At 40.4% G+C, this 56632-nt stretch carries 63 protein-coding genes and 2 riboswitches (1 of these 65 cut by a window edge); of the genes, 47 read left to right on the top strand and 16 right to left on the bottom strand.

Going from position 1 to position 56632, the window contains the following annotated elements; genetic code table 11:
- The 4 genes from J7E66_RS26230 to J7E66_RS26215 form a co-directional block, all read left to right on the top strand.
- On the top strand, positions 1–663 hold the 3' portion of the coding sequence (locus J7E66_RS26230; protein WP_215005505.1) for an AI-2E family transporter. The gene continues 339 nt to the left of window position 1, outside the view; only the last 663 of its 1002 coding nucleotides appear in the window; its start codon lies off the left edge, out of view; the stop codon is at positions 661–663.
- Positions 664–728: 65 nt separating this feature from the next.
- Positions 729–962 (top strand): group-specific protein, encoded by a 234-nt coding sequence (locus tag J7E66_RS26225; protein ID WP_215005502.1) that lies wholly within the window; start codon positions 729–731, stop codon positions 960–962.
- Between the two features lie 123 nt (positions 963–1085).
- The gene (locus J7E66_RS26220) at positions 1086–2060 is read left to right on the top strand and encodes a cation diffusion facilitator family transporter (protein ID WP_215005499.1); all 975 of its coding nucleotides are present in this window, start codon (positions 1086–1088) and stop codon (positions 2058–2060) included.
- Positions 2061–2172: 112 nt separating this feature from the next.
- A complete protein-coding gene (locus tag J7E66_RS26215) occupies positions 2173–3168 on the top strand; it encodes a DUF3231 family protein (RefSeq protein ID WP_215005496.1) in 996 nt (331 codons plus the stop codon).
- A gap of 42 nt (positions 3169–3210) precedes the next feature.
- Here the strand turns inward: J7E66_RS26215 and J7E66_RS26210 are convergent, their stop codons facing one another.
- Complete coding sequence (locus tag J7E66_RS26210; RefSeq protein ID WP_215005493.1) at positions 3211–3723, bottom strand: acyl-CoA thioesterase; 513 nt, start codon at positions 3721–3723, stop codon at positions 3211–3213.
- Between the two features lie 127 nt (positions 3724–3850).
- Here J7E66_RS26210 and nadE point away from each other — a divergent pair, with 127 nt between their 5' ends.
- The 6 genes from nadE to J7E66_RS26180 all read left to right on the top strand — a co-directional run bounded on the left by nadE (position 3851) and on the right by J7E66_RS26180 (position 9531).
- On the top strand, positions 3851–4672 hold the full coding sequence (gene nadE, locus J7E66_RS26205) for an ammonia-dependent NAD(+) synthetase (RefSeq protein WP_215005490.1): 822 nt from the start codon (positions 3851–3853) through the stop codon (positions 4670–4672).
- 160 nt (positions 4673–4832) lie between these two features.
- Positions 4833–5663, top strand: coding sequence for an amino acid ABC transporter substrate-binding protein (locus J7E66_RS26200; RefSeq protein ID WP_308162593.1), 831 nt, complete (start codon positions 4833–4835; stop codon positions 5661–5663).
- A complete protein-coding gene (locus J7E66_RS26195) occupies positions 5650–6348 on the top strand; it encodes an amino acid ABC transporter permease (protein ID WP_215005487.1) in 699 nt (232 codons plus the stop codon). The genes J7E66_RS26200 and J7E66_RS26195 overlap by 14 nt, the downstream gene beginning before the upstream one ends.
- Before the next feature lie 15 nt (positions 6349–6363).
- A complete protein-coding gene (locus tag J7E66_RS26190) occupies positions 6364–7098 on the top strand; it encodes an amino acid ABC transporter ATP-binding protein (RefSeq protein WP_215005484.1) in 735 nt (244 codons plus the stop codon).
- A gap of 358 nt (positions 7099–7456) precedes the next feature.
- Positions 7457–7999: an NfeD family protein gene (locus tag J7E66_RS26185; RefSeq protein ID WP_215005480.1), complete on the top strand. Its 543-nt coding sequence runs from the start codon at positions 7457–7459 to the stop codon at positions 7997–7999.
- Positions 8000–8013: 14 nt separating this feature from the next.
- Entirely contained in the window at positions 8014–9531 is a 1518-nt protein-coding gene (locus J7E66_RS26180; RefSeq protein ID WP_215005477.1) for a flotillin lipid rafts scaffold protein FloT, read from the top strand.
- Positions 9532–9566: 35 nt separating this feature from the next.
- On the opposite strand, the gene J7E66_RS26175 is transcribed toward J7E66_RS26180, so the two are convergent.
- Positions 9567–10931 (bottom strand): HAMP domain-containing sensor histidine kinase, encoded by a 1365-nt coding sequence (locus tag J7E66_RS26175; protein WP_215005474.1) that lies wholly within the window; start codon positions 10929–10931, stop codon positions 9567–9569.
- A 348-nt stretch (positions 10932–11279) separates the two neighbouring features.
- Between J7E66_RS26175 and J7E66_RS26170 the strand changes: the two genes are divergently transcribed.
- The gene (locus J7E66_RS26170; RefSeq protein ID WP_215005471.1) at positions 11280–11990 is read left to right on the top strand and encodes a response regulator transcription factor; all 711 of its coding nucleotides are present in this window, start codon (positions 11280–11282) and stop codon (positions 11988–11990) included.
- Complete coding sequence (locus J7E66_RS26165; protein WP_215005468.1) at positions 11968–13341, top strand: sensor histidine kinase; 1374 nt, start codon at positions 11968–11970, stop codon at positions 13339–13341. The genes J7E66_RS26170 and J7E66_RS26165 overlap by 23 nt, the downstream gene beginning before the upstream one ends.
- 96 nt (positions 13342–13437) lie before the next feature.
- Here J7E66_RS26165 and J7E66_RS26160 read toward each other — a convergent pair whose 3' ends face one another.
- The 4 genes from J7E66_RS26160 to J7E66_RS26145 form a co-directional block, all read right to left on the bottom strand.
- Entirely contained in the window at positions 13438–14181 is a 744-nt protein-coding gene (locus tag J7E66_RS26160; protein ID WP_215005465.1) for an ABC transporter ATP-binding protein, read from the bottom strand.
- Positions 14178–14876 carry an ABC transporter permease gene (locus J7E66_RS26155; protein WP_215005462.1) on the bottom strand — a complete coding sequence of 233 codons (699 nt, stop codon included), beginning with the start codon at positions 14874–14876 and terminating at the stop codon, positions 14178–14180. The genes J7E66_RS26160 and J7E66_RS26155 overlap by 4 nt, the downstream gene beginning before the upstream one ends.
- A 68-nt stretch (positions 14877–14944) precedes the next feature.
- Complete coding sequence (locus tag J7E66_RS26150) at positions 14945–15811, bottom strand: ABC transporter substrate-binding protein (RefSeq protein ID WP_215005459.1); 867 nt, start codon at positions 15809–15811, stop codon at positions 14945–14947.
- Entirely contained in the window at positions 15808–16752 is a 945-nt protein-coding gene (locus J7E66_RS26145; protein ID WP_215005456.1) for a substrate-binding domain-containing protein, read from the bottom strand. The genes J7E66_RS26150 and J7E66_RS26145 overlap by 4 nt, the downstream gene beginning before the upstream one ends.
- A 239-nt stretch (positions 16753–16991) precedes the next feature.
- On the opposite strand from J7E66_RS26145, the gene J7E66_RS26140 reads away from it, so the two are divergent.
- Complete coding sequence (locus tag J7E66_RS26140) at positions 16992–17654, top strand: FMN-dependent NADH-azoreductase (RefSeq protein ID WP_215005453.1); 663 nt, start codon at positions 16992–16994, stop codon at positions 17652–17654.
- Between the two features lie 149 nt (positions 17655–17803).
- On the opposite strand, the gene J7E66_RS26135 is transcribed toward J7E66_RS26140, so the two are convergent.
- Complete coding sequence (locus J7E66_RS26135; RefSeq protein WP_215005450.1) at positions 17804–18586, bottom strand: undecaprenyl-diphosphate phosphatase; 783 nt, start codon at positions 18584–18586, stop codon at positions 17804–17806.
- Between the two features lie 204 nt (positions 18587–18790).
- Between J7E66_RS26135 and J7E66_RS26130 the strand changes: the two genes are divergently transcribed.
- Complete coding sequence (locus tag J7E66_RS26130) at positions 18791–19555, top strand: DUF4931 domain-containing protein (protein ID WP_215005447.1); 765 nt, start codon at positions 18791–18793, stop codon at positions 19553–19555.
- A gap of 132 nt (positions 19556–19687) precedes the next feature.
- Complete coding sequence (locus J7E66_RS26125; protein ID WP_215005444.1) at positions 19688–20857, top strand: FtsW/RodA/SpoVE family cell cycle protein; 1170 nt, start codon at positions 19688–19690, stop codon at positions 20855–20857.
- Between the two features lie 462 nt (positions 20858–21319).
- Here J7E66_RS26125 and J7E66_RS26120 read toward each other — a convergent pair whose 3' ends face one another.
- Positions 21320–22306, bottom strand: a complete 987-nt coding sequence (locus J7E66_RS26120; protein WP_215005441.1) for an ABC transporter substrate-binding protein — start codon at positions 22304–22306, stop codon at positions 21320–21322.
- Between the two features lie 189 nt (positions 22307–22495).
- Between J7E66_RS26120 and J7E66_RS26115 the strand changes: the two genes are divergently transcribed.
- The 5 genes from J7E66_RS26115 to J7E66_RS26095 all read left to right on the top strand — a co-directional run bounded on the left by J7E66_RS26115 (position 22496) and on the right by J7E66_RS26095 (position 26449).
- Positions 22496–23500: a FecCD family ABC transporter permease gene (locus J7E66_RS26115; protein WP_215005438.1), complete on the top strand. Its 1005-nt coding sequence runs from the start codon at positions 22496–22498 to the stop codon at positions 23498–23500.
- Positions 23497–24552: a FecCD family ABC transporter permease gene (locus J7E66_RS26110; RefSeq protein WP_215005435.1), complete on the top strand. Its 1056-nt coding sequence runs from the start codon at positions 23497–23499 to the stop codon at positions 24550–24552. Before J7E66_RS26115 ends, J7E66_RS26110 begins: the two co-directional genes overlap by 4 nt.
- 95 nt (positions 24553–24647) lie before the next feature.
- Positions 24648–25466 (top strand): ABC transporter ATP-binding protein, encoded by an 819-nt coding sequence (locus J7E66_RS26105; protein ID WP_215005713.1) that lies wholly within the window; start codon positions 24648–24650, stop codon positions 25464–25466.
- Entirely contained in the window at positions 25459–26238 is a 780-nt protein-coding gene (locus J7E66_RS26100) for an IucA/IucC family C-terminal-domain containing protein (protein ID WP_215005432.1), read from the top strand. The genes J7E66_RS26105 and J7E66_RS26100 overlap by 8 nt, the downstream gene beginning before the upstream one ends.
- On the top strand, positions 26198–26449 hold the full coding sequence (locus J7E66_RS26095; protein ID WP_215005429.1) for a YusU family protein: 252 nt from the start codon (positions 26198–26200) through the stop codon (positions 26447–26449). Before J7E66_RS26100 ends, J7E66_RS26095 begins: the two co-directional genes overlap by 41 nt.
- A 45-nt stretch (positions 26450–26494) precedes the next feature.
- Here the strand turns inward: J7E66_RS26095 and J7E66_RS26090 are convergent, their stop codons facing one another.
- The 3 genes from J7E66_RS26090 to J7E66_RS26080 all read right to left on the bottom strand — a co-directional run bounded on the left by J7E66_RS26090 (position 26495) and on the right by J7E66_RS26080 (position 27404).
- The gene (locus J7E66_RS26090) at positions 26495–26842 is read right to left on the bottom strand and encodes a spore coat protein (protein ID WP_215005426.1); all 348 of its coding nucleotides are present in this window, start codon (positions 26840–26842) and stop codon (positions 26495–26497) included.
- A 30-nt stretch (positions 26843–26872) separates the two neighbouring features.
- The gene (locus J7E66_RS26085) at positions 26873–27166 is read right to left on the bottom strand and encodes a hypothetical protein (protein WP_088089513.1); all 294 of its coding nucleotides are present in this window, start codon (positions 27164–27166) and stop codon (positions 26873–26875) included.
- Positions 27167–27269: 103 nt separating this feature from the next.
- The gene (locus J7E66_RS26080) at positions 27270–27404 is read right to left on the bottom strand and encodes a YuzL family protein (RefSeq protein WP_215005423.1); all 135 of its coding nucleotides are present in this window, start codon (positions 27402–27404) and stop codon (positions 27270–27272) included.
- A 188-nt stretch (positions 27405–27592) separates the two neighbouring features.
- Between J7E66_RS26080 and J7E66_RS26075 the strand changes: the two genes are divergently transcribed.
- From J7E66_RS26075 to J7E66_RS26040, 8 genes are all read left to right on the top strand, one after another.
- Entirely contained in the window at positions 27593–29980 is a 2388-nt protein-coding gene (locus J7E66_RS26075; RefSeq protein ID WP_215005420.1) for a 3-hydroxyacyl-CoA dehydrogenase/enoyl-CoA hydratase family protein, read from the top strand.
- Between the two features lie 121 nt (positions 29981–30101).
- The gene (locus J7E66_RS26070) at positions 30102–31277 is read left to right on the top strand and encodes an acetyl-CoA C-acetyltransferase (protein WP_215005417.1); all 1176 of its coding nucleotides are present in this window, start codon (positions 30102–30104) and stop codon (positions 31275–31277) included.
- A 96-nt stretch (positions 31278–31373) separates the two neighbouring features.
- Entirely contained in the window at positions 31374–33158 is a 1785-nt protein-coding gene (locus tag J7E66_RS26065; RefSeq protein ID WP_215005414.1) for an acyl-CoA dehydrogenase family protein, read from the top strand.
- 193 nt (positions 33159–33351) lie between these two features.
- A complete protein-coding gene (locus J7E66_RS26060) occupies positions 33352–33708 on the top strand; it encodes an arsenate reductase family protein (RefSeq protein WP_215005411.1) in 357 nt (118 codons plus the stop codon).
- An 80-nt stretch (positions 33709–33788) separates the two neighbouring features.
- A complete protein-coding gene (gene gcvH / locus J7E66_RS26055; RefSeq protein ID WP_215005408.1) occupies positions 33789–34172 on the top strand; it encodes a glycine cleavage system protein GcvH in 384 nt (127 codons plus the stop codon).
- A gap of 108 nt (positions 34173–34280) precedes the next feature.
- Positions 34281–34520 carry a YusG family protein gene (locus tag J7E66_RS26050; protein ID WP_214715623.1) on the top strand — a complete coding sequence of 80 codons (240 nt, stop codon included), beginning with the start codon at positions 34281–34283 and terminating at the stop codon, positions 34518–34520.
- Positions 34521–34665: 145 nt separating this feature from the next.
- Positions 34666–35022, top strand: a complete 357-nt coding sequence (locus J7E66_RS26045; RefSeq protein ID WP_088089506.1) for a toprim domain-containing protein — start codon at positions 34666–34668, stop codon at positions 35020–35022.
- Between the two features lie 7 nt (positions 35023–35029).
- The gene (locus J7E66_RS26040) at positions 35030–35338 is read left to right on the top strand and encodes a thioredoxin family protein (protein ID WP_168245604.1); all 309 of its coding nucleotides are present in this window, start codon (positions 35030–35032) and stop codon (positions 35336–35338) included.
- Positions 35339–35541: 203 nt separating this feature from the next.
- Here the strand turns inward: J7E66_RS26040 and J7E66_RS26035 are convergent, their stop codons facing one another.
- Complete coding sequence (locus tag J7E66_RS26035) at positions 35542–35760, bottom strand: hypothetical protein (RefSeq protein ID WP_215005405.1); 219 nt, start codon at positions 35758–35760, stop codon at positions 35542–35544.
- Between the two features lie 238 nt (positions 35761–35998).
- Between J7E66_RS26035 and J7E66_RS26030 the strand changes: the two genes are divergently transcribed.
- The 15 genes from J7E66_RS26030 (at position 35999) to yunB (ending at position 51090) form a co-directional block, all read left to right on the top strand.
- Positions 35999–36358 (top strand): SCP2 sterol-binding domain-containing protein, encoded by a 360-nt coding sequence (locus J7E66_RS26030; RefSeq protein ID WP_215005402.1) that lies wholly within the window; start codon positions 35999–36001, stop codon positions 36356–36358.
- A gap of 79 nt (positions 36359–36437) precedes the next feature.
- Positions 36438–36548, top strand: a riboswitch (SAM riboswitch).
- 65 nt (positions 36549–36613) lie between these two features.
- Entirely contained in the window at positions 36614–37930 is a 1317-nt protein-coding gene (locus J7E66_RS26025; RefSeq protein WP_215005399.1) for an O-acetylhomoserine aminocarboxypropyltransferase/cysteine synthase family protein, read from the top strand.
- 133 nt (positions 37931–38063) lie between these two features.
- Positions 38064–38173, top strand: a riboswitch (SAM riboswitch).
- A gap of 166 nt (positions 38174–38339) precedes the next feature.
- The gene (locus J7E66_RS26020) at positions 38340–39365 is read left to right on the top strand and encodes a methionine ABC transporter ATP-binding protein (protein WP_215005396.1); all 1026 of its coding nucleotides are present in this window, start codon (positions 38340–38342) and stop codon (positions 39363–39365) included.
- Positions 39358–40023 (top strand): methionine ABC transporter permease, encoded by a 666-nt coding sequence (locus J7E66_RS26015; protein WP_215005393.1) that lies wholly within the window; start codon positions 39358–39360, stop codon positions 40021–40023. Before J7E66_RS26020 ends, J7E66_RS26015 begins: the two co-directional genes overlap by 8 nt.
- A gap of 16 nt (positions 40024–40039) precedes the next feature.
- Positions 40040–40879, top strand: a complete 840-nt coding sequence (locus J7E66_RS26010) for a MetQ/NlpA family ABC transporter substrate-binding protein (RefSeq protein ID WP_215005390.1) — start codon at positions 40040–40042, stop codon at positions 40877–40879.
- A gap of 395 nt (positions 40880–41274) precedes the next feature.
- Positions 41275–42060, top strand: a complete 786-nt coding sequence (gene sufC, locus J7E66_RS26005; protein ID WP_088089497.1) for a Fe-S cluster assembly ATPase SufC — start codon at positions 41275–41277, stop codon at positions 42058–42060.
- 21 nt (positions 42061–42081) lie between these two features.
- Entirely contained in the window at positions 42082–43392 is a 1311-nt protein-coding gene (sufD, locus tag J7E66_RS26000; RefSeq protein ID WP_168245597.1) for a Fe-S cluster assembly protein SufD, read from the top strand.
- Complete coding sequence (locus tag J7E66_RS25995) at positions 43392–44621, top strand: cysteine desulfurase (protein WP_215005387.1); 1230 nt, start codon at positions 43392–43394, stop codon at positions 44619–44621. Before sufD ends, J7E66_RS25995 begins: the two co-directional genes overlap by 1 nt.
- Complete coding sequence (sufU, locus tag J7E66_RS25990) at positions 44611–45054, top strand: Fe-S cluster assembly sulfur transfer protein SufU (protein ID WP_215005384.1); 444 nt, start codon at positions 44611–44613, stop codon at positions 45052–45054. The genes J7E66_RS25995 and sufU overlap by 11 nt, the downstream gene beginning before the upstream one ends.
- A 55-nt stretch (positions 45055–45109) precedes the next feature.
- A complete protein-coding gene (gene sufB / locus J7E66_RS25985) occupies positions 45110–46507 on the top strand; it encodes a Fe-S cluster assembly protein SufB (RefSeq protein WP_088089493.1) in 1398 nt (465 codons plus the stop codon).
- Positions 46508–46790: 283 nt separating this feature from the next.
- A complete protein-coding gene (locus tag J7E66_RS25980; protein WP_215005381.1) occupies positions 46791–47636 on the top strand; it encodes a DUF72 domain-containing protein in 846 nt (281 codons plus the stop codon).
- A gap of 40 nt (positions 47637–47676) precedes the next feature.
- Entirely contained in the window at positions 47677–48504 is an 828-nt protein-coding gene (locus J7E66_RS25975; protein WP_215005377.1) for a sulfite exporter TauE/SafE family protein, read from the top strand.
- 1 nt (position 48505) lies between these two features.
- Entirely contained in the window at positions 48506–49858 is a 1353-nt protein-coding gene (locus J7E66_RS25970; protein ID WP_215005374.1) for a bifunctional metallophosphatase/5'-nucleotidase, read from the top strand.
- Positions 49859–49920: 62 nt separating this feature from the next.
- Positions 49921–50223, top strand: coding sequence for a YunC family protein (locus J7E66_RS25965; RefSeq protein ID WP_214715652.1), 303 nt, complete (start codon positions 49921–49923; stop codon positions 50221–50223).
- Between the two features lie 81 nt (positions 50224–50304).
- A complete protein-coding gene (yunB, locus tag J7E66_RS25960; protein WP_215005371.1) occupies positions 50305–51090 on the top strand; it encodes a sporulation protein YunB in 786 nt (261 codons plus the stop codon).
- 27 nt (positions 51091–51117) lie between these two features.
- Here the strand turns inward: yunB and J7E66_RS25955 are convergent, their stop codons facing one another.
- Entirely contained in the window at positions 51118–52116 is a 999-nt protein-coding gene (locus J7E66_RS25955; protein ID WP_374103888.1) for a M23 family metallopeptidase, read from the bottom strand.
- A gap of 207 nt (positions 52117–52323) precedes the next feature.
- Here J7E66_RS25955 and lipA point away from each other — a divergent pair, with 207 nt between their 5' ends.
- Positions 52324–53241: a lipoyl synthase gene (lipA, locus tag J7E66_RS25950; RefSeq protein ID WP_215005368.1), complete on the top strand. Its 918-nt coding sequence runs from the start codon at positions 52324–52326 to the stop codon at positions 53239–53241.
- A 100-nt stretch (positions 53242–53341) separates the two neighbouring features.
- Here lipA and J7E66_RS25945 read toward each other — a convergent pair whose 3' ends face one another.
- Positions 53342–53962 carry a YhcN/YlaJ family sporulation lipoprotein gene (locus J7E66_RS25945; protein ID WP_215005365.1) on the bottom strand — a complete coding sequence of 207 codons (621 nt, stop codon included), beginning with the start codon at positions 53960–53962 and terminating at the stop codon, positions 53342–53344.
- 115 nt (positions 53963–54077) lie between these two features.
- Between J7E66_RS25945 and J7E66_RS25940 the strand changes: the two genes are divergently transcribed.
- Positions 54078–54353, top strand: a complete 276-nt coding sequence (locus J7E66_RS25940) for a YutD family protein (RefSeq protein WP_066258581.1) — start codon at positions 54078–54080, stop codon at positions 54351–54353.
- A 29-nt stretch (positions 54354–54382) separates the two neighbouring features.
- On the opposite strand, the gene J7E66_RS25935 is transcribed toward J7E66_RS25940, so the two are convergent.
- Positions 54383–54673, bottom strand: coding sequence for a cytosolic protein (locus tag J7E66_RS25935; protein ID WP_215005362.1), 291 nt, complete (start codon positions 54671–54673; stop codon positions 54383–54385).
- Between the two features lie 58 nt (positions 54674–54731).
- On the bottom strand, positions 54732–54998 hold the full coding sequence (locus J7E66_RS25930; RefSeq protein WP_088089483.1) for a DUF3055 domain-containing protein: 267 nt from the start codon (positions 54996–54998) through the stop codon (positions 54732–54734).
- Between the two features lie 214 nt (positions 54999–55212).
- Between J7E66_RS25930 and J7E66_RS25925 the strand changes: the two genes are divergently transcribed.
- Entirely contained in the window at positions 55213–55650 is a 438-nt protein-coding gene (locus J7E66_RS25925) for a DUF86 domain-containing protein (protein WP_215005359.1), read from the top strand.
- Positions 55651–55717: 67 nt separating this feature from the next.
- The gene (locus J7E66_RS25920) at positions 55718–56482 is read left to right on the top strand and encodes a TIGR01457 family HAD-type hydrolase (RefSeq protein WP_215005356.1); all 765 of its coding nucleotides are present in this window, start codon (positions 55718–55720) and stop codon (positions 56480–56482) included.
- The last annotated feature ends 150 nt before the right edge of the window (positions 56483–56632 follow it).

Here is a 56632-nt window from a genome sequence, read left to right as displayed (position 1 = left end):
AGTCGAATGGAAGAAATAAAAATCTCAAGCTATTTAGAGCAAGGCTTTACCTTTGTATTTAAATATTTTACTGATATTAGTAAAATTGGTTTGCAAATTTTATTGGCTCTGTTAATGAGTTTGTTCTTTCTGTTGGAAAAGCCGCGTTTGATTGCCTTTACAAAGAAATTTAGAACCAGTAAAGTTTCACCCATTTACAGTGAAATTGAATTTTTTGGACGAAAGTTTGTTGGAACGTTTGGTAAAGTGATTGAAGCACAACTAATCATTGCTGTTGTGAACTGTATTTTGACAACCATCTCCTTATGGATCCTGGATTTCCCACAGCTTGGCGGGTTATCTATCTTGATTTTTATTTTGGGTCTTATTCCTGTTGCAGGTGTGATTATTTCTTTAATTCCGCTTGCAATTATTGCTTATAGTATTGGCGGTTTGATCAAAGTCCTATATGTCGGCATTGCCATTATGATTATTCATGGTATTGAGGCGTATATTCTCAATCCAAATTTAATGAGTTCAAAAACAAACCTTCCTGTTTTCTATACATTCCTTGTCTTGATATTCTCCGAGCACTTTTTTGGTGTTTGGGGATTGATTGTCGGAATTCCTGTCTTTGTTTTCCTTTTGGATGTACTAGAGGTGACTGAGAATAAGAAGGCATAAAAAAGCCCATTTGTTGGGCTTTTTTGTTTATACTAAGGGTATAAACCATTAAGGAGGATGTAAGTTTGAGCGAATGCAAGCTAGACCATACCCATGAAGATGTAAAAAGTAAATACGTATCTATTGCTGCTTTTTTACCTGAAGATATGAAGCCATTATTTAATCAATTCTTTGAAAAAGAGCATACACAGGACCTTTTAAACGAGGTGTTCCATTTGCTGAAAAAATACGATTTAGCTCCAGAAGATGAACAAACTCACAGGAACAACCGCTTATATTTGGTGCTGAAGAACGTATAAGTAAGGAGGGCCCCTATGAAAAATTGGGGCCCGATTTATTTTACATAACCAAAATTTATAATGAAATCGCTTGTATTTGAAAATATTAAGAAAAGCAAAGTTTAACAAAGAAAAGAGGATATGATGGGCGAACTACTGCAATTATTAAAACGTGGCAATAAATCTGCCATGCTGGCGGCAATAATTAATACGATCATTTCGATTATAAAAGGTGTCGCTTTTATGTTTACAGGCAATGTGGCGATGTTCGCTGAAACGATGCACAGCCTGGGTGATGCTGCGAACCAGTTTTTTGTGTTTATCGGCTCCGCCTTAAGTAAGAAGGCACCGACTGAAAAATATCCAAATGGGTTCGGGCGCTTAGTGAATCTTGTTCTTTTGGGTGCTGTGTTAATTGTCGGAATTATGGCATTTGAAACCATAAAAGAAGGCTACCACCATGTTGTACATCCTACAGAGTCGGGCGGTTTTATCATTAATTTAGTAGTTTTAGCCGTTTCGACGCTTCTTGAAACGTTTGTTTTATTTAAAGCAATGAAAGAGATTTTGCATGAGATTGAGGTTGAGGCGAGCGGGCTTCGAATTTTTTCTGAAAGTTTTGCTAATTTAGGAAGAGCTAAACCTGCGACAAAGCTCGTTTTCATGGAAGACCTCGTTGCAACCTTGGGTGGTTCGTTGGCGATTATTGCTGTTGTCATTTCTCACTTCACTGCCTTCCATCAAATAGAGGGATTGGCCTCGATGCTTATTGGTGGGATGATGCTCTTTGTTGTTGGAAGAGTCTTTTTGGATAATGCGGCAGGAGTCCTTGGTCAAGCAGATGAAGAGATGGAGAATAAAATCGGAACTCTTGTTATGGAGGACCCTGATGTCAAAGATGTTCAAGGGATAACTGTTATTAAAGAGGGTGAGGACCTGCATGTGGAGTTAGAAATCGAGGTCGATCCAAAATTAACGGTGGCCGCGGCTGATAATATTAAAGACCGTTTACACGAAAAGATTATGGCAGAAAAAGGTGTCGTCGATGTCACCATTGAGATTGATGAAGAAGACGGAGTGATGAGTTGGAAGGCTCGCAGTGAATCAGCTACAGATTAGAGAATGCCCTTGTATATGAATCAACTTGGAAACCTTCAGTCTTTAAAGAACGAATAAAGCGCTTATTAAGTGGAATTCTATTCTTAAAGAGCTATTTAGGAGGTTAGATAAGGTGGAACACAATATACGGTTGACCAGTGCGGAAATCGGGGGATTATGGGCTACGTATATTCAGGAGAATATGTCTGTTTGTTTACTTACATATTTTCTTCATCACAATCAAGATGAAGAGATTAAAAAAATTCTACAACAAGCATATGAAATTTCTGAGGGACATGTTCAGAAAATCACGACCATTTTTAATAATGAAGGCATTCCAATCCCTGATGGATTTTCAGAAAAGGATATTAATTTATCTGCCCCGCCATTATTTTATGATATGTTTGGCCTCAGTTTCGTTTATTCGATGAGCCGGATAAGTATGATTAACATGGGCTTTATCACGGTAAATACGGCAAGAGAAGATGTGATGGATTTTTTTGTGACGATGGTTCAGCAAACTTCGGTGATATATCAGCAATCCACTAACCTTATGCTTTCAAAGGGAATCTATGACCGCCCGCCGATGATCCCTTATCCAAATAAAGTGGAATACATTGAAAAACTGTCTTATATAAGTGGATTCGGGAAAAAAAGGCCGTTAAACGTGGCTGAAATTACAGAAATCTTTTTTAATACGGAGCGGAATTATTTTTCAATTCTTCTATGTATGGGGTTACTTCAAGTGGTATCAGACAAGGAGATACATAATTTTATTGAGGAAGGTAAGAAAATATCTGAAAAGCAAATCACTACCTTCAATGATATCCTTATGAGAGAGGAACTACTTGGGAATGTGTCAACAAGTGTAGAAGTGACGGATTCAACTGTTTCTCCTTTTTCCGATAGGCTGGTGGTTACGCTTTTCCATTCATTGAACGCAATTGATATCACGCTTATTGGCCATGCGTTATCATTATCAATGAGATCAGACCTGTCTGCCTATTATCAAAAGTACATTTTAGATATTTTGGTGTATTCCGCTAAAGGGTTTGATCTAATGGTCGATCGGGGCTGGGCCCAGCTGCCTCCTCATGCACCTAGTCGAAGGGATCTACAGAAATTATAAGGTTCGCGAATTTCGCGAACCTTTTTTTGGCTTCTGCTTTTGTTATTCCCAAGGTTTATGTAGGGTCAGTACACTTGCCAGCTCTTTACTGCTTTTTCTGTGTTCTTTCCGCTTTTCAGCTCTTTCTTTTCCTGTTTCGAATAGTTTTTTCTCTTCTTCGGTTTCAGGGATGATTCCTGGAACCTTTGTCGGTTTCCCATTGTCATCCAATGCAACAAAGGTTAAAAAGGCAGTCACGGCAATTTTTCTATCCCCGGACATCAGGTTCTCCGCAATTACTTTGACGAAAATCTCCATGGAAGAAGACCCTGTTGACGAGACAAACGTTTCGATACAAACTGAATCCTTCGGTGTAATTGGACTAAGGAAGTCGACCGAATCAATTGAAGCAGTGACACATTCCGCTCTGGAATGCCTTACTGCCGAAATAGAAGCAATCATATCAATATCACTGATTAACTTTCCGCCGAACAAGGTATTATGGTTATTTACATCATTAGGAAAAATCCGACTCGTTCTCACGACTCGAGATTCATTACATGTTTTTGCTTCCATCCAATCCCTCCAAGAACTGTTTATTATAATTTACCCAAATCACTAACTTTCTTGTAGTTTTTAGTGAAATCGAGATATTTGTGGTACATTATTTAATATATCAATTGTGAGTATGGAGGAACAATAAATGAGTTTGCAAGCACAGATCATGAAGGAGTTAAACATTAGTCCGACCATTCAACCGCAAGGAGAAATTCGAAAACGGATTGATTTTTTGAAAAATTACATAATTAAAACAAAGGCTAAGGGCTATGTTTTAGGGATTAGCGGCGGTCAAGACTCTACTCTTGCAGGCCGCCTCGCTCAACTGGCAGTTGAGGAGCTGCGCAGCGAAGGACTAGATGCCTTGTTTATCGCTGTTCGTCTTCCTTACGGTGTCCAGCAAGATGAGGAAGATGCTAAGCGTTCATTAGCCTTTATCCGTGCAGATCGTGAGACAGTCTTTAATATCAAAACAGCGGTTGATGATGTACAAAATGAATATGATACAAGTTATCAAGGGGCACCTTTAAGTGATTATCAAAAAGGAAATGTAAAAGCCAGGATGAGAATGATTGCTCAATATGCAATCGGCGGCATGGAGGGACTGCTTGTGATTGGAACAGACCATGCAGCAGAAGCAGTCACGGGTTTCTATACGAAGTATGGCGACGGAGGGGCGGACATCCTTCCGCTCAGCGGCTTAAGCAAGCGGCAGGGGAGGGCCTTGTTAAAAGAGCTCGGTGCGGATGAACGGTTATATTTAAAAGTACCTACGGCAGACTTACTGGACCAAAAGCCTGGACAGGCCGACGAAACAGAGTTAGGGATTACATATGATGAACTCGATGATTATCTGGAAGGAAAACCAGTTTCAAAAGAGGTCGCTGAGAAAATTGAACAGCGTTATCTTATGACAGAACATAAACGCCAACTACCAACCACCATGTTTGACGAGTGGTGGAAATAAAAATAGCTGCCTATCATAAGAAACATTTCTGATAGGTTTTTATTTTAAAATAAAGGGTAAAATAATTTTAATTTCGTTCACATCTTATCCTTTGACAGAAGCAAATCTGTGTAATATGATTAAATCCGATAAAAACAATCAGAATTAGGGGGTTTCACCAGTGAAAAAACTTACTATTATTTTTGCACTCTTATTAAGCTTTATGTTTGTGCTTTCAGCGTGCGGCAAGGATAATGCTGATAAAGATAATAAAAAAACTGATAACAAAACTGCTGAAAAAGCAGATAATGATTTATTGAAAACGGTAAAAGACAAAGGAACACTTTTGATTGGAACAGAAGGTACATATCCTCCATTCACATTCCATGATACTAGTGGCAATCTAACTGGATTTGATGTGGATCTTGCGACTGAGGTGGCTAAACGTATCGGGGTTAAACCTGAATTTAAAGAAACACAGTGGGATGCAATGTTTGCAGGATTGGATGCGAAGCGTTTTGATATGATAGCTAACGAAGTTGGGATTCGTCCAGACCGTCAGGAAAAGTATGATTTCTCAGACCCATATATTACTTCTGCAGGTGTCCTGATTGCCCATAAAGATAATGATAAGGTTAAAGCATTTGAAGATATTAAAGGATTAAATGCAGCTCAATCGATGACAAGTAACTACGCAGATATGGCAAAGAAATATGGAGCTAAGATTGTTGGAGTGGATGGTTTCCAGCAAGCAGTTGAGCTCCTTGCTCAAAAACGTGTGGATGTGACCATTAACGATAAGCTTTCATTTTTAGACTATAAAAAGCAAAAGCCAGATGCGCCAATCAAGGTTGTTGCAACCGCAAATGATGCTTCTTCAAGCGGCTTTATGTTTAGAAAGAAAAGTGACACACTTGTTGACGAAGTGAATAAAGCGCTAAAAGATATCGTCGACGATGGCACTTACAAAAAAATCTCTGAGAAATGGTTTGGTGAAGATGTACTTAAATAGTATTTTTGCTGACCCAGAAAGAACGGCAAGGTTAATCGATATTGCAAAAACTTCCCTCCAGCCACTGCTGGAGGGTGCTATTATGAATACCATTCCATTAACAATCATTTCGTTTATCATTGGGATTATTCTGGCGGTGTTAACGGCTCTTGCCCGAATTTCTGAGGTTAAATTCTTTCAAGGGATTGCCAGATTTTATGTTTCGGCGATTCGCGGAACACCATTACTTGTTCAGTTATTCATTATTTTTTATGGACTACCTAATATCGGAGTTACCTTAGATCCATTTATATCCGCGGTGATTGGTTTTTCTCTAAGTGTTGGGGCCTATGCTTCAGAAATCATTCGAGCAGCGATTATCTCCATTCCTAAGGGCCAGTGGGAAGCCGGTTATTCGATTGGAATGACCTATACCCAGGCGTTAAAAAGAATCATTCTTCCGCAGGCAGCAAGAGTATCCATACCGCCATTATCGAATTCATTTATTAGTCTTGTAAAAGACACTTCTCTTGCGTCAGTTGTTCTTGTAACAGAGATGTTTCGCCGGGCCCAAGAAATTGCTTCAACCACCTATGAATTTTTATTGGTATACGTAGAGGCAGCGCTTCTTTATTGGGTCATTTGCTTTTTCCTTTCGTTCTTGCAAGGATACTTGGAAAAGAGAATGGACCGGTACACGTCTTAATGAGGGAGTTTTACAATGATTTCAATTAAAGGTTTATATAAGCAATTTGGTCAATTAGAGGTGTTGAAAGGGATTGACCTCGTCGTTGAAAAAGGAAAAGTGGTCGTTGTCATCGGTCCATCGGGATCCGGTAAGACAACGATGCTCCGCTGTTTGAATGTGTTGGAAACTCCGACAAAAGGTGCCATTTCCATCGAAGGTCAAAGTTTGGATTTTTCTAAAGCTGTTCCTAAAAAACAAATTGCCTCGTTTCGGCGCCTAACCGGAATGGTTTTTCAAAGTTATAATCTCTTTCCTCATAAAACAGCACTTCAGAATGTTATGGAAGGGCCAATCACTGTAAAAGGAGAGGGGAAAGAGGCTGCAAGGAAAAAAGCACAAGCATTACTTGAAAAAGTGGGCCTTGGTGATAAAATTGATTACTTTCCCGCCCAGCTCTCCGGTGGTCAGCAGCAGCGTGTCGGCATTGCCCGGGCACTAGCAATGGAACCAGAGGTAATGCTCTTTGATGAGCCGACGTCCGCACTTGATCCTGAACTGGTTGGTGAAGTATTGAAGGTCATGAAGGACCTGGCTAGGGAGGGAATGACAATGATCGTTGTTACCCATGAAATGCGCTTTGCCCGAGAAGCGGCCGATGAAGTCATTTTTATGGACCAAGGTGTGATTGTCGAGAGGAACAAGCCAGAAGAAATTTTCACCAATCCAAAAGAAGAACGAACGAGGAAGTTCTTGAATATGATTCAATAAGGTGTTGTAGCCATGTGCTATGGCACTTTTTTACTTTTGAAGGGTAAAAATTCATAATATCTCCTTAATCGCACGGCAGGGTTTCGACAAGCATTATCGAATTATTGAATAATCAGGTAAATTTTAAGAAAAAAAGTGAAACTTTTCCATAATTTAACCGTATTTAAGGTAGATACATAGAAAGGATGATGCTTATGGATGAGGAGTGGTGGATACGTACTTGATTGAGAAAGAAACTAAAGTTTTTTTAATGAATGGCTATGTTAAAGCTCATTGTTATTTTTATAGCCAAGTTGATTGGAGCGGAAATCAACAGCCATGTTAAAAAGAGACAAATGAATAAGAAGGATTGATGCGCATGGAACCATTTAGCATTCCTTTAGAAACGATTTATTTATATGGGTTAATCATTTCCGGGGTATTAACCTTAATTTATGTCTTGTTTGCCGATGTCTTTCATTTTCATGGGTTTGGTGACGGTCTCGATTTTCTTAACCCAGTCTTGATTTTCGCTTTCGTAACCCTCCTATCGGCAAGCGGTTATTTATTTGAGCGACTTTCTTCATTACATTATTTACTCATTTTAGGCATCTCGTCTGCTGCAGCCTTGATTGTGGTGACGTTATTAAATGTCTTTGTTCTTGTCCCGCTGTCTGGTGCGGAGGAGTCACTAGTCTATAAAGAATCAGATTTACGTGGCCGGATTGGTACGGTTATTACCACCATCCCTGTTGATGGGTATGGGGAAGTGATGATTGACAGTACAAGCGGCAGAATTGCCAAGCCAGCATCAAGCTTTGATGGGGACACGATCCCAAGCGGTACGAATGTCCTTGTGGTCCAAGTAGAAAATGGCGTCCTGCAAGTAACGGTTCATCATCAATTAGAGAGTTTTTTATAGGGAGGTTTTAGGATATGGAATTTAACATTATCTGGGTTATCATTGGGATTGTTGCACTTATTTTTCTTGCTTTAATAGGCGTTTTTATTACTAAATACAGAACTGCAGGGCCGGATGAGGCCTTAATTGTGACAGGAAGCTTCCTTGGCAACGGAAGTGTCCATGTGGACGAATCCGGAAACAAAATCAAAATTATCCGCGGCGGCGGTACGTTTATTTTACCAGTCTTCCAACAGGCAAAGCCATTAAGCTTGCTATCTAGTAAACTGGAAGTAACGACTCCAGAGGTCTATACTGAGCAAGGTGTTCCGGTCATGGCCGATGGGGTAGCGATTATTAAAATCGGCGGTTCGATTAGTGAAATTGCGACTGCTGCCGAGCAGTATCTTGGAAAGCCAAGGGAAGATCGCGAAAGTGAGGCCAGGGAAGTTCTTGAAGGCCATCTACGCTCGATCCTTGGCTCAATGACCGTAGAAGAAATCTATAAAAATCGCGATAAATTTTCACAAGAGGTTCAAAGAGTTGCCTCACAGGATCTGGCTAAAATGGGTTTAGTGATTGTCTCGTTTACGATTAAGGATGTTCGCGATAAAAATGGTTATCTTGAATCCCTTGGTAAACCGCGAATTGCTCAAGTAAAACGAGATGCCGATATTGCTACAGCTGAAGCGGATAAAGAAACCCGGATTAAAAAAGCAGAGGCCTCTAAGGAAGCAAAGCGGAATGAGTTAGAGCGGGCAACAGAAATTGCTGAGGCTGAGAAAATCAATCTTTTGAAAATTGCCGAATACCGCCGTGAACAAGATGTCGCCAAAGCACGTGCTGACCAAGCTTACGACCTTGAAAGTGCACGTTCGAAACAAGAAGTAATGGAACAAGAAATGCAAATCAAGATTATTGAAAGACAGAAACAAATTGAATTGGAAGAAAAAGAAATTCAACGCCGCGAACGTCAATACGATTCGGAAGTGAAGAAAAAAGCGGACGCCGACCGTTATTCTGTGGAACAATCGGCTGCAGCAAATAAGGCCAAGGAAATGGCAGAAGCAGAAGCAAATAAATATCGAATCGAAGCCATGGCTAAAGCGGAAGCAGAGCGGATTCGATTGGATGGTCTCGCCAAAGCGGAAGCGCAAAAGGCACAGGGTTCGACGGAAGCAGAAATTATTCGGTTAAAAGGTTTAGCAGAAGCCGAAGCGAAGGAGAAAATTGCCGAAGCATTCGAGCAATTCGGCCAAGCGGCAATCCTAGACATGATTATCAAAATGCTGCCGGAATATGCGAAACAAGTGGCTAGCCCTTTATCCAATATTGATAAAATTACGGTTGTCGACACGGGCGGCTCTGGATCGAATGGCGGTGCCAATAAAATCACCAGCTATGCCACCAATTTAATGGCTAGTCTTCAAGAATCATTAAAAGCATCAAGCGGCATTGATGTAAAAGAATTGATTGAAAACTACTCTGGCAAGTCGAATGTAAGAAAAAGCATTGAGGAATTGACAGATGAAGTAAAGAAAAAAGCAGAATAAGAAAAAAATCCTTATCGATGGCGATAAGGATTTTTTTATTCTAAGATGATTTCAAAGCTTGTTCCTAGATTGTGGCTGCTTGAAACTTTAATGGTTCCGCCGTGGGCTTCCACTAATTGTTTGACGATTGAAAGTCCGAGTCCGGTACCGCCGAGAGCACGCGTTCGCGATTTATCGACACGATAAAATCGCTCGAATATTCGCGGTAAATCTTCTTCGGGGATACCCTTCCCTTCATCTTGAAAAATCATGTGAATCGCTCCGTCGATTCTTTTAACGACGACGTCTATTTTTGTTTGCTGCTCCGAATATTTCCGTGCATTATCAAGCAGATTGAGGATCACTTGTTCAAAGCGCATCGGGTCAATTTTTGCATAAAGATGATCCGGGCATTCGAGAACGATTTCGATCTGGTACTCCAAGCAAGCCGGTGAAACTTTTTCAATGATTGTTTGAAAATAAGGTAATAGATGAACCTCTTCTTTTTCTATTGAAAAAGTATTTTCATCCATTTTTGCGAGATTAAATAATTCCTTCACTAGTTTCGATAGCTTGCCAGTCTCTTCAAAAATAATTACTAAATATTTATCTCTGTCCTCATTGTTCGTTCCTTGTCGGAGGGCAATGTCTGCATAGCCCTTAATATAAGTCAGTGGAGTACGGAGTTCGTGCGAGATGCTTGCAAGGAACTCATTCCGTTCATTTTTTAGAATTTCTAAATCACTTGCTAACACCTTAATGGATTCCCCGAGCTCTCCGATTTCGTCTTTACCAACGTTTGGCAGGGAGACGGAGAAATCACCCTTGCTGATCCGTTTTGTTGCTTCACACATTTGAATAAGCGGTTGAGTGACAAACCTGGTCAAAAAGATAATGATAATAATCATAAACAAGAGGGAAAGTAGGCCAGCAATCAGGAAATGCTGGTTAAGTCCGGAAATTAAATCTTTGATTTTTTTTGTATTTTGAAACATATAAACATAACCGTTGATTTTATTATCAACAATTACTGGGCTAATGGAAGCGATATAAGCTTCGTTTTTCCAGTCGTCTTCTAAAATTAAACCCTCGTGTGGCACACTTTTTGGCTTAATATTCATGATTTTTTTCATCTCATCTGCAACCTTATTGGACGACATATAAATCGTTCCATCTGGTTTTGTCAGAATCACCTGTGTATCGGTCTGTGCCTCCATTATGGCAATGTGCCGAATGGTTTCATCATGAAATGAAGCCTCGAGGATCTCACGGTGATTATTCCCACGTGTCTGGAGAGAAGTTAACTCTTCATGCACCCGGGAATGAATGATATTATTATGCAAAAAAAACATCGAAATGCCTTCTAGTATAAAGATTGCAATAAAAAATAGGACGCCTATTTTAACTGATATTTTATTCATATGTCCAAGCACCTCACTCCCTAAGCATACTATAGAGTTTGCTGTACGAGCGCCTTATTTTGTAGCAAATTTATTAAAAAAAATGGACGTCCCACCGATTGGGACGTCCGAACTATATAAAAAAGAGAGGTTAAATTGGGGATGAGTAAGATGGTTTTGAACCAACTACAGCATCAATGAGGTGATAACAAAAACTTGGGAGTCCTTTTAGTTATTTCCTCATTCCTAACTACACTTACATCTTACCGAGAAAGATTGAAGATGTTATGAAGAACTTGTGGTGAATTTGTGAAGTTACAAACATCACAGACTTGAAATGATATAGTTATTATGTGGGGAGTGGTAAAAATGAAGATATTATTAGTAGACGATGAACGTAGAATCATAGAAGTTCTTGAAGCATATTTAGTAAGAGAAGGCTATGAAATTCATAGTGCAGATAATGGAATTGATGCCTTGAAAAAAGTAAAAACACTAAACTCTGATTTAATCATATTAGACTTAATGCTGCCCGATATATCTGGTGAAGAAGTTTGCCGGCTGGTCCGAAAAGAATCGGACGTGCCAATCCTGATGCTGACCGCCAAATCGGCTGAAGATGACCGCATCAACGGAATCGTGATGGGGGCGGATGATTATTTAACCAAACCGTTTAGCCCGCGGGAAGTCGTTGTTCGCGTGCAAGCTATTTTAAGGCGTGTGAAAAAGTCGGAGAAAGTAGAACGACTTGAATTCAATGGGAAAAGACTTGTCATTGACTTAATAAAAAAGGAAGTAACCGTTAACGGAGACTATATTACCCTAACACCGATTGAATATAAGCTGTTAACCAATATGGCGGTGAATCCGGGCCGGGTTTACAGCCGGATGGATTTGCTTGAAAAGATTCAGGATGAAGGCATGTATTATGAAGGCTATGAACGTAGTGTGGATACCCATATCAAAAATCTTCGGAAAAAAATTGAGATGGATTCACGGCAGCCAGATTTTATCGTAACGGTATTCGGGATGGGCTACAAATTTGGAGGCATATTAGATGTTGCAAACGCTCCGGTCTAAAATTCTCTTTTATTTAATACTCATCTCAATGATCGCCATCATCATTGTGAGCTTTTTTATCCAGTATGGATTTGAAGAAAGCTTCAGCAGCTATTTAGATCACAATCGGGAGAAAAAGATTGATCGGATTATCACGGAAATTGAAAAGGATTATAAAAAAAATGGCCATTTTACCAGTGACCCAGTGTTTGGGCTCTTGCACGAACATGCGATGACCGAGCAGCTTTACTTCCAATTGTATGATCGGCTGGGACAATTGCAAATGGATTCCTCGAATATCCGTGGCATGTTGAATAGTTTCGGGTTAGCTGAACCTGCTCCAAATGGTGAAGAATGGCATTCCAAGACCTATACACTAAGGGTAGATGATAATATCATTGGGAAACTCGTTGCCATCTATCCGAAAGGTTTAATTGATGATGAGTATACATTTATCCAAACGATTCAATTGTACATTTATGCAGCCGTTTGTTTGACGATCGTGCTGGCGATTATCTTTAGTATGCTTTTTTCCAAAAAACTCACTTCAGGATTACAGAAGCTATCGTTTGCGGCAAATGAGCTGCAGAACCATAATCTTGACATTCGCATTCCATTATCGGGCTTGCCTGCCGAGGTAAAGGACATTGCAATTTCGTTTAATAATCTTGCAGTGTCGTTGGCAAAGGAAGAAAACTTAAGAAAGCACTTTACGGGAGATTTGGCTCATGAGCTTCGCACACCGCTGGCCACATTAAGAAGTCAAATTGAAGCGTTTCAGGATGGTATTTGGGAGCCGACTCCACAGCGTTTGCAGACAACCCACGAAGAGCTAATGCGCTTAGTAAGGCTAGTCAATGAACTAGAAAAGCTTCTTGCCGCTGAAAATCCGCAGATTCGACTTGAAAAAATGGAATTGGATGCAGGAAGTGTGCTGGCAGCGTTATTTGAGATGTTTCTGCCGTTGTTTACAGAGAAGGGTGTCCATCTCCATATTGAAGAACCTGTTCAGGACGAAATGTTTGAAGCGGACAGGGATCGCTTGATGCAAATCCTGTCAAACATCCTCAATAATGCCCTAAAGTATACGCCGGAAGGAAAAAATGTCACTATTTCTGTCCAAACGGATATTTCGGGCTATGTCGGCTTCAAGATTCAAGATGAGGGATCAGGGATGGCTGAGGAAGATATTCCCCATATATTCGAACGCTTCTATCGCGGGGACAAATCACGAGACCGCAAAACCGGAGGAGTTGGAATTGGCCTCTCGATTGCAAAAGCCTTAATGGATGCGCATAGGGGTGTCATAAAAGTAAAAAGCAAGTTAAATAAGGGAACAAGCGTTACTTTGTGGTTTCCGCAGGAAGACTAACCCTAAATAATTGCACAGAAGGCCTCTGCAATACGCAGCGGCCTTCTGTTTTTTAATCCAAGTGAAGAAAAAACAGCTCCAAACCGGAACTGTCAATTAACGTGCAACGGGGTAAAACTTTTTCCACTCATTTAGGAACGATGCAGTGGAGGTATTCGGATGTTCTAGGACGCGTGGGGTTAGTCCTACTTGTTTCACTTCACCATTTACAATGATTGCAAGCTGTTTCGTGAGATAATTGACCTCCATTAGATCATGGCTGACAAAGACAGCCGTTGTCTTGGCATCTTCAATAATTTGCTTGAAATCTTCCATTAACCTTATTTTTGTTGGAAAATCTAAAGCGGAAAAAGGTTCATCTAAAAACAGAATCTCTGGTTCAACAATCATCGCCCGCGCTAAGTTGACCCGTTGTGCCTCGCCGCCGGATAAATAAAGAGCATTTTTTTTCGCCAAATGACTGATCCCAAATAACTCCATCCAGTGCCCCACTTTTTCCTTGATAATCGATTTGGAGACTTTTCTTAAGATTAGTCCTATCGCAATGTTATGAAAAACAGTTCCATCTAACAGTAAGGACTGCTGGAGAGCAATGGAGAATTTCCTTCGCAGTTCAAGCGGTGCATTCCCCTTAGGAATGGCCTGTCCTCGATAAAAGATTTCACCACTATTTTGTTGATCAAGAAACGCCAGCACCTTTAGCAGCGTACTTTTCCCCGCACCATTTGGTCCCATAATGCCGAGAAATTCCCCAGTCTGAATCTGAAATTCAGGAATATCAAGAATGGTTCTATTATGGGCTTTATAGGTAATGTTCTTCAGCTCAATTAAGGGGTTCATGATATTCGCTTCCTTTGCTGTAAAAATGTTAACACTGCCGTAATCAACAGGGCAACCGATAATAATATGAACGATAGCGCTAAGGCAATATCAAAGTTCCCCTTTGAAACTTCCATCACAATTGTCGTCGTTAAAATGCGCGTGTCGCCTTGGATATTTCCGCCGACCATCATCGCAGCACCAACCTCAGCGATGACCCGGCCAAAGCCAGCCATTATTGCCGCCAATATGGCAATTTTTAATTGTTTAATGAGAATCCATAATGTCTGCAGTTTTGTTGCTCCAAGAGCTTTAATTTGCAAAAGCATTTTTTCACTAATTTGCTGAAATGCTGTGCAGGTTAGACTGGTAACAATCGGCAAACTCACTAATATTTGTGCCATCACAATCGCTGTTGGTGAATAAAGCAGGGTGAGATCTCCGAGCGGCCCCGAGCGCCATAAAAGCATCGTAATCCAAAGTCCGGCAACAACAGGAGGCAGCCCTAAACCAATATTGATGAATAATAATAGAAGTCTGCGGCCTTTGAATCTAGTTAATCCAAGAAAAATGCCAAGCGGCAATCCTATCAAGGTACTAATCAGAATGGAAACTATACAAACTTTAAGAGTGAGCCAGGTAATCGCAAATACTTCCTGATCACCAGAAAGGAGCATCTCTATCGCTTTTTTTAGTCCATCAATGAGTAGTTCCATTTAAAGTGCCTCCAGGATTTTCTATAGCTTTATAAACAGAAGGACCCTTAAAAAAGGGCCTTCATCTACTATTCTGTATACTTCATAAATAATGATTGACCGTATTCTTTCTTACCGAATTCTTCAATCACATCTTGTGTTTTCGCATCTACCATAAATTCTACAAATTTTTCTGCATCTTTGCTATTAATTTTGTCATGTTTTTCAGGATTTACTTGCATCACGTGGTAAATGTTCATTAAATCATTGCCGCCTTCAACGACGATTTGAAGGGTATCCAAATTTTTCTCTTGTGCCAGCCATGTAGCGCGGTCAGTTAAGACGTAGCCTTTTTTCTCTGCGGCCACTTGTAAGGTTTGCCCCATGCCTTGTCCAGTTGAAACGTACCATTCCCCAGCGGGTTTAATGCTTGCCGCCGCCCAGATACCAAGTTCTTTTTTATGTGTGCCAGAATCGTCACCTCGTGAAACGAAAGTAGCTTTCGAATCAGACAATTTTTTGAAAGCTGCGTTAATGTCATCACCGCTGACACCTGCTGGATTTTCCTTTGGTCCTACGAGGATAAAATCATTGTACATCACGCGTTTGTAGTTTATGGCATCACCGGCATCAACAACTGCTTTTTCAGCTGCTGGAGCATGAACAAGAAGGACATCTGCTTCCCCTTTTGTTCCCATTTCTAATGCCTGCCCTGTGCCAACTGCAATGGTTTTTACTTTTACATTGTTTTCTTTTTCAAACAATGGGATCAGGACATCTAGTAAGCCGCTGTCCTGTGTGCTTGTTGTTGTAGCAAGGATCATTTCAGTTGGTGCTGCTTTAGGTTCAGTCTTTTTTACTTTTTCTGCTGAATCATTTGTTTCAGAATTTCCGCACGCGGCTAAAATTAATAGCATCAGCGCCAATAAGAATCCAAGATAACGATTTTTTATCATGTTTTTGTTTCCTCCGTTTGACTAGTTTGATAGGTAATTTTTCCTAATTCTGATATATCATATCCTTCTAAATCCGTTAAACTGTCTTTGAAACTAGCAGATTGTAAATACTGAATTAGGTCTGTTAAACTTTGTTTATTTTCAGAGGTAAAGCGGAAAACAAGGTCAAAATGTTCTTTAGCTACAGGGATGAAGTCTAATCCTAAATGGCTTGCAGCCGACTGAATTCCGAAGGTGACATCAGCCATGCCCCTGCTAATGTACGAGGCAGCAGATAAATGGTTCCACTCCTCCTTGCTATACCCGCTAATTTTACTAGGATTGATTCCATAGCTGGAAAGCTTTGAGTCAAGTAAAAATCGTGTTCCTGCCCCTTTCTGGCGATTAACAAATTGAACATCGTTTCTCGTCAGGTCAGGAAAATCATGAATATTCTTCGGATTGCCTTTTGCGACAATAAAGCCTTGTTGTCTTGCCGCTAATCTAAGCACCAAAATTGATTCGTATACAAAAAGTTGATGAATGAATGGCAGATTATATTCTTGTGAGTTTGGATCCAATAGATGAATAGCAGCAATATCACATTGTCCCCGGTATAGCATCATTAACCCTTCAAGACTGCCTATGTACGAAGGCTGGATTTGTAAGTTTAATGCTGTAGCTGCTTGTTTTGCAAAATGTTCGACAAGAAAGTCGTGACTGCCGGATAATCGAATGGATTGGGCCGGATTACTCGGAGTCTCTGTTGGTTCAGATAGACTTTTTTTGGCGGGAGCCTTTGTGTTCTCTTTAAATCTCTCCAACTCAGCTTGTTCAATTCTAATTTTGTTTCCAATCTTAAATGCCTGCAGCTCACCTCTTTTAATTAACTCATAAACCGTATGTTTTGAGATTTGAAAGATTTGGGCAACTTCATCGGGTGTATAAGCCTTCTCATCCATAAGCTACCCTCTTTTTTCCAGTTTTTATTTTATAAAAAGAATAGCATAATAAAAGTGATTTTTGTTAAGTTTTGTTGAGTTTCGTTAAGTTTTGTTTGGAGGTGTCATGGATTGTTCAATTAACAATTCAGTTTTCACAAGATTTTCACGAACTTCACTTATTGTTCAATCGTGAGCATAGAGAAATATTGTATTATAAGGAGAGAATATTAAATTTGCGAAAAAGGGGACGGATCTAAATGTCTAAGCTTCTATATATAACAGCAAATCCAAAAAATGATAGTAAACTTTCAAAAGGAATGCAAATTGGGGAAGTGTTTCTAGAAGCGTTCAAAAAGGAACAGCCTGATGTGGAAATTGAGCATATGCACTTATATAGTATGGATATCCCTGAGATTGATATGGATTTACTTTATGCCCGTGCAAAACTATCATTTATGGGCTATACAAAAGATCAGCTTACCGAAGGAGAGCGGACGAAACTAGAAAAAATGCATGCGCTGGCAGACCGTTTTATTGATGCGGATTACTATGTGTTTGTTACACCGATATGGAACCTTGGGGCCCCCGCAATTTTAAAATCCTTCATGGATTGCTTATTTATTGCAGGGAAAACATTTACTTACTCTGAACACGGTGCAGAGGGACTTCTTACCGGAAGAAAGGCCATTCATATTCAAACACGCGGAGGCATTTATTCCATCGGCCGAATGGTTGATTTTGAAATGGGTGACCGTTATTTGAGTAAAGCCCTTGAATTCCTTGGCTTTGAATTAATGGAAACGGTATTTGCCGAGGGAATGGATCATAATCCAAAGATGATTCCTGAAATTATGGCAAAAGCGAAGGAACAAGCAGCAAAAGCAGCTAAAGAAATGGCAAAATTGCCTGTTTCATTATAAAAAAGAGCGACTCGAGTGCTGTCGAGTCGCTTTTTTGTTGCTTTTTTATAAATATCGCATGAGTTCTCATTTCTATTAGCGAAAAAACCCATTTTTGTTGCGCAACTAGGGCCATTGTTTGCGAAACTATTTTTCTGAACCTCAACTCGCTAAAATTTACCTGTAAATTGGAAAACTAACACAAGTACTCCTAATGCCCAAACATAAATTGCAAATGGTTTTAAGGAATGATTTTTCAAATAGCCAATCATCCACTTAACGGCAACATAACCGAAGACGGCAGAAGCGACAATACCAACGAGCAATGCCGACAAGGAGATTTCTTCACCTTGACCGCTGAGTAAATCCTTCGTTTGCAGGACAATCGCGCCAGCAATGGCTGGTGTGGACAATAAGAAGGAAAAATAAGCGGCTGTTTCACGATCTAATTTTCGCCAAAGCGCCGCAACGATCGTCATCCCTGAACGAGAAATCGCAGGCATAATCGCAACGGCCTGAAAGGTACCGATAATGAGGGCATCTTTATAGCTAATCTCATCCATTTTCTTGTAGCCATTTTTCGCTGAATCAGCGATCCACAGGAAGATCCCCGTAATTAAAAACTCCCAGCCAATCGTAACCCCAGTTTTCGAAATTTCATCGATATAATCTTTAAACGCAAGTCCAAAGATTACCGCTGGGATGGTTCCAACGATCAACAAAAAGGTTAACTTACTAAACGGGTTTTTGATAATTTTTATAAATTCTTCCTTATAAAAAACAAAAACAGCCAGCAATGTACCGACATGAAGCATCGTATCGAGCAAGAGTCCGGCTTCCTGTAAGCCGAATAAATTTCTTCCTAAATAAAGATGGCCAGTACTGCTGATCGGCAAGAATTCGGTTAAACCTTGAATAATCCCCAGAATTAGTGCTTCTAATTTTGTTAACATAGTTACCCTCACATTCTAAAGAAATGTTAAGCCTGTACATTTAAAAGATATGCTAGAATTACCTATTTAATGAAATCCTATTCTATTTTAGGATTCCTTTACCAATTGGGCAATGAAAATATCTAATGTCTAAACAAAATAAGTGCAATTGGAAGGCATTCTCCCATAAAATAGAAGTATACTCGTTCGAGAGGAGAAACGCATTTGGAAAATTCACATCTTCATTTTAATACGTCGATCGGTGTAATGAAGCCCGAAAATATTCGAAACAAAGACCAGGCCTGTCCATTTTGCGAAAGAGATCAACTAACGAACCTCATCGCTGTGGACGAACCGATTATTCTTTTAAAAAATAAATATCCTGTTCTAGAAAATACCTATCAAACGGTGTTAATTGAAACGGATGATTGTCAGGGTGAATTATCGACCTACCCAAAAGAGCATCTACATAAATTGATGAGATTTGGAATCATGCATTGGTTAGCTATGGAGGAATCTGGCGGCTATCAATCTGTGATCTTCTTCAAAAACCATGGACCTTTGTCAGGAGGTACGCTCTCCCATCCTCATATGCAAATCATTGGATTGGATGATATTGATTATAAAGAGAAGGTAACCCATGAAATGTTTGAAGGGATTGTAATTGATGAAACAGCGGAAGCCCGGTTTACGCTGTCGACAAAGCCCCGTGTTGGATTTTATGAATTCAATATTGAAATGGAGGATTCGTGTTATCAGGAAAAGTTTTCGGATTACCTGCAAACGGCTGTTCATTATATTTTGAACCATTTTCCATTCAAAGCAACGAGCTATAACTTGTTTTTCCATCATATTGAAAATAAAATCTATGCAAAGGTTGTTTCGCGCTTTGTAACCACCCCGCTTTTTATTGGATACGGCATTCCACAGGTTCCAAGTAATCTGGAATGGATGGCTATGGAATTACAGCGGATCTACTTTAATAAATAAGAAGAAAAAACTATGGGCGCTTCCGCTTTCTAATTTATGTAAATTAAACCATTCACAGTTTAGAAGTTGTGATTTGCTGATAATAAAAATATAATGAAGGAATGCGGCATTTCATAGTAAGGTGGAACTGATATGACTTCAAATAACGACAAAACTTCAAAACTTGATTACAATCTTGTTTTTATATTGATATTACTGTTTTTAGCGAGCTGTTTAGCAATTTATAGTGCGCAGGCGAGCGGACAATACAAGGAGAACTTTTTAATCAAGCAAATTGTTTGGTACACGGTTGGTGCAGGGATAATCACTGGGGTTATGACCCTCGATTCAGATCAACTCCGAAAGCTTACCTGGTATGCTTATGGGTTTGGAATACTGATGCTTGGATTTTTAATTGTTGCCCCGGAAAGTATCGCACCAGTTATCAATGGGGCGAAAAACTGGTTTAAGGTTCCTGGCATCGGTACAATCCAGCCATCTGAGTTTGTTAAAATCTTCATCATATTGGCGCTTGCACGAGTGATTGAAGATCATCACCTCAAGACCCAGATAAAAACGATACAAACGGATTTTTGGCTGTTACTTAAGCTTGGCATTGTAACCATGGTCCCGTTAGTACTGATCATCAAGCAGGATTTAGGGACATCGCTTGTATTCTTAGCGATTTTATTAGGAATGGTCTTTATTTCGGGGATTTCGTGGAAGCTGCTCACACCATTGTTTGCAGTAGGTATAGCGCTAATTGGGACGATTTTTTATTTTGTATTAATGCACCCAGAAGTCTTGGAAAAGTACCTTGGGGTGGGCCAGTATCAGCTTCGTCGGATTTACTCTTGGCTAGATCCTTATAGTTACCAAGGATCGGACGCCTACCAGTTGACAAAATCATTACTTGCGATCGGTTCAGGCCAAACGGGCGGTAAAGGACTGGGAAATCGAGAAGTTTATCTGCCGGAAAGCCAAACGGATTTTATTTTTAGTGTCGTTGGCGAAGAATATGGCTTTATTGGGGCAAGTGTGTTGATCAGTCTGTTTTTCTTATTGGTTTATCATATTACCAAGGTCGGAATGGAAACAAAGAATAATTTTTATACGTATATTTGCGTTGGGGTCATCAGCATGATCACCTTCCACGTCTTCCAAAATATTGGGATGACGATTGGCGTTCTACCGATTACAGGGATTCCACTACCGTTCATCAGTTATGGCGGCAGCGCCTTAATGGGGAACATGTTCGGGCTCGGCTTAATTTTTTCGATTCGCTACCATTATAAAAAGTACATGTTTTCGACAACAGCTTAATATAGAAAAAAGGAGCGACAAGGTTCGCTCTTTTTTTGTGCTTGAAATTGGTGTTTGGCGGAATAACCGGGGATTTGGCGGAATTGCGGTTTAGTTTGGCGGAATAAATTGAGAAGTTCGCGGAAATCCGGATAAGTTTGGCGGAATAACCAGAAAAGTTGGCGGAATCCCGCCAGGATAAGTGAGCTATACCACGTTTTAAGGGTGTCTATTCTGGCTTGGCGGAATAAATCAGGGAATCGGCGGAATCCCGGATAAGTTTGGCGGAATAACCAGAAAAGTTAGCGGAATCCCGTCAGGATAGGAGAGCTATACCACATAATTATGGGTATCTAGGCCAGGTCGGCAATTATTCCCGCTCAAATCAGCAGAAAAAATTTTCAAGGTAAACAAAAAGAGCGAGGCCATGGCAAGCCTTGCTCTTTTCTAATATATAATGGGAGGTTTTTTTTAAAAAATTGCTTATTTCTTTAGTAAGATTTTCTCAAGGTCATCGAGCATAATATTTGCTGACAGCACGCCGCCGGAAGTATTCCATGTTGCGTCACTTACTTCATACACATGGCCACTCTTAACCGCATTTAAGTTTTTCCAAAGTGGATCGTTTGTCCATTCTTTTGCAGTATCTATGGCTGCTTGATCACCTGGTGGCGCATAGGTAAAGTAGAAAAGCAGGTCTCCATCCATTTTAGGAATGACTTCTTTGCCTACCTCTACAGCGAGTAACCCAAGCTTGTTATCTGGAGTGAAAAGTGCTTCCTGCTGGGCAGCACGTTTAAAGCCTAATTGATTGAAAAGTACTCCAGAGAAAGAATCCGTGTAATAAATTCGAGATTTTCCTGCCATGAAACGCACAACAGAAACCTCTTGATTCACTTTATCGCCGAGCTTGGCTTTTAGATCTTCCACATGTGTATCGTATGCGTTTAACACTTCGTTTCCTTTTGCCTCAAGATTTAATGCTTTGGCATACAATTTGAAGTTATCTTTCCAGTCCCCTCTAAGCGTTTCTGAAAAAACAGTCGGGGCAATTGCACTAAGCTGGTCGTAAACCTTTTCTTGACGCAGCTTGTTACCGATAATTAAATCTGGTTTCAATGAGGCAATTTTCTCGACATTGACTTCACTTTCAACTCCAACAACCTCAACGCCGTCCATATCCTTTTTAATATGTTCATACCATGGATCTCCAAGCCAGGATTGAACTGCCCCAACTGGTTTTACACCCAGTGCAAGCAGTGCTTCTGTTCCTTCATTTGTAAGAATAACGACTTTTTTAGGGGTACCTTTAATGGTGGTAGATCCCATCGCATGCTTAACCGTATAAGATTTTTCTGCAGTAGTTTTCCTCTTATCACCAGTTTTTGCTTCATTACCGCCGCCGCAAGCAGCTAATAAGAAAATGGTCATAACTGAAAAAAGAGTAAGTATCGTCTTGATTGCCTTCATTGTTTATGTATCCTCCTTAGCTAATTGTTAATGATAATCATTTTCAATGACGACTTAATCATAAAATGAGTACTACCGTTATGTCAACAATTTAATTGAAAATGATTATCAAAGTCATTGACAACAATTATCAATTGGAGCTAGACTTAAATTAATAAACTATTAAGAAGTTAGAAAGGTTACCATGATATGCTTTTAAAAAGTACCCCATTAAAATGGATTGGTTTACTAATTGCCATCTTAGTGATGGTGTTATTCATGTGTGCCAGTGTCATTTATGGTTATACAGATACCAGTTGGCATACAGCATTTGATGCATTTACAAATAATAACGGATCCAATGAACATATCATTATTCAAACCGTCAGGCTGCCAAGAGCGTTAATCGCTTCAGCCGTCGGAGCTAGCCTGGCCATTGCCGGTGTCCTCATGCAAACCTTAACGAAGAATCCGCTCGCGTCACCTGGAATATTTGGGATCAATGCAGGTGGAGGGTTTGCAGTTGTCGTAGCTATGACTGTGTTTTCTGTAAATAGTTTACAAGCGTTTAGCATTCTTGCTTTTCTAGGAGCTGCCGTTGCAGCGATAAGTGTTTACACCATTGGATCATTTGGACGTGAAGGTTTAACTCCAATGAAGCTCACATTAGCGGGGGCAGCGATGTCAGCCATGTTTTCCTCCTTTACCCAAGGATTGCTAGTGTTGGATGAGGTCATGCTTGATCAGGTTTTGTTTTGGCTGGCAGGCTCTGTCCAGGGTCGAAAATTAGAGACGCTTGTCTCAGTTTTACCTTATATTGGGATCGGCTGGATTGGTGCTGTGTTAATTGCTGGTAAAATGAATATCCTGTCCATGGGGGAAGATGTTGCCAAGGGGCTTGGTTTAAACACAGGACTTATCAAAATCGCCATAGGCATAATTGTTATTTTACTAGCGGGCGGTTCTGTAGCTGTCGCAGGTCCAATTGGTTTTGTGGGAATTGTGGTCCCACACATTACAAGATCGATTGTTGGAATTGATCATCGTTGGGTCATACCATTTTCTGCTGTTTTAGGTGCGATCCTATTAATCGCGGCAGATATCGCCGCAAGATACATTTTCATGCCGTCTGAGGTGCCTGATGGTGTCATGACAGCCATCATTGGAACTCCATTCTTTATTTACATCGCAAGAAGGGGGTTCAATGGACGATGAGAAAATATAAAAATTTCCGCCTTTTTAATGGCAGATTGTCCTTTTTAGTTGATCGAAAAGCATCATTAACTTTTACCATCCTTCTCGTCGTTGCCTGCTTTGTTTTTGTGATTAGCACTGGAAGCGGTGAAATGAAGATTAACCCGCTTACAGTGATAAAAGTATTATTCGGCAGCGGACCTGAGATGGAAACGCTTATTATTACATCTTTTCGCCTCCCAAGAATTATTGTCGCCTTAATGGTTGGCATTTCACTAGCGATGGCAGGCGGTATTTTACAAGGAATGATCCGAAATCCGCTAGCTTCCCCAGATGTTTTAGGGATTACAGGTGGCGCAGCGGCTGCCGTTGTAAGTTTTTTAGCGATTTTTAGTGATAAAAATCATTCATTAACGGTAAGTATCGCATGGCTGCCATTAGCTGCTTTTATAGGTGCAACAGTGATAGGATTTTTAGTGTATTTCCTTGCCTGGAAAAATGGTGTTTCACCGATCAGGCTTGTGTTGATTGGAATTGGGATCTCAACGCTAATGCAAGCGATCACCACTTTAACCATGGTCATGGGTCCGATTTATCAGGCGAGCCAAGCCAATATATGGATTACCGGAACCGTGTATGGTTCCAATTGGAGTAATGTTGCGATTCTTGTACCATGGACGGTTGTCTTCGTGATTATTGCTTTGGCAGTGGCACGGACGATTAATCTCCAAGAACTCGGTGATGAGGTTGCAACTGGATTAGGCGGCAAGGTGCAAAAACAACGTTTTCTCTTATTAATGATCAGCACCGCCTTGATAGGAGGTTCCGTTGCTTTTGCCGGGGGCATCGGTTTTGTCGGCTTAATGGCACCGCATATGGCGAGAAGGTTAGTGGGTTCATCGTTTGGAGCATTGCTTCCAGCGAGCGCCTTGATTGGCGGGATTCTTGTCATGATCGCTGATTTAATTGGCAGAACGATGTTTTCACCGTTAGAGGTCCCAGCCGGAGTGTTTACCGCTGGCATCGGGGCACCATATTTTATTTACTTACTTTTTAAAACACGAAATGCCTAGAAAAGCGGAAGCGCCCGTTTAGCGAAGAACACTTGTCGCTGGGTGCTGGAGCTAGACAATAAGCAAACCAAAAAGCGAAAAGGAGCTGTCAGATGATGAATGCGATTGAAACGAAGAATTTATCACTATCCTATGGGGAGACTCTCATTATTAATGAATTAGATTTGAAGATTCCAAAGGGTGAAATTACCGTGTTTATTGGCGGAAATGGCTGCGGAAAATCAACCCTGCTTCGTTCAATCGCTCGTCTCTTGAAGCCAAAGTCTGGGGCTGTTTTGCTTGAAGGGAAAGCGATTGCCAAGCTGTCCACGAAGGACATTGCGAAAAAGATGGCAATTTTACCACAATCGCCTGCAGCACCTGAAGGATTAACCGTCCTTCAGCTCGTCAAACAAGGCCGCTATCCACACCAAACATGGTTAAAACAATGGTCAGAGGAAGATGAGAAAAAGGTCAATGACGCCCTCAAGGCAACTCGATTAATGGACCTAAAAGAAAGAACGGTTGATTCGCTCTCTGGAGGTCAGAGACAGCGTGCCTGGATCGCGATGACACTGGCTCAGGATACGGATATCATCCTCCTAGATGAACCGACTACCTACCTGGATATGACCCACCAAATCGAAATCCTCGATTTGTTGTTTGAACTAAATGAAAAGAAAAAGCGGACCGTTGTCATGGTGCTTCACGATCTCAATCTGGCCTGCCGTTACGCCCATAATGTCGTGGCTATCAAGGATCAGAAGGTATATGACCAAGGAAAACCGGAACATGTCATTAATTGCAGCCTCGTCAAAAATGTTTTTGGCATGGATTGTGAGGTAACAAAAGACCCACTATTTGGGACACCGCTCTGCATTCCTTATGGAAAGGGAAGATGTATCCTCGAAAAGGCGGTAGCGATGAATGGTTAAATTATTCGTGGAAAATCAATTGGAAAAATACAGATTCAAGGCCAACTTAGATCATTCATTCAATGTTGCTGATCTTTTAGATGAATCGAACCTTAAAGCCTTTTTGAAAAATTTAACCGATGCCCTTGAGGCGCCGTCTGAAAAAGTAGCTGCTTCCATTTTCATCAAACGCTATGCTTTTTTAGCCGTGATGTCTCTTTATGCGATGACTGCTTTGAATAAAAAGCTAAATGTATCGTTGGATAATATAAAAATGGAGTCGGCTGTTCGAGGGAGAGATTGGCTTCCGGAGATTTCATTTAACGATGTTACAGTTCAGGACTGGGATGGCAACGACCGTTTTGAATGGCGAGCCAGCGTTTTGAAAGATCTGTTTGCAATGAACATTTTTCCACTGATCTCACAACTGGAAAAAACAATCGGTATTTCGAAGTTAATCCTGTGGGAAAATATCGCTGTCTACTTATTTTGGCTCTATGAAAGCGAACTAAAAGATTATGAGCAAGTTGCAGAGGATTTTCGCTACTTAATATTAGAAGCCGAAGGAAAGTTATTTGGCCGATACAACCTAAATCCACTGCAAATATACTTTACTGAAAAGACGTATTTGGAAGAATGGGATGCAGAGGTAAGAGTAAGAAAGACCTGTTGTTTTACATACCAACTGCCGGCAGGCAAGCGCTGCAAAACTTGCCCATGTACCCAAATTACAAAGGACAGAAGGTGTCATGATGGAGAAAGCATTTGTGAAGCAGTTCGAAGCTTTGCTTGAAAAATATAGTGAACTTTTAGTTGGGGAATCCACTGATGAAACGAAGGAAAAGGTGAAGGTATGGGCTTTGTATTCGCATATCGCCAAGTCAATGCCTGCTCTGGCTAAGCACTGGAATGGGCTCTACCCGGATGCGAAAGAAGAAATGATGCAGATTATAAATGAAATAAAAGTCATGAATGAACAACATCGCTCATCTTCTCAAAAATAAAATTCATACAAAAACCGGAGGCAGTGATGCTTCCGGTTTTTGCTATTATTGAAGGGTACTGCCAGATGGCAATTGGTTCGTATACCCTTGAAATTGCTGGTAGGACTGTTGCAGCTTTTGCTGATCAGCGGCTTCAACTGAATACCAGCCCTTTTTAAACATGAGGTCATAAAGGTTGCGCTGGCATTGTTGAGTTTCTGTAAAAACCTGCATAATGTCCTGATACAATCCTTCGTGGCTTGCTTCATGCAGGGCCATACTGTAAGCACTTGTCATATACTTTTCCGTTGTTAGTAAATCATTGATGAAATCGCGTTCGTTCATTTGCGGCGTTTTTGGTACCTGGGTCTCAGGGTTTTTTATCTTTTGTTGTTGGTTTTGATTTTGATTCATTTCAACTTTCCTCCCTTTTGCGTCTTTTCTTTATTGCATATTATTGAGTGGCTGCTGTTGGTTGGCGTGCTGTCCTAGGTGACCTAGCAGTTGTTGGTAATGACGCTGGTGCATTTGTCCCACTTTTTCTGCTTCCGCTTTTAATTCAGGGTCCTGACACTGACCGGCAAAAAAGTGTGCTTTTTTAGCAGAGAGCAAATTCCATGACATCATATCTGTTAAATAAAGGGCATCTTTTGTTGATACAACTCCGGGAGGTTCTGGCATCCTTGTTTGTTGATTTTGCATGTTCATGTTGGGCATATTCATATTTTGTTGCTGCATAATAACCCTCCTAATTCGTGTAATCTTTACGACTATATGGTCTCTCAAACAGGAATTTTTATGCAAAAAGAGAAACAGGCTGAAGTGCTCAGCCTGTTTTTCTTCATCCTCGTCTAAATTGATTGTTTTGGCTGTTTTTTTTGTCAACTTGAGCCTCTTCGCCGCCTGGCCCGCCATTGCCCTTCACACTTGCAGCACTAACGCCTGCTTTAGAAGGATCCTTTTTCATTTTCGCCATCGTTATCACCTCGGATATTAGGGTGCCCTTTTATATATTTTTTAAAAAAAATTATAAAATTCCACATTTATGGATTGCACAAATTTTCAAAATATTCTATAGTAAGTAATAATAAGACTCATTCACATGTGAATTTTTTTTGACAAAAAAATGAATGAGTATTCATTCAAAGTTTGAAGGGGGAGACAATGTTGAACCAATTGATTAAAAAAGCAGCTGTCCTAGGGTCCGGAGTCATGGGGGCAGGAATTGCTGCCCACCTAGCGAATATCGGTATTCCTACACTATTATTGGATATTGTGCCACGAGAAGTAACGAAAGAAGAAGAAGCAAAAGGACTGACTTTAGCGGATAAACAAGTACGTAACCGCATCAGTGCAACATCTATTCAAAAATTATTGAAGCAAAAACCTGCCCCACTCGCGGTGAAAAAGAATTTGGCCCTGATTGAAGCAGGTAACCTGGAGGATGATATAGTCAAATTGAAAGATGTGGACTGGGTCATTGAGGTGGTTGTTGAAAACCTCAATGTCAAGAAACAGGTATTTGAAAAGGTCGAGCAATACCGAAAACCAGGCAGCATTATCAGTTCCAATACATCTGGAATTTCTGTAGAAGCAATGATTGAAGGCCGTTCCGAAGAGTTCCAAAAGCATTTCCTTGGCACTCACTTCTTTAACCCGCCGCGCTATTTGAAATTACTTGAAGTGATTCCTACTCAATATACGGCTCCAGAAGTAATTTCATTCATGAAAACTTTCGGTGAGGATGTCTTAGGAAAAGGTGTGGTTGTCGCCAAGGATACACCAAACTTTATCGCTAACCGGATCGGGACTTACGGTCTGCTCGTAACTGTTCAGGAAATGCTGAAGGCGGGCTTAAGTGTCGGCGAAGTAGACTCCATCACTGGGCCACTCATTGGCCGTGCAAAGAGTGCAACCTTTCGAACCCTAGACGTGGTTGGATTGGACACATTCTATCATGTGGCTAATAACGTCTATGAAAAAGTAGAAGGCAAAGAAAAGGAAGTTTTCGAAATCCCTGCCTTTTTGAAAGCAATGGTTGAAAAAGGATGGCTTGGAAGCAAATCAGGTCAAGGCTTCTTTTTGAAAAAAGGGAAAGAAATTCTTGAATTGGATCCAAACACGTTAGAATATGGTCCACGTAAAAAGTTATCGACACCTGCGGTTGAACTTAGCAAGCAGGAAAAAGGGACAGCGAATAAATTGAAAGCGCTTGTATATGCCAATGATCGGGCCGGAAAATTCTTATGGAATACAATGGCACAGTCACTTGTATACTCTGCTCAGCTATTAGGCGAGATTGCTGATGATATCGTTTCCATCGACCGCGCAATGAAATGGGGCTTTGGCTGGGAAACAGGCCCATTCGAAACATGGGATGCGATTGGTGTGGAAAAATCCGTTCAAAAAATGAAGGAAGCCGGTCTTGAAGTTCCAGCCTGGGTAACGGAAATGTTAGAAAAAGGACATTCATCCTTCTATTTAGAAGAAAATGGCGAGTTGTTCTTCTATGATAACGGCCAATATCGATTGGTTGAACTTAATCCGAAGGCACTCGACCTGAAAAAGATTAAGAAACAAAAAGGTGTTATTAAAAAGAATAGCGGGGCAAGTCTGATTGATATCGGTGATGGCGTAGCTCTATTAGAGTTCCATTCACCTAACAATGCCATTGGTCTTGATATTGTTCAAATGATTAACTTTGCCGTGGAAGAAGTTGAGAAGAACTATAAGGGGCTAGTCATCGGGAACCAAGGAAAGAACTTCTGTGTCGGAGCAAACTTAGCGATGATGCTCATGGAAGTCCAGGATGACAATATTTATGAGTTGGATATGATTGTCCGTCACCTTCATAGTGCCTTGCTGAAAGTGAAATACAGCCCTAAGCCAGTCGTCGCTGCCCCGTTTGGAATGACACTTGGCGGCGGTGCTGAGGTGTGCCTGCCGGCTGCGCACATTCAAGCTTCAGCCGAAACGTATATGGGTCTTGTTGAAGTCGGTGTCGGCTTACTTCCAGGCGGCGGCGGAAACAAAGAGCTTTATATGAAGCACTTAGAAAACCTTCCAAACGGTGTACCATTTGACCTGCAAAATGTCGCAAATAAAGTGTTTGAAACGATTGCCACCGCAAAAGTTTCCACTTCCGCTGAAGAAGCACGTGAAAATAATTTCTTGGATTCTTCTGATGGAATCAGCTTTAATAATGATCATCTACTTTATGATGCGAAGCAAGCAGTGTTAGCCTTACACGAACAAGGCTATAAGCCGAAAGTACGCAGAAAGGTGCCGGTCGTTGGTGAAACTGGCTATGCGACCCTGCTACTTGGAGCCGAAGCGATGCGTTTATCTGGGTATATTTCAGAGCATGATCTGAAAATTGCCAAGAAAATTGCCTATGTGATTGCAGGCGGAAAAGTGCCATTCGGGACAGAAGTTGATGAGCAATATTTATTGGATCTTGAAAGAGAAGCTTTCTTAAGCCTTATTTCGGAGCCAAAATCCCAGCAGCGCATGCAGCATATGCTTGTGAAGGGTAAACCATTAAGAAACTAATTTAAAAAAAAGGGGGCTGACCCCTCTTATAAAAGGTTTCGGTTAGATCGTTAAGAACGAGGGGATAGACCCCAAAATAGATTCGTATTTTTCTAATTTAACAGAAAGTGAGGGAACTTACATGAGAGAAGCGGTAATCGTTGCCGGAGCAAGGACCCCGGTAGGTAAAGCGAAGAAAGGTACGCTCGCCCATGTTCGCCCTGATGATTTGGGAGCATTGGTGGTAAAGGAAACATTAAGGCGTGCTGGAAATTATGAAGGGAATATTGATGATTTAATCATTGGATGTGCAATGCCTGAAGCGGAACAAGGCAACAACATGGCTCGTAATATTGGAGCTTTAGCAGGACTTCCATACACTGTACCTGCCATCACAGTGAATCGTTTCTGTTCTTCAGGATTGCAAGCAATTGCTTATGCCGCACAGGGAATCATGCTTGGCCACACCGATACAGCTATCGCTGGCGGTGCTGAATCCATGAGTATGATCCCAATGATGGGGCATGTCGTCCGTCCAAATATCAAACTAGCAGAAACGGCTCCTCAATATTATATGGGAATGGGTCACACGGCCGAGCAAGTGGCGATGAAATATGGAATTTCCCGCGAGGATCAAGATGCTTTTGCTGTAAGAAGCCATCAGCGTGCCGCAAAAGCGATTACCGAAGGGAAATTCTTCGATGAAATTGTTCCAGTTGATGTGACGATTCGGACGGTCGGTAATGACAATAAGCTTGTTGAAAAAACAATTCAATTTTCACAGGATGAAGGCGTTCGCCCAGATACAAATTTGCAGACATTAGGTAAACTCCGCCCGGCTTTCTCCGTGACAGGTTCGGTAACGGCTGGTAATGCCTCACAGACAAGTGACGGGGCTGCCGTCTTGCTTGTCATGGACCGTGAAAAGGCAGAGGCACTTGGTCTTAAGCCATTGGCAAAATTCAGATCCTTTGCTGTTGGCGGTGTCCCGCCTGAAATTATGGGTGTTGGACCGGTTGTTGCGATTCCAAAAGCGGTTAAACTTGCAGGTCTAGAGTTATCGGATATTAACTTATTTGAATTGAATGAAGCCTTTGCTTCCCAATCCCTCCAAGTTATTCGTGAATTAGGTCTAAATGATGAAATTGTTAACGTAAATGGAGGCGCCATTGCCTTAGGACATCCGCTTGGATGTACAGGAGCAAAATTAACGCTCTCACTCATTCACGAATTAAAACGCAGGAAAGAACAATTTGGTGTAGTAACCATGTGTATTGGCGGCGGAATGGGTGCAGCGGGCGTATTTGAATTACTTTAATCCATTTTGGGCTGTCCCAAGCAAACTGCAACATATACCTTTTACAAGGGGGGCGGCTATCTGCCCCCACTAATCAAAGATTAGGAGGAATAAATAATGGCAAACCAAACAGAAAAAATCATTAAAGGCGGAAGCTTTTTAATTGAAGATATTTCTTATGAGCAACTATTTACACCGGAGGATTTTACCGAAGAGCATTTGATGATTGCGAAAACAGCAGAAGATTTTGTTGAAAAAGAAGTGGTTCCACAGCTTGAACATTTAGAAAACCATGAGTTTGACCGGACGGTGAAGCTCCTTAAAAAAGCCGGTGAACTTGGTCTGTTAGCAGTTGACGTACCGGAGGAATATGAAGGCTTAGCCCTAGATAAGATTACCTCATCGCTACTTACCGAAAAAATGGCTGGAGGCGGTGGTTTCTCTCTTTCTCACGGGGCACACGTGGGAATTGGTTCCCTGCCAATCGTGTTATTCGGGAACGAGGACCAAAAACGCAGATATTTACCTGCCCTTGCATCTGGTGAAAAGCTGGCCGCTTATGCCTTAACTGAACCGGGTTCTGGTTCTGATGCCCTTGGTGCCAGAGCAACGGCTAAATTAAATTCTGCAGGTACTCATTATATTCTAAACGGGGAAAAGCAATGGATTACCAATGCCGGTTTTGCTGATGTATTTGTAGTATATGCAAAAATTGATGGCGAGCAATTCACTGCATTCATTGTTGATCGAGATTTTGCTGGAGTTTCAACGGGTGCAGAGGAAAAGAAAATGGGAATTAAGAGTTCTTCCACTCGGACGCTTATTTTAGAAGATGTTCCCGTTCCTGTCGAAAATTTATTAGGTGAAATTGGTAAAGGTCATGTGATTGCCTTTAACATCTTAAATATCGGGCGTTACAAGCTTGCGGTTGGCAGTGTGGGTGGTTCCAAGAAGGCCTTTGAATTGACTGTTAAATATGCAAATGGGCGTCAACAATTTAAAACACCAATTTCACAATTCAATTTAACCAAAGAAAAATTCGGAACCCTGGCCTCTAAGATTTACGCGGCAGAAAGCTCTGTTTACCGTACCATAGGTCTGTACGAAGAAAACCAAGGCAAACTTTCAACTGAAGAAGAAAAGGATATTAAATTAGTGGCAAATTCAATTGCCGAATATGCGATTGAGTGTTCATTGAATAAATTCTTTGCAAGTGAAGTATTAGCCTATGTAACGGATGAAGGTGTACAAATTCATGGAGGATACGGATTTATGCAGGAGTATCCAATTGAAAGAGCATATCGTGATGCACGTATTCAGCGTATTTTTGAAGGAACAAATGAAATTAACCGCCTGCTAGTGCCAGGCACCTTATTGAAAAAAGCGTTCAAGGGTGAGCTCCCATTATTCCAAAAGGCAGTTGCCCTTCAAGAGGAATTAATGATGTTAACACCAGAAGAACCTGGTGATGAGCCACTTGCACAGGAAAAATATCTTGTAAGAAATGCAAAAAAGATTGCCCTTTTAGCAGCTGGTTTAGCCACGCAAAAATATGGCAAAGCACTTGAAAAAGAGCAGGAAGTTTTAGCAAATATCGCGGATCTTATTTCTAACGTGTATGCAATGGAATCCGTTGTGTTACGTACTGAAAAGGCGATTGCAAAAACTGGTTTAGATAAGAACAAGCAGAAACTTCTTTATACACAAATTTACTGCCAAGAAGCCTTCAATGAGCTTGAGGCGATTGCCAAAGAAACATTAGTTGCTGTTGAACAAGGCGATACCTTGCGCATGATGTTGTCCTCGCTTCGTAAATTTACACGTCATACTCCAATTAATGTCATTGCGAAAAAACGTGAAGCTGCTGATATCATAATTAAGGCGGAACGCTATCTTGTTTAATTAAATCAGGCTCCCTTTCTATTAGGAAGGGGGCTTAAATTTTTATATTAGAAAAGGAAGGAATTTTGAAAAATTAGTCGAATTTTTTTAAGTAGAACATATTTTTTGCATTAGGATTTTGAAAAACGGTATGATAATATTCAATTGACACTAATAAGTCATTGATATTTTATAGGAAAAGGCGGTGATATTGATGTCTCTGACGTTTTACTGGTATCCGAAATGCGGCACTTGTCGAAACGCGAAGAAATGGCTGGATGCCCATCAGCTTTCCTATGAAGAAGTACATATTGTTGAACATCCTCCAAGTCGTGAGGAATTGCAGGAATTTTATCAAAAAAGCGGACTGGAATTAAAGAAATTCTTTAACACAAGCGGTATGAAATATCGTGAATTAGGTATAAAGGATAAAATGAAGTCTGCAACTGATGAAGAACTGCTAGAATTACTGGCTTCCGATGGCATGTTAATCAAACGGCCGATTTTAACTGATGGTGAACGTGTCACCGTGGGCTTTAAAGAAGAAGAGTATGAAAAAATGTGGCTGTAAGCCTGCTCTTCCTTCATTACTAATGGGAATCGATTTATTTCGATGATAGATTTTAAAAAAATAAATGGAGGTTTTTTAAGATGAGTACACCAAAAGAATTACGGTATTCAGAAGAACATGAATGGGTAAAGGTTGAAGGGGAAAAAGTGCGTGTTGGGATTACTGATTTTGCACAGCATGAATTAGGAGATATCGTTTTCGTTGAACTTCCAGAAGTTGGCGATGAGATATCTGCTGACGAACCATTTGGAAGTGTTGAATCTGTAAAAACCGTTTCTGAGCTTTACGCTCCAGTTAGTGGTAAAGTCGTTGAAGTAAATGAAGATTTAAGTGATAGCCCGGAGTTTGTCAACGAATCTCCATATGAAAAAGCATGGATGATTGTCATTGAATTATCAGACAGCAGCGAACTAGACAAGCTCATGACGGCTGAACAATATGAAGAAATGATTAAAGAAGACTAATTAATCCCGAAAAAGCACCTTGTCAAGGTGCTTTTTCTCTTAATTTCCCACTTTTTCTTCTACTATTTTAGGGAACCTTATAATAAATATATTGAAGAGGGTGGGAGAATGACGTTAAAGCAGCAAAGAGTCGATGTTACTGATCGAGTGATTGGCAAAATGAAAAATGGGGAAATGGAACTGTTTCTTGATAATACACCGATTGGAAAAATGAAGCTTTCAGATCACATGCAAGTAGAATTAGAGCATCATTTTGAAGTGGATCAGCAAAAAATCTATCAACATGTCACGACAACAGAAAACCCTAATGCAAAATATACAGATTGTGATGATGGAGGATGGTGTTAACTAAGTAAATTTCAATGAATTCTGAGGCAAATCCCTATTTTTAAAATGACAATAATGATAAAGTTAACATAGGCAGAAGAATACACACGTAATCAATATTTTAGAATATGTTAACATAAACAACTTCTAATACAGGTGATGGATGATGAATGATTCGTATGTTGACAAAGTTCTTATTGTCGAAGGAAAATCAGATAAAAATAAGGTCAAAAGAATTGTTAAGGAACCAGTAGAAATTATTTGTACCAATGGTACAATCAGTATCACAAAATTAGATGAATTAATTGAATTTCTTGAGGATAAGGATGTCTATATTCTTGTGGATGCCGACTCCTCAGGTGAAAAGCTTCGCAAACAGTTAAAACGAGAATTTCCCCAAGCGGAACATTTGTATATTGACCGGATGTATCGTGAGGTGGCAACTGCGCCAGTGCACCATTTGGCAACCGTTCTAATAGGGGCGAATATCGATGTTCATACTGAATTTTTAGAAATGGGTTAAAAGATATATGAACGAATGGAATCGAACAGATTTATCTGCCTTTCTTGAAAAAAAGGCGACCGGGTTAGTCTATTTTTATACACCTATGTGCGGTACCTGTCAGGTAGCTTCAAAAATGCTGCAGGTCATTGAGCAACTAGTAGAGTTAGATATGGGAAAAATGAATTTAAATTTCTACCCAGACCTTGCTAGGGATTTAGCAATTGAAAGTGTCCCTTGCCTATTATTTGTTGAAGCCGGCAAGATAAAAGAAACCCTCTACGCTTTTCAATCAGTTCCATTTTTGCTTGAAAAAATAAAACAGCATTTATCCTAAGCAGATGCGCAAAGTGCATCTGCTTTTAATGTGCGCCCGGCATGGGTGTAGTCTCTAGGGTGAAAGTCCCGAGCCATGAAGGCAGTAGTAATGGCTAGCTTAACGCAAGGGTGTCCGTGGTGACGTGGAATCTGAAGGAAGCGGTGAATCCGCTGGGGACTCTAGGAGGGTGGAGCAAGAGCCGGCATAAACAGAACCTTCATTCACGTGGAAAGGAATAGCATCATGTTAATGGAACGAATCTTGTCACGGGAAAATCTCTTAACTGCCCTAAAACTCAATGAGTCAAACATAACTTCACCTTCAAATCCTTTCACAAGGTTATGAAAGCGAATTTTATCCTTTTCAGCTAATTTCATTCGCGAGTTTAGAAATCTTAAAATTTTAATTTCATCTGATTCATTACGGTCTTTAAAACTCATAATCCACATCCTTTCGATTTCGAATCTAACTTCATTTTACAAAATGCTGCCCTTTAATCAGCAGCAATGTTTGAATAATTTTTAACACTTTTCAAAAAATTCTCTCCATCCGACATATTTCTCAGGAAATCTCCGTAAATCCCCTCCAAAAGGTTGATAATTGTCGACCACTTTAAAGAGGATTTCATGCCCCGTTCCTGTATATTTAATATAAGAGAGCAGACCGGAGTGGTGGATTATGATAGAGATGCTGAAAAACTTTCAATTAGCAATCAAACAGCAAAGGCATGTTCTGCCGTTACTAGAACACATCGATTTGCGAGTGAATTTGGTTTGTGAACAAAAAGCCATTCAGATTATCATAAAGAATGGAGAAATATTCATACTTCATGATAGCGAAGTGACACGAACGATATCCGAAATCCGCGGTGACCTTAAGGCAATGAAACAACTACTTGAAGGGAAAGAACGGTTAAGGGCCCTTGAACATAACGGCCAATTACGTATTTCCGCTCCAATTCGCAGCACATTATTACTAGAATCTGTCTTCTATTTGACAAAGGCAAGGGAAAATTTACCAAAAATAACAAATTTCTAATCAGAGCTATTGACTCGGAATTAAACTTACTGTAAAGTTTTAGGTGAATAATCAAATAATAAAGACAATTCAATAAACATTCTTATCGAGAGTGGCGGAGGGACTGGCCCTTTGAAGCCCAGCAACCGGTTTATAACACAATCACACGGTGCTAAATCCAGCAGAGCGGAGATGCTCTGAGAGATGAGGAGAGAGTCCCCCTCTTCTATGAAGCGGGGGTTTTGTTTGTTGAATTGCAAAAAAGGAGGAAGTAGTATGGGTGAAAATCAAAAGAAGTATCGTTTTGAAACATTGAGTGTTCATGGTGGATTGTCTCCGGATCCGGTAACGGGGGCTCGAGCCGTTCCGATTTACCAAAACAACGCCTATCAATTTAAGAATACAGAGCATGCGGCAAACCTATTTAGCTTAGCGGAACCTGGGTACATATACACACGCATTCACAACCCTACTACTACCGTTTTTGAAGAAAGAGTAGCATTATTGGAAGGCGGCGTTGGTGCCCTAGCAGTTGCTAGCGGTATGGCAGCGATTACCCTCGCCATTTTAAATATTGCTGAAGCTGGCGATGAAATCGTATCGGCATCAAATCTCTATGGCGGAACATATAATCTTTTTGCAGTGACGCTTCCAAAATACGGGATTAAAGTGAAATTTGTTGACCCTGAAAATCCGGAAAACTTCCGTGCGGCTATTACCGACAAAACAAAGGCTGTTTTTGCTGAAACGATTGGTAATCCAAGCCTTCGTGTACTGGATATTGAAAAAGTCGCCGATATTGCTCATGCAGCAGGTGTTCCATTAATTATTGATAACACCTTTGCCACTCCATATCTGTGCCGGCCAATTGAATATGGTGCCGATATTGTGATTCATTCTGCCACCAAATGGCTCTTAGGAAATGGAACAACTACAGGTGGAGTTATTGTCGATGGTGGGAAGTTCGATTGGAATTCGCCGCGATTCCCTGGTTTTACAACGCCAGATGCCAGCTACCATGACCTGGTGTATGCCGAAGCCCTAGGTGAGATCGCCTATATTATCAAAGCCCGTGTCCAATTGCTGCGTGACTTAGGACCGGCGTTAAGTCCGCAAAATTCCTTCCAGTTTATCCTTGGACTTGAAACACTGCATGTTCGAATGAAGGAGCATGTGGCTAATACTAAAGAAATGGTGGAATATTTAACTAATCATCCTGCTGTGGAATGGGTATCTTATCCAGGACACCCATCCCACCCAGATTATGAATTAGCCAAAAAGTACTTGCCAAAAGGTGCAGGTTCCATGGTTGTCTTCGGGATTAAAGGTGGTAAAGAAGCAGGAGCCAAATTAATCGATTCGATTACTCTATGGGCGCATGTTGCAAACGTTGGCGATGCAAAAAGTTTAATTATTCACCCAGCAAGCACCACCCATCAGCAATTAGATGCTGATGGCCTGAAAGCTGCAGGTGTAACAGAGGATTTGATTCGCCTTTCAATCGGTATCGAGAATGTTGAGGATTTAATCGAAGATCTCGAATCAGCTATTTTGGCTGCTACTGGTGTAATCTCATTAAAGGTAAATGCATAAAAGTTACCAAAACTTATTTTTTCGAATATGAAGTTATTTTCATTGACACCCCTTTTTATCCATGATACGATAACTTTCGTAATATAATTACTTAAACAAATTAACGTTTTAATTGAATATAGGTTACTTGATGCTCTTATCAAGAGAGGTGGAGGGATGTGCCCGATGAAGCCCGGCAACCGTCAATATTTATTATTGAAATGGTGCCAATTCACACAAAGCGATTGCTTTGGGAGATGGGAGAAAGGATTATTTTTAATGATGCCTTTCTGCCTGCGCAGAAAGGCTTTTATTTTGTTAAAACAGAATCTTTTTGTTGAAAAAGTCAAACCCTATATTATATAAGCGGTATATTACAATACAAATCTTTCAGAATGTTAAGTAAATTGGATAAGAAGCAGGTGATTCAATGATTTCAATAAAAAATGTCCAGAAGATATTCCCTTCTAAACAAGGTCAGCTAAGAGCCGTCGATAATGTCAACCTGGAAATACAAGAGGGAGAAATATTCGGAGTGATTGGATACAGTGGTGCTGGTAAAAGTACCTTAATCCGAATGTTAAATGGATTAGAGCTGCCAACCGACGGAACTGTAACAGTAGCTGGCCGCGTTATTTCGAAGATTAAAGGCAGTGAGCTTCGAAAAGCACGTCAGGAAATCAGCATGATATTTCAGCATTTTAATTTACTGTGGTCGAGGACGGTTAGTGAAAATATCGCTTTTCCACTCGAAATTGCAGGTGTAAATGGTCCACAAAGAAAAAAAAGAGTGGAAGAGCTTATTAAACTAGTTGGCCTAGAGGGAAGAGAAAATGCTTATCCATCCCAGTTAAGCGGTGGACAAAAGCAACGGGTAGGGATTGCCAGGGCACTCGCTAACAATCCAAAAGTGCTGCTTTGTGATGAAGCAACCTCCGCACTTGACCCGCAAACAACAGATTCTATATTGGATTTGTTAGTGGATATTAATAAACGGCTTGGTTTAACGATTGTTTTGATTACCCATGAAATGCATGTCATCCGTAAAATATGCCACCAGGTGGCAGTAATGGAAAACGGAAGAGTCGTTGAGCTTGGTCCGGTGTTGAATGTGTTTAAAAACCCGCAGCAGCCGATTACAAAGCGATTTGTCCAGCAGGTAACGGAACCGGATGAAACGATAGAAACAATCAAACATCTACTCGAACTTTATCCGCATGGACAAGTGGTTCAGCTCTCATTCATCGGGGCAGCAGCAGAACAACCATTAATCACAAACGTCATCCGAGATTGCGATGTTGTCGTAAATATTCTTCAAGGGAAAATTTCGCACACGCAAAACGGATCATACGGAACATTATTTATTCACTTGGATGGACAGTCAAGCGAAATACAGAAAGCCATCGATTATATTCACTCACAGCAAGTCGGCGTGGAGGTGATCAGTAATGGCTGATTTTATGGAAATGGTAAAGTGGGAAAATTTAATAGAAGCAACACGTGAAACCATTTATATGACTTCCATTTCAGTATTTACGACTTTTATATTAGGATTATTCCTCGGTCTGTTATTATTTTTAACAGATAAAGGAAATATATGGGCTAATCGGACTGTTAATGTCGTTATTGCTGGCTTTGTTAATATTTTCAGATCGATCCCCTTTATTATCTTAATTGTTTTATTAATTCCTTTTACAAAATTATTGCTTGGGACCATGCTCGGTGCAAATGCAGCGATGCCGGCCCTAATTATTGGAGCAGCTCCTTTTTACGCACGAATGGTAGAAATTGCCCTTAGGGAGATTGATAAAGGTGTTATTGAGGCATCACAATCGATGGGGGCAACACAGGGTCATATCATTTTTAAAGTATTAATACCGGAATCCTTGCCGGCATTAATTTCAGGGATTACAGTTACAGCAATTTCGCTCGTCGGCTTTACAGCGATGGCCGGAGTCATTGGAGCTGGGGGACTTGGCCATTTTGCCTACCTTGAAGGTTTTCAGCGTAATCGACCGATTGTCACATTAGTTGCAACGATTGCGATTTTAATTTTAGTATTTATCATCCAATTTGCTGGAGATTATTTTACAAAGAAAACTGATAAACGATAACAGGAGGAGTTAAATTATGAAAAAAGTATTTAGTTTTATTGCCATTGCGCTATTAGCATTTGCCCTAACAGCGTGCGCTGGTGCTAAAAACGATGCGGGGGAAAAAGAAGGAAAAGATGGTAACAAGAAATTAGTCGTTGGTGCATCTGCTGTGCCGCATGCGGAAGTGCTAGAAGCGGCAAAACCCTTATTAAAGAAAAAAGGTATTGACCTAGAAGTGCAAGTTTTTCAAGATTATATCCTGCCAAACGTAGCGTTAAGGGATAAAGAACTTGACGCAAACTATTTTCAAACTCCAGGGTATTTAGATCTGCAAATGAAAGAAAATAAGGATTTTGATTTTGTAAGTGTTGGTGGAATTCATAAGGAACCAATCGGAATTTATTCTAAAAAATATAAAAGCTTAAAAGACCTTCCAAAAGGTGCAAAAATCATTATGAGTGATTCACTAAGTGACCATGGACGTATCTTACCTATATTTGAAAAAGAAGGTTTAATTAAGCTAAAAGAAGGCGTTGGCGCGAATGCAAGAGTAGAGGATATTGTCGAAAATCCTAAGAACCTTGATTTCTCAACTTTAATTGAAGCAAAATTATTAGCCTCTTCTTTCGATAGCGGTGAAGGTGATGCGGTCGTCATTAATACGAACTACGCTTTAGAAGGCGGTATTGACATCGGAAAGTATGGAATTGCATTTGAAGGCGATGACGTTGTTCCGGCAAACCTAATTGTCGTTCGTTCAGAGGACAAAGACCGAAAAGAAATCAAAACGCTTGTAGAAGTGCTTCACTCTAAAGAAATTCAAGATTTCATTCTTGATAAATACAAAGGTGCCGTTGTACCAGTTTCTAAATAAGATTATAAATAGGAAGAAAGTCAGTGTAGAAACACTGGCTTTTTCTCTGTAGTTGTGTCTAAAGATGGCATACATTTAAACAATGACGATGGGTAAAAATAGAGAGAACATTAGACCTGAATTCACTTGGAAATGCTAAAAAAATGAGGTATGATTTTAATCGAGTGTCATTTCTATTAATAATAATATACTGAATTATTATTCAAAACCACTCCAAATCCCCTTTTCATTCTCATTTGGTACAACCTTAATGAAAATAGATGGACTGTTTTTACTGTTTAAGAGTTGCTAATACATTTCATTTGTTATAAGATTGGAATGAGAATAAAATGAGAATAGAGTTATAGAATAACTCAATCTACAAGAAACAACACTTTCTTTTCGGAGGTATAGATATGGCTGGATCAACGTTAACGATCAAAGATTTACATGTAGCAATTGATGGGAAAGAAATTTTAAAAGGTGTGAACCTTGAAATAAAGGGTGGAGAAATCCACGCAATCATGGGTCCAAACGGTACGGGTAAATCCACTTTATCTTCTGCAATTATGGGTCATCCAAAATATGAAGTGACAAGCGGAACAATCACATTAGATGGACAAAATGTTCTGGATATGGAAGTAGATGAGCGTGCACGAGCAGGTCTATTCCTTGCAATGCAATACCCTAGTGAAATTAACGGCGTTACCAATGCGGATTTTTTACGCTCAGCACTTAATAGCCGTCTTGGTGAAGGAAATGAAATTTCATTAATGAAATTCATCCGCAAAATGGATAAGCAAATGGAATACCTTGAAATGGACCTTGATATGGCACAACGCTATTTAAACGAAGGCTTCTCCGGCGGTGAGAAAAAACGTAACGAAATCCTGCAATTAATGATGTTAGAACCGAAAATTGCAATTTTAGATGAAATTGACTCCGGACTAGATATCGATGCTTTGAAGGTAGTTTCAAAAGGGATCAATCAAATGCGCGGCGAAGATTTTGGCTGCTTAGTTATTACACATTATCAACGACTTTTAAACTATATCACTCCAGACCATGTGCATGTGATGATGCAAGGCCGTGTTGTAAAATCCGGTGGAGCAGAACTGGCACAACGCTTAGAAGCTGAAGGATATGACTGGATCAAACAAGAGCTAGGAATTGAAGATGAAACAGTTGGGCAAGAAGCGTAAGAGAGGGTTAGGAGGATTACAATGACAACTGAAACCAAATTACCATTTGACAAGGACAATGTTCGCTCCTTTTCAAAAGAAACGAGCGAGCCTGCTTGGTTTGAAGAACTACGTCTAAAAGCATTAGCTGAGTTCGATCAACTGCCAATGCCAAGACCAGACAAAACAAAGATTGATAAGTGGAACTTCACCCAATTCTCACAACATACTGTAAAAAGTGCTCCTTATACTTCACTTGCTGAATTGCCAGAAGAAGTAAAAGCACTGATTGATGTGGATGCTGAAAATAATAATTTATATATTCAACGAAATCAAACTCCGGCCTTTTTATCTTTATCGGAAGAGCTAAAGAGCCAAGGTGTTATTTTCACAGATATTTTTACAGCAGCTAAAGAACATGGTGACTTATTGAAAAAGTATTATATGACACAAGCCATCAATGCCGATGAGCATCGCTTAACCGCTCTAAATGCTGCACTAGTCAATGGCGGAGTTTTCTTATACATTCCAAAAAATGTAGAAGTCTCTGAACCAATACATGCCATTTATGTGCATGATAATGATCAGGCGAACTTGTTTAATCATGTCATAGTCGTCGCTGAGGACAATAGCAAAGTAACCTATGTTGAAAACTACATTTCAACGATGGAAGTATCAACTACTGTTGCAAATATCTTGACGGAAGTCATTGTAAATACAAACGCGAAAGTTCAATTTGGCGCAGTTGATACGCTTGCAAAAGGAATCACAACCTATGTAAATCGTCGTGGTGTTGTCGGAAGAGATGCACGAATTGAATGGGCATTAGGTTTAATGAATGAAGGAAATACAATTTCAGATAACACAACTAATTTGATCGGTGATGGCTCCTACGGTGATACGAAAACAGTCGTTGTTGGGCGTGGCGAGCAAACGCAAAACTTTACCACAAAGGTTGTACACTTTGGAAGAAATAGTGAAGGTTATATCTTAAAGCATGGTGTCATGAAGGACAGTGCTACCTCCATTTTTAACGGTATCGGAAAAATTGAACATGGAGCTTCTAAATCAAATGCGGAACAAGAATCACGCGTACTTATGCTAAGTGAAAAAGCACGCGGTGATGCTAACCCAATTCTTCTGATTGATGAAGATGATGTAACGGCAGGCCACGCTGCTTCTGTCGGACGTGTTGATCCTGTTCAGCTTTATTACTTGATGAGCCGCGGAATTCGTAAAGAAGAAGCAGAGCGCTTAGTTATTCATGGTTTCCTTGCACCGGTTGTGAATCAGCTCCCAATTGAAGGAGTAAAGAAACAGTTAACTGAGGTAATTGAAAGGAAAGTACGCTAATGAATATCCAGGATATTCGTTCACAATTTCCAATCTTAGATCAAGAGGTCAATGGGAAGCCATTGGTATACTTGGATAGTTCTGCAACATCTCAAAAGCCGCTCCAAGTAATCGAGGCAATTGAAAAATATTATCGTGAAATCAATTCCAATGTCCATCGTGGCGTGCATACACTAGGAACAAGAGCAACAGATGCTTACGAAGGTTCAAGGGAAAAGGTTCGTAAGTTCATCAATGCCAAGTCCATTCAAGAAGTAATTTTTACCCGTGGAACGACAACGTCTTTGAATACGGTGGCTGCAAGCTATGCGGCAGCGAATTTAAAAGCAGGCGATGAAATCGTTATAACCTATATGGAGCACCATAGTAATATCATTCCGTGGCAGCAAGTGGCCAGACGAACAGGCGCCCAGTTGAAATACATTCCACTTCAAGCAGATGGAACAATTTCACTCGATGATGCACGTGCGACGATTACAGCAAACACTAAGGTTGTATCTGTCATGCAAGTATCAAACGTACTTGGCGTCATTAATCCGGTCAAAGAAATTGCTCAAATTGCACACGAGAATGGGGCTATCATGGTTGTAGACGGAGCGCAAAGTGCTCCGCATATGAAAATTGATGTTCAAGATTTAGATTGTGATTTTCTAGCCTTTTCAGGACATAAAATGTGCGGTCCGACCGGTATTGGTGTTCTTTATGGAAAAAAACATCTACTTGAAAACATGGAGCCAATCGAATTTGGCGGCGAAATGATTGATTTCGTGCAATTGTACGAATCAACTTGGAAAGAGCTGCCTTGGAAATTTGAAGGCGGTACTCCAATCATTGCAGGCGCCATTGGTCTTGGGGCTGCTATCGACTTTTTAAATGAAGTGGGCTTAGACCAGATTACCGAACATGAACATAAACTTGCAGCATATGCTTTAGAAAAAATGTCTGCTGTAGAAGGAATGACTATTTACGGTCCACTTGATGCAGCGAACCGGGCAGGACTAATCACCTTTAATTTAAGTGATGTACATCCCCATGACGTAGCAACGGTACTTGATGCGGAAGGTATTGCTGTTCGTGCCGGACATCATTGTGCCCAGCCGCTAATGAGATGGCTTAAAGCCTCCGCGACTGCACGTGCAAGCTTCTACTTGTATAATACAGAAGATGATATAGATAAACTTGTTGAAGGACTTGTTAAAACAAAGGAGTATTTCAGCGATGTCTTCTAATAATTTAGATACACTTTACCGTCAGGTGATTATGGATCATTATAAAAATCCTCGTAATCTCGGTGTTTTAGAGGATGGCAGCCATACCATTAATATGAATAACCCTACCTGTGGTGACCGTATTCAATTAACCCTAAAAGTGGAGAATGGAATTGTGGTCGACGCAAAGCAAGAAGGGGAAGGCTGCTCGATTTCTATGTCATCTGCTTCGATGATGACGCAAGCAATTAAGGGGAAAAAAATCGAAGAAGCTTTAAAGTTAGCGAAGATCTTTTCTGATATGATGCAGGGAATTGAATACGACGATGACGATCTTGATTTAGGTGATATTGAAGCACTTCAGGGTGTTAGTAAGTTTCCAGCCCGCATCAAATGTGCCACACTAGCGTGGAAAGCGATGGAAAAAGGTTTGAAAGAAGAGGAACAAGAATAGGATGAAATAGGGCATTTTTAGGCCTTATTCCTTTAAGAAATGGAGGAACACGACGATGGCGAAAAAAATGCCGGAAATCGGTGATTATAAATATGGTTTTGCCGATAAAGACGTTTCCATATTCCGATCAAAACGAGGTTTAACATCTGATATTGTAAAAGAAATATCTAAATTGAAGAATGAGCCACAATGGATGTTAGACTTCCGTTTGAAGTCGCTTGAGCATTTTTACAAAATGCCTATGCCACAATGGGGCGGGGATATGGCTTCTTTAAATTTTGATGAAATTACTTATTATGTAAAACCATCCGAAAAATCAGAGAAGTCATGGGATGAAGTACCAGAAGAAATCAAGGCAACTTTTGATAAGCTAGGAATTCCAGAAGCTGAACAAAAGTACCTTGCTGGTGTATCCGCTCAGTACGAATCTGAAGTTGTTTACCACAACATGAAGGTAGAACTTGAAGACTTAGGAATTGTCTTTAAGGATACAGATTCTGCTTTAAGGGAAAATGAAGATATTTTCCGCGAACACTTTGGAAAAACAATTCCGCCAACCGATAACAAGTTTTCTGCGCTTAACTCTGCTGTATGGTCAGGCGGCTCGTTTATCTATGTGCCACCTGGTGTGAAAGTAGATACGCCATTACAGGCTTACTTCCGTATTAACTCTGAAAACATGGGTCAATTTGAACGGACATTAATCGTTGTTGATGAAGGCGCACACGTGCATTACGTTGAGGGTTGTACAGCACCAGTCTATACAACAAACTCCCTGCACAGTGCCGTTGTTGAGATTGTTATTAAAAAAGATGCTTACTGCCGTTATACAACGATCCAAAACTGGGCTAATAACGTCTTTAACCTTGTAACAAAGCGTGCGGTTTGTGATGCCAATGCGACAATGGAATGGATTGATGGTAACATCGGTTCAAAATTAACGATGAAGTATCCTGCCGTTATTTTAAAAGGCGAAGGCGCTCGTGGTATGACGCTTTCGATTGCAATTGCTGGTAAAGGTCAGCACCAGGATGCTGGGGCAAAAATGATTCATTTAGCTCCAAATACATCGTCCACAATCGTTTCTAAATCAATTTCTAAGCATGGCGGTAAAGTAACCTATCGTGGCCAAGTTCACTTCGGTCGTAAGGCAGATGGGGCACGTTCTAATATCGAATGTGATACATTAATTATGGATAACAAGTCGACATCAGATACAATCCCATACAATGAAATCTTAAACGATAACATCTCGCTCGAGCATGAAGCGAAGGTTTCTAAAGTTTCTGAAGAGCAGCTCTTCTACTTGATGAGCCGTGGTATTTCTCAACAGGAAGCAACAGAAATGATCGTTATGGGCTTTATTGAGCCATTTACGAAAGAATTACCAATGGAATACGCCGTTGAAATGAACCGTCTCATTAAATTTGAGATGGAAGGATCGATCGGTTAATATTTTTAATAAAATTTACCCGCTTTGCCGCAATGGCAGGCGGGTTTTTGCGTTGAAAATCAGTTTACTGTCGGATAGGTGTGGTTTACTGGCGGATAGCACCAGTTTAATGTCGGATAGCACCAGTATACTGGCGGATAAGGTGAGATACTGGCGGATAGCCTCACTTTACTGGCGACTGCCCCCATTGCCATGAAATTGTTGTTTGCACCTAAATATCTTCCACCCTTTTTCTCAAATCCAAAAATGGATATGCTATTATTAATAGTTGGAGGTGAGTTTTTTGATCTACATCGGTGTAACCGGCTGGGGCGACCATGATAGCTTATATCCAGGCCAAATTTCGTCAAGGGACAAGCTAAAAGCATATGCAGGCCACTTTCCAATCGTAGAGGTAGATTCAGCCTTTTATGCGATTCAGCCAAAAAGAAATGCTGAGAAGTGGGTCAATGAAACACCTGCCAGCTTTCAGTTTATTGTCAAATCCTACCAGGGGATGACCGGACATATGCGAGGGGAAATTCCGTTTGAAAATAAACAGGCGATGTTCAGAGCCTTCAAAGAGTCGCTCGAACCATACATAGAAGCGAATAAACTAGCGATGACCCTTTTTCAATTTCCACCATGGTTTACATGTACTCGCGAAAATGTCGAATACTTAAGATGGTGCAAGCATGAGATGGGTGACCTCCCTTGCGCGTTAGAATTTAGACATCAGTCATGGTTCACTCCCCAGTATCGTCAAAAAACACTTGATTTTATGACAAAAGAAAAATGGATTCATAGTATTTGTGATGAACCACAATCCGGAGAAGGTTCTATCCCAATGGTAGTACAGGCGACCACTCAAGAGAAGGTTGTTGTCCGTTTTCATGGCCGCAATGTCCATGGCTGGCAAAAACGAATCGGAGAGGATTGGCGTGAGGTCCGTTATCTTTACCGCTATAACCAAAAAGAGCTAGAAGAATGGGCAGTTTCCATTCAAAAATTAGCCCAGGAATCAAGAGATGTTTATCTCCTTTTTAACAACAACTCTGGCGGAGATGCGGCAGACAATGCCAAGGAAATGGTCAACCTTTTACAAATTGAATATCAGGGACTTGCTCCACGCCAGCTAGATTTATTATAAAAGGGATACAAAACAGCGAGAGGTTAGGAGAAAAGAAAACATGGAATGGATTATTCTAGTAGTGATTGGACTTATTGCGAGTTCGTTAGGCTCGCTGATAGGATTAGGCGGCGGAATTATTATTGTTCCCTCGTTGCTTTATTTATCAACCCTATCAGCCTTTGGACATATAACACCTCAGGTTGCGGTAGGAACATCACTGTTTACGATGATTTTTACAGGTCTATCATCCACATTAGCTTATATGAAACACAAAACAGTTGATTATAAAAGCGGCCTGATTTTTCTAATCGGAAGTGGTCCAGGGAGTATTCTGGGCGCATGGGTAACTGAAGGCTTACATATGAAGACGTTCAATATCTTTTTTGGTCTATTTATTATTTTTATTTCGATTATTTTATTACTGAAGGACAAATTAAAGCCCATTCCTTATCAGAAGGATCGGGGGATTATCCGCACTTTTACAGATAAAGCGAGTAAAACCTTTGAATATGGATATAACCCAATAGTGGGAGTCCTGATTGCTTTTATAGTGGGCTTTTTATCGGGAGTCTTTGGTGTGGGCGGCGGGTCCTTAATGGTTCCGACCATGATTTTGGTGTTTTTCTTTCCACCACATGTGGCAACCGCCACGTCTATGTTTATGATTTTACCAACATCCTTGCTGAGCTCGATTACACATATTACTTTAGGAAATGTGGACTGGCTTTATGCTTTAGCATTGGTACCTGGGGCTTGGATAGGAGCTAAGGTGGGTGTCTTTTTAAACACAAAGCTTAAGAGTAAAACAATTGTGTTAATTTTACGAACCATTCTTGTCATTGTTGGAATCAGGTTAATTTATCAAGGAATTTTTGGGCAGGTCTAGGATGGAAACCATACATATTTATCATACAAACGATGTCCACAGTCACTTTGAAAATTGGCCCCGAATTAAGCAGTTCCTAGCAAAAGAACATGAGAGGCATCATCAAAACGAAGAGGATGTCTTTCTATTTGATATAGGAGACTTTATTGATCGCTGGCATCCTTTCACAGAAGCTACTAGAGGAAAAGGGAATATTGAACTCTTAAATGAGAGCCAGTATACAGCGGTTACGATTGGAAACAATGAAGGGGTTAACCTTCCCTATGAAGACTTAAATGAACTATATGAAAAGGCTCAGTTTGACGTTCTGTTAGCTAATCTTTATCAGCAAGATGGCTGCTATCCTAGCTGGGTAAAGGCATATAAGATTTATCATTCGAAAAAGGGCACAAGGGTGGGTGTCATCGGTTTAACGGCACCGTTTGCCCATCTTTATGGTTTACTGGGCTGGAAGGTGACAGAGCCGATTGAAGAGCTGAAAAAATGGATTGAAAAAGTAAAAGCAGAATCTGACATCATCATTTTACTCTCCCATCTGGGTCTTCAGGAAGACGAAAGAATTGCTGTAGATTTTCCTGAAATTGATGTCATATTAGAATCACATACCCATCACTTCCTTGAAAAAGGAAAGCTAGTGGGGGAAACGCTCCTTGGGGCTGCAGGGAAGTATGGATATTTTGTTGGCCACGTTACCCTTAAAGTAGATGAACAAAAAGAGATTACCGCTAAGAAGGCCATTTTATATGACAGTAAAGATCTGCCGAAAGCTAAAAATGAGCAGGAGCAAATCGATGCTTATTTTACAAAAGGAAAAGCCGATTTAAATCAAAAAGTAACCACCTTAGCTAAGCCTGTAATTAATGATCTTTTTCATGAAACGGAGTTTTCATTTATGCTTTGCAGGGCTTTAAGAGAATGGTGTAACACTGATTGTGCCATGATTAACGCAGGGCTATTGTTAGGGCCTTTATCGGGTGATGTTACGGTTTACGATTTGCTGAAGATTTGCCCACATCCAATAAATCCGTGTGTGGTTGAACTAACTGGAAAAGAATTAGAAGAGGTTTATTGGCAGACAAAGGATGAGGGCTTAATCCATAAGCATATCAAAGGACTTGGATTCAGAGGAACTCTGTTAGGGATATTTGTCTTTGACCGAATTAGTTTTCATGGAGACGTCATGTTTATTCATGGGACGGAAGTCGATTATGAAAGAAATTATACGTTAGCCCTGCCTGATATGTTTACGTTTGGCCACTTTTTCAAAGACATTCTTCCGCAAAAAGAAAAGAAGTATTTCTTGCCAGAATTCCTAAGGGATTTATTAAAATGGAAGTTACAAATACAGTCATAGAATGGGTACACGCTTTTCATAACCTGTCATAAAGTGATAGAGAGGAAAGGAGTGTGGACCATTTGATTGAGCTTTCACCAATTGAAATAAACGGCCATACCTTTTTGGCAGTTACCGTTTTACTTCCAAAAACGACCTTGCTTGCCGTATCGAACGATAAGGGATATATCATGTGCGGTGCCTTGGATGTGGGTTTATTAAATGATAAATTAAAGGACCGTAAGATTATTGCCGGACGTGCTGTTGGAGTAAGAACCATTGAACAGCTCCTAAATGCGCCGTTAGAGTCGGTAACATGGGAGGCAGAGGCGTTAGGGATTCACCAAGGAATGATTGGTAAAGACGCCTTGTTAAAAATGATTTAAAAAGCTTGCTCCATGCGGGCTTTTTTTTATGGATTAGTTCCCCATTATAAAGCATACATATAGCTTGAAGGGGTGATTTTTTTGGCGAAGTTTCGCAGGCGGCTTCCGAGGAAGGGACCGTTGCCTTTCCGTTATGTCATGCTATTGACGTTTGTCTTTTTTCTATTTTCAACTGCCACCGGCTTATGGCTCGTGAATAAGGGGATTGAGCCGACATTAATGAGAATTGCTACTTCCGAAACCCGTAATATTGCTTCCCTTGTGATTAATAAGGCGATTACAAAACGGACAACAGACACAGGTGAAGACAATGACGTCATTGTGATCTTACCAAGTGAAAATGGCAAGGCCTCCAACGTTAAACTCAATACAGTTTATATAAACCGGGTCTTAGCGGAAACAACCGCTCAAATTCAAAAAAACCTAAAAGCAGCTAAAAAAGGTGATCTTGCCTCGTTAGAGCAGTTAACTGATGTAGAAATCGAAACGCAAAATTCGGAAAAGGAAGACGGAATTATTTGGTATGTCCCTCTAGGGCAAGCAACAAATATTTCCTTATTAGGAAACTTTGGTCCGAAGATCCCGGTAAAGTTCCATGCCATTGGTGAAGTCGAACCGGATGTTAAAATCGAGACGAAAGATATGGGCATCAATAATACTTGGGTCGATGTTTCTATTCATATTGAAGTGTCTGTCCAGATTATTACCCCGTTTGCTACTAAAATAACAAAGCTTACCCAAAGTATTCCGGTTGACGGATCACTCATACAAGGAGATGTCCCGCAATTCTACAATAGTGGCGGCGGAGTAACTCCATCAATACAGCTTCCAGATAAACAGTCGGACTCGAAAAAATCAGGGAACTAAAAATAGGACTATCCACCATGGACAGTCCTATTTTTTCCTGGCATTCATCCGCTCCATTCGTTTCCATTTAGCTAAATGAGGGTAGGGATCAAAAGACCATTCGGTTACACCATTGTCTTTGTACATACCGTAATGTAAATGGGGAGGGAATTTCCCTGAGGTTCCTGGAGGGCCGTACCCTGAGCTCCCTACACCGCCAATAACCATACCAGGCTCAACAATTTGGCCGACCGTTAAGTCCTTGGCAAAACCGCTGAGATGAGCAAAGTAATGATAGGTATTATTGATATCACGAATGCCGATACGCCATCCTCCAAACTTGTTCCAGCCTTTCATTTCAATAATGCCATAGTTTGTTGCTCGAACCGGAACACCGTAGCCAGCAAAAATATCGGTACCTTCATGAATCCTGCGCCCACCCCAGCCGCGCGCAGACCCCCAGGTACTCCGGTAACTGTGATTGCTGCGGATCGGTACTGGGAATACTTGTGTATCTAAATCAATCCGGCCAAAATGTCGATATATTTTTGCTTTTCCAGCAATGATACTAACGGTTTTATCGCGATGATAGTAATTCCATAAGCCGATTTTTATATTATCATGATCAATTCCGTATGAAAGTAGATAATTGGCAAACGTATAAAGGACGTCCTCATCATTTTTAAGACTCGCTTTTCTGTCCCCATCCCCATCCACACCCTTTCCATCAAAAAACTGGATGATTGCTGGGTTTTCTTCCAAAGGATTTGGATTGGTTAAACCAGCCCATTCTTCTGGACGAAAATAGATGCCGATTACGCTATCTGGTTTAGGTAAGTCTCTGCGGACCTGGCGGATGCTTCTTTCGTATTGATCAATAGCCGCTAAGTAATACCAAGGAATTTGGGTAACCGTTTCAACCTTCTTATAAAGCTTCATTCTTTCTTGATATGGATCAGTTTCGTTTGTTTTTGCTTGAGCCTCCCTGACCGTGAATGAAGTGGTAAAGAATAAAAGAAAGGTTCCGATGATTAGAACAGTCCGCACAAGAATCCTCCTTCCGAGTAATGTACAAGGTTAGTTTATGTTTTCTAAACCATTTCATTATGGTTAATAAATGGTAAACGAGATTTTAGCTGAATTAAGATGGTTTGCATTAGATAATATAAACCGATTTGCTTGTCGATATTATTTCAGTATGTTAAAGTGACAACATATAGAAACATATATATCGTTTCAAGGGGTGTGCTGAACGTGAGTAAGAAAGAAGAAATTCTTAGAAAACCGGATTGGTTAAAAATAAAACTAAATACTAACGAGTCCTATACGGGCTTGAAAAAAATGATGCGTGAAAAGAATCTGCACACGGTTTGTGAAGAAGCACGCTGCCCTAATATTCATGAATGCTGGGCAGAAAGACGTACGGCTACCTTCATGATTCTTGGGGATACTTGTACTCGTGCCTGCCGCTTTTGTGCGGTTAAAACGGGTTTACCTACAGAGCTTGATTGGCAAGAACCAGAACGAGTGGCAGACTCTGTTCAATTGATGAACTTAAAACATGTGGTTGTAACAGCGGTAGCCCGTGATGATCTCAGGGATGGAGGGGCTGCCATTTTTGCGGAAACAGTTCGAGCGATTCGCCGGAAAAATCCATTTACAAGTATTGAAGTTCTGCCTTCCGATATGGGAGGAAAAGAAGAAAATTTACGTGTATTAATGGATGCTAAACCTGATATCTTAAACCATAACATTGAGACGGTTAGACGGATGACACCTAGAGTTAGAGCCCGGGCTAAATATGACCGTTCCCTTGAGTTTCTTCGTCGGGCAAAGGAAATGCAGCCTAATATTCCAACAAAATCCAGCTTAATGGTTGGCTTAGGGGAAACGAAGGAAGAAATAATCGAGGTTATGGATGATTTAAGAGCAAATCATATCGATATTATGACGATTGGCCAATATTTACAGCCGACAAAAGGTCATTTGAAGGTGGAGAAATATTATAGCCCTGATGAATTTAAAGAATTACAACAAATTGCAATTAGTAAAGGCTTTAGCCATTGTGAAGCAGGCCCGCTTGTCCGCTCATCCTATCACGCAGATGAGCAAGTTAATGCTGCAGCAAAACACAAGCAAATCCTTGGTGAACAAGAAGCACAACAAGCTTAAAATCAAAGAGTTCAGTCAAAGTGACTGAACTCTTTAATTTGGGAATGACTGTCTAACTCGTCTTATGCCTGTAGCCCCTGTGCAAGGCGCTTCCGCTTTTCTATTTATCGTCAGGCGTTAGTCCATTTTCGTCCTCACTTGCGTTCATTCGCTCTCCTTGTGGGGATTTTTTCATTTGCTTAATTAGCCCATTAACCAAATTCCGGGCGTTCCTGCTTGTGGAGTCAAGGTTCGCGAGATTTTCAACATCCCTCATTAACACTTTATTGTCAGTAACGAAGACATGGTAATATCTTGGAACGACAGACATCGCCGTTTTCTTGACTTGGTCTGCCGTCAAATTGCGATCTTTTGAATCTGTATCATACGCAATTAATACTTCTTGGTCTGTCACTAGTGTAGCGACATCATTTACATTGGGAATTTCTGTACTGTATTTACTGATAATATTCGCCACCTGTTCACGATCTAAGGCTGTAAAGTGGTCATTAGCCGTATTATCATTCATCAACGGACTCTTTTGATGGCGGACAAATCCATAATTTTTGCTCACGTTACGAACACCACGGCTTGCCCCTTCATTGTAAAGGTCATGCCTTTTATTATTTACATTTATGGTATTGCCACTTTCTTCATACACATCACGGTTTCCCATATCCTTAGTGCACCCTGTTAAAGCTGTCATTGTACATAATCCCAAGATTATGACTAATTTTTTCAATTTCAACACCTCCTTTTATTAGAATAGCCATTTAGAGGATTTTTTTTCTTAGTAATTGATGGGGAATCGGTTATAATGGTTAATAGGAATTAGCTGGCAAAAGAGGTGAAATATCATGATTATAATGAACAACACTGTTTATGAAATGGTCCAAGAACATAGAAACGGCTTTAATGAGGAAGCCCTTAAAGCAAGGTTTAGTGATATTTTAACAAGGTATGATTATGTTGTTGGCGATTGGGGTTATGGTCAACTTCGGTTAAAGGGCTTTTTCGACGACCAAAACCAAAAAGCCACGTTTGATACAAAAATAAGTACACTAAGTGAATACCTGTATGAATACTGCAATTTTGGCTGTGCATATTTTGTCTTGAAAAAAGTGAAGAAATAAAAGAAGGGTCAGTTAAACTGGCCCTTCTTTTACGTTGTCTCCATATAGGGTGGCTGTTCATCTTTCTCAGGGTCATCATGTGTTGGATGTGCCCCGTCCATCTGCCTTGGAAGATCTTGATGCAGTGTTTTATTTTCGTAATTAAAGGCGCTGTATGGCCTTTGTCCATCTGTCCAAGGTGTGCTTTTGTTTTGAACCGGTTCGTTTTCACGGATTGGAGAACCATAAGGACCTTCCGGATATTCTTCCGCCGTAAGAAAGTTCCTTTGTTTTTCAACGTTGGATAATTCCGTATATTTTTCTTCTTCGTTTTTTGTCATGATTAATCCCCCTTTTACTACTATTATTTTCAAAGGGAGTGTAATTCATGACATCACATTAAATTAATTCCATTAAAAAGGACCTTAATTCCTCTGCATCTTCATCATTCAACTGAAAAGCGTACTCTAAATACCCTTCCTCTTGCAAATCGTCTAAACCAATGATTGCAAATCGGCTTCCTTGCATATCAAGAACCAAATGTTTTCCGAAATGGCGGTCACTTTGAACAATCGCTAAATCAAAGCGTTGATTTTCACCAACAAAGCTGACAAATCTTGTTTTTGTATCTTCTGTATCATCGTATAAGAAAAAGCGTTCTTTCATCTAACCGTCTCCTTAATAAAAAATACGTATTTTCGACATCTTCTATATAGTAACAAATAAAGTGAATGTAGGGGAGTAAAGATTTTTCCTAAAATTTCACAAGCTGTTAGGAATCGAAAAACACGAACGATGTCAAATTATGTTACAATTAATCTGAATTCTCCTGCAGCGCTTGTAAAAATGTAGTATTTAGAAAAATGGAGGTAGTGATACGATGTATTTTGTTGACAGAGAAAAAATTGAAGAAATCTTAAAATATTTAGAAACGCAAATAAAATTATTCTTAAGTCAAAAGGAGTGGTCCACACCGCTTGAAAAGGCAGCACTAGAGCGTTTAAACCAGATGATGATTGAGTCGGTTTTGGATGTCGGAAATTCGATGATTGATGGGTTTATTATGCGGGACCCAGGCAGTTACGATGACATCATTGATATTTTAATGGATGAAAAGGTGATTTCAGCTGAAACGGGGAAAGGTTTAAAAATCCTGATTCAGTATCGAAAAAGACTTGTTCAATCTTATACGGATGTTGATCACCGGGAACTGCAAGAGGTCTTTTCAAAACACTTACATGAACTGGTTAAATTTGCAGCCAATGTCCGTGATTATCTTGCCAATGAATTAGGTCCGGTTTCGGCGTTTAAGAACTAATGATCAGACCGTTTTGCGCGGTCTTTTTGTTTTATATGGTCATAATAGATTTTAGGAGTGATAAATCATGAAGAAATATCAAGGCTATTTAATTGATTTAGATGGAACAATGTATAAAGGGACAGAGCGAATTGAAGCAGCTTCCGATTTTGTAAAAAAACTTCGCGATCAACAAATACCGTATTTATTTGTGACGAACAACTCATCAAGAACACCGGCACAGGTGGCTGAGAAGTTGACCCAGTTTGATATTCCCGCGGAAGAGAAGCAGGTCTTTACAACCAGTCAAGCGACAGCTAATTATATTTATGAACGAAAAAATGATGCCACCGTTTATGTGATTGGGGAAGAAGGCATTCAGACAGCCATAGAAGAGAAGGGATTAAACTTTGGCGGAGAAGATGCCGATTTTGTGGTAGTGGGAATTGATCGGGAGATTAGTTATGAAAAATTGGCGGTGGCTTGTTTGGCCGTTCGAAATGGAGCAACTTTCATTTCGACAAATGGCGATATTGCCATACCTACAGAAAGAGGCTTGCTTCCAGGGAATGGTTCACTTACATCAGTTATTACGGTTTCCACACAAACACAGCCAATTTTTATCGGCAAACCTGAAGCAATCATAATGGACCAGGCCTTAAAGGTACTAGGAACACCAAAAGAAAAGACGTTGATGGTTGGAGATTACTATGATACGGATATCTTAGCAGGTATGAATGCAGGCATGGATACCTTATTAGTTCATACGGGTGTAACAACAAAAGAACTGCTTTCCGGCTATAGCCGAAAGCCAACCTATACCGTTGATTCCTTAGATCAATGGGAGATGTAAAAAAGGATTGGGCAACTCCATCCTCAGGCTGTCGAGAAACTTTCGACAGCCTCTTATTTTCTAAAATAACTTTAACCATTCACCGCGTTAATATATTATAATATTATTAATATATAGGCTTTGCAACATGTCTGTTGATTTGCGCTCCAG

The organism is Bacillus sp. ISL-7 (assembly GCF_018613065.1).
Note: the sequence above shows the minus strand (reverse complement) of the source record. Positions and strands in the feature narration are given on the sequence as shown.

What these genes read in the sequence shown, in the direction of transcription:
- J7E66_RS26185 (WP_215005480.1), top strand. Translation starts at nt 7,457, where the DNA reads ATGGAACCATTTAGCATTCCTTTAGAAACGATTTATTTATATGGGTTA.
- J7E66_RS26070 (WP_215005417.1), top strand. Translation starts at nt 30,102, where the DNA reads ATGAGAGAAGCGGTAATCGTTGCCGGAGCAAGGACCCCGGTAGGTAAA.
- J7E66_RS26045 (WP_088089506.1), top strand. Translation starts at nt 34,666, where the DNA reads ATGAATGATTCGTATGTTGACAAAGTTCTTATTGTCGAAGGAAAATCA.
- J7E66_RS26175 (WP_215005474.1), bottom strand. Translation starts at nt 10,931, where the DNA reads ATGAATAAAATATCAGTTAAAATAGGCGTCCTATTTTTTATTGCAATC.
- J7E66_RS25920 (WP_215005356.1), top strand. Translation starts at nt 55,718, where the DNA reads ATGAAGAAATATCAAGGCTATTTAATTGATTTAGATGGAACAATGTAT.
- J7E66_RS26035 (WP_215005405.1), bottom strand. Translation starts at nt 35,760, where the DNA reads ATGAGTTTTAAAGACCGTAATGAATCAGATGAAATTAAAATTTTAAGA.
- J7E66_RS25995 (WP_215005387.1), top strand. Translation starts at nt 43,392, where the DNA reads ATGAATATCCAGGATATTCGTTCACAATTTCCAATCTTAGATCAAGAG.
- J7E66_RS26080 (WP_215005423.1), bottom strand. Translation starts at nt 27,404, where the DNA reads ATGGCGAAAATGAAAAAGGATCCTTCTAAAGCAGGCGTTAGTGCTGCA.
- J7E66_RS26030 (WP_215005402.1), top strand. Translation starts at nt 35,999, where the DNA reads ATGATAGAGATGCTGAAAAACTTTCAATTAGCAATCAAACAGCAAAGG.
- J7E66_RS26190 (WP_215005484.1), top strand. Translation starts at nt 6,364, where the DNA reads ATGATTTCAATTAAAGGTTTATATAAGCAATTTGGTCAATTAGAGGTG.
- J7E66_RS26065 (WP_215005414.1), top strand. Translation starts at nt 31,374, where the DNA reads ATGGCAAACCAAACAGAAAAAATCATTAAAGGCGGAAGCTTTTTAATT.
- gcvH (WP_215005408.1), top strand. Translation starts at nt 33,789, where the DNA reads ATGAGTACACCAAAAGAATTACGGTATTCAGAAGAACATGAATGGGTA.
- J7E66_RS26140 (WP_215005453.1), top strand. Translation starts at nt 16,992, where the DNA reads ATGTCTAAGCTTCTATATATAACAGCAAATCCAAAAAATGATAGTAAA.
- J7E66_RS26060 (WP_215005411.1), top strand. Translation starts at nt 33,352, where the DNA reads ATGTCTCTGACGTTTTACTGGTATCCGAAATGCGGCACTTGTCGAAAC.
- J7E66_RS25925 (WP_215005359.1), top strand. Translation starts at nt 55,213, where the DNA reads ATGTATTTTGTTGACAGAGAAAAAATTGAAGAAATCTTAAAATATTTA.
- J7E66_RS26170 (WP_215005471.1), top strand. Translation starts at nt 11,280, where the DNA reads ATGAAGATATTATTAGTAGACGATGAACGTAGAATCATAGAAGTTCTT.
- J7E66_RS26050 (WP_214715623.1), top strand. Translation starts at nt 34,281, where the DNA reads ATGACGTTAAAGCAGCAAAGAGTCGATGTTACTGATCGAGTGATTGGC.
- J7E66_RS26115 (WP_215005438.1), top strand. Translation starts at nt 22,496, where the DNA reads ATGCTTTTAAAAAGTACCCCATTAAAATGGATTGGTTTACTAATTGCC.
- sufC (WP_088089497.1), top strand. Translation starts at nt 41,275, where the DNA reads ATGGCTGGATCAACGTTAACGATCAAAGATTTACATGTAGCAATTGAT.
- J7E66_RS26015 (WP_215005393.1), top strand. Translation starts at nt 39,358, where the DNA reads ATGGCTGATTTTATGGAAATGGTAAAGTGGGAAAATTTAATAGAAGCA.
- J7E66_RS26090 (WP_215005426.1), bottom strand. Translation starts at nt 26,842, where the DNA reads ATGAATCAAAATCAAAACCAACAACAAAAGATAAAAAACCCTGAGACC.
- J7E66_RS26180 (WP_215005477.1), top strand. Translation starts at nt 8,014, where the DNA reads ATGGAATTTAACATTATCTGGGTTATCATTGGGATTGTTGCACTTATT.
- J7E66_RS26210 (WP_215005493.1), bottom strand. Translation starts at nt 3,723, where the DNA reads ATGGAAGCAAAAACATGTAATGAATCTCGAGTCGTGAGAACGAGTCGG.
- J7E66_RS26095 (WP_215005429.1), top strand. Translation starts at nt 26,198, where the DNA reads ATGGAGAAAGCATTTGTGAAGCAGTTCGAAGCTTTGCTTGAAAAATAT.
- J7E66_RS26135 (WP_215005450.1), bottom strand. Translation starts at nt 18,586, where the DNA reads ATGTTAACAAAATTAGAAGCACTAATTCTGGGGATTATTCAAGGTTTA.
- J7E66_RS26165 (WP_215005468.1), top strand. Translation starts at nt 11,968, where the DNA reads ATGTTGCAAACGCTCCGGTCTAAAATTCTCTTTTATTTAATACTCATC.
- J7E66_RS26110 (WP_215005435.1), top strand. Translation starts at nt 23,497, where the DNA reads ATGAGAAAATATAAAAATTTCCGCCTTTTTAATGGCAGATTGTCCTTT.
- J7E66_RS26150 (WP_215005459.1), bottom strand. Translation starts at nt 15,811, where the DNA reads ATGATAAAAAATCGTTATCTTGGATTCTTATTGGCGCTGATGCTATTA.
- sufU (WP_215005384.1), top strand. Translation starts at nt 44,611, where the DNA reads ATGTCTTCTAATAATTTAGATACACTTTACCGTCAGGTGATTATGGAT.
- J7E66_RS26025 (WP_215005399.1), top strand. Translation starts at nt 36,614, where the DNA reads ATGGGTGAAAATCAAAAGAAGTATCGTTTTGAAACATTGAGTGTTCAT.
- J7E66_RS26120 (WP_215005441.1), bottom strand. Translation starts at nt 22,306, where the DNA reads ATGAAGGCAATCAAGACGATACTTACTCTTTTTTCAGTTATGACCATT.
- J7E66_RS26040 (WP_168245604.1), top strand. Translation starts at nt 35,030, where the DNA reads ATGAACGAATGGAATCGAACAGATTTATCTGCCTTTCTTGAAAAAAAG.
- J7E66_RS26155 (WP_215005462.1), bottom strand. Translation starts at nt 14,876, where the DNA reads ATGGAACTACTCATTGATGGACTAAAAAAAGCGATAGAGATGCTCCTT.
- J7E66_RS26145 (WP_215005456.1), bottom strand. Translation starts at nt 16,752, where the DNA reads ATGGATGAGAAGGCTTATACACCCGATGAAGTTGCCCAAATCTTTCAA.
- J7E66_RS26085 (WP_088089513.1), bottom strand. Translation starts at nt 27,166, where the DNA reads ATGCAGCAACAAAATATGAATATGCCCAACATGAACATGCAAAATCAA.
- J7E66_RS26105 (WP_215005713.1), top strand. Translation starts at nt 24,648, where the DNA reads ATGAATGCGATTGAAACGAAGAATTTATCACTATCCTATGGGGAGACT.
- sufD (WP_168245597.1), top strand. Translation starts at nt 42,082, where the DNA reads ATGACAACTGAAACCAAATTACCATTTGACAAGGACAATGTTCGCTCC.
- J7E66_RS25970 (WP_215005374.1), top strand. Translation starts at nt 48,506, where the DNA reads ATGGAAACCATACATATTTATCATACAAACGATGTCCACAGTCACTTT.
- J7E66_RS26125 (WP_215005444.1), top strand. Translation starts at nt 19,688, where the DNA reads ATGACTTCAAATAACGACAAAACTTCAAAACTTGATTACAATCTTGTT.
- J7E66_RS26220 (WP_215005499.1), top strand. Translation starts at nt 1,086, where the DNA reads ATGGGCGAACTACTGCAATTATTAAAACGTGGCAATAAATCTGCCATG.
- J7E66_RS25935 (WP_215005362.1), bottom strand. Translation starts at nt 54,673, where the DNA reads ATGACAAAAAACGAAGAAGAAAAATATACGGAATTATCCAACGTTGAA.
- sufB (WP_088089493.1), top strand. Translation starts at nt 45,110, where the DNA reads ATGGCGAAAAAAATGCCGGAAATCGGTGATTATAAATATGGTTTTGCC.
- J7E66_RS26195 (WP_215005487.1), top strand. Translation starts at nt 5,650, where the DNA reads ATGTACTTAAATAGTATTTTTGCTGACCCAGAAAGAACGGCAAGGTTA.
- J7E66_RS26010 (WP_215005390.1), top strand. Translation starts at nt 40,040, where the DNA reads ATGAAAAAAGTATTTAGTTTTATTGCCATTGCGCTATTAGCATTTGCC.
- J7E66_RS26075 (WP_215005420.1), top strand. Translation starts at nt 27,593, where the DNA reads ATGTTGAACCAATTGATTAAAAAAGCAGCTGTCCTAGGGTCCGGAGTC.
- J7E66_RS25975 (WP_215005377.1), top strand. Translation starts at nt 47,677, where the DNA reads ATGGAATGGATTATTCTAGTAGTGATTGGACTTATTGCGAGTTCGTTA.
- J7E66_RS26020 (WP_215005396.1), top strand. Translation starts at nt 38,340, where the DNA reads ATGATTTCAATAAAAAATGTCCAGAAGATATTCCCTTCTAAACAAGGT.
- J7E66_RS26100 (WP_215005432.1), top strand. Translation starts at nt 25,459, where the DNA reads ATGGTTAAATTATTCGTGGAAAATCAATTGGAAAAATACAGATTCAAG.
- J7E66_RS25930 (WP_088089483.1), bottom strand. Translation starts at nt 54,998, where the DNA reads ATGAAAGAACGCTTTTTCTTATACGATGATACAGAAGATACAAAAACA.
- J7E66_RS25940 (WP_066258581.1), top strand. Translation starts at nt 54,078, where the DNA reads ATGATTATAATGAACAACACTGTTTATGAAATGGTCCAAGAACATAGA.
- J7E66_RS26160 (WP_215005465.1), bottom strand. Translation starts at nt 14,181, where the DNA reads ATGAACCCCTTAATTGAGCTGAAGAACATTACCTATAAAGCCCATAAT.
- nadE (WP_215005490.1), top strand. Translation starts at nt 3,851, where the DNA reads ATGAGTTTGCAAGCACAGATCATGAAGGAGTTAAACATTAGTCCGACC.